This is a genomic window from Corynebacterium marquesiae (assembly GCF_030229635.1).
GTDB classification, from domain to species: domain Bacteria; phylum Actinomycetota; class Actinomycetes; order Mycobacteriales; family Mycobacteriaceae; genus Corynebacterium; species Corynebacterium marquesiae.
In genome coordinates, this window is the sequence record NZ_JASPII010000009.1 from 1 (window position 1) to 57,671 (window position 57,671).

The 57,671-nt window shown below is 60.0% G+C and carries 49 protein-coding genes and 1 tRNA gene (1 of these 50 running past the window's edge); 27 read left to right on the forward strand and 23 right to left on the reverse strand.

Features of this window, described 5'->3' with window-relative positions; translation table 11 throughout:
* Nucleotides 1-76: 76 nt before the first annotated feature.
* Nucleotides 77-150 (reverse strand) — tRNA-Gly (locus QP971_RS07175).
* Nucleotides 151-215: 65 nt separating this feature from the next.
* Between QP971_RS07175 and dcd the strand changes: the two genes are divergently transcribed.
* Both dcd and QP971_RS07185 read left to right on the forward strand, forming a co-directional pair.
* Entirely contained in the window at nucleotides 216-779 is a 564-nt protein-coding gene (gene dcd, locus QP971_RS07180; protein WP_034656041.1) for a dCTP deaminase, read from the forward strand.
* A gap of 42 nt (nucleotides 780-821) precedes the next feature.
* Complete coding sequence (locus QP971_RS07185) at nucleotides 822-2,144, forward strand: UDP-glucose dehydrogenase family protein (protein WP_284811225.1); 1,323 nt, start codon at nucleotides 822-824, stop codon at nucleotides 2,142-2,144.
* 87 nt (nucleotides 2,145-2,231) lie between these two features.
* Here the strand turns inward: QP971_RS07185 and QP971_RS07190 are convergent, their stop codons facing one another.
* From QP971_RS07190 to QP971_RS07210, 5 genes are all read right to left on the reverse strand, one after another.
* Nucleotides 2,232-3,494, reverse strand: a complete 1,263-nt coding sequence (locus QP971_RS07190) for a YibE/F family protein (RefSeq protein ID WP_225746332.1) — start codon at nucleotides 3,492-3,494, stop codon at nucleotides 2,232-2,234.
* Nucleotides 3,495-3,546: 52 nt separating this feature from the next.
* Nucleotides 3,547-4,776 carry a pyridoxal phosphate-dependent aminotransferase gene (locus tag QP971_RS07195; protein ID WP_198492154.1) on the reverse strand — a complete coding sequence of 410 codons (1,230 nt, stop codon included), beginning with the start codon at nucleotides 4,774-4,776 and terminating at the stop codon, nucleotides 3,547-3,549.
* Between the two features lie 55 nt (nucleotides 4,777-4,831).
* Nucleotides 4,832-5,434 (reverse strand): DUF1707 SHOCT-like domain-containing protein, encoded by a 603-nt coding sequence (locus tag QP971_RS07200; RefSeq protein ID WP_431831079.1) that lies wholly within the window; start codon nucleotides 5,432-5,434, stop codon nucleotides 4,832-4,834.
* 96 nt (nucleotides 5,435-5,530) lie between these two features.
* Nucleotides 5,531-6,805, reverse strand: coding sequence for a cation:proton antiporter (locus QP971_RS07205; RefSeq protein WP_284787789.1), 1,275 nt, complete (start codon nucleotides 6,803-6,805; stop codon nucleotides 5,531-5,533).
* Nucleotides 6,806-6,839: 34 nt separating this feature from the next.
* Entirely contained in the window at nucleotides 6,840-9,548 is a 2,709-nt protein-coding gene (locus QP971_RS07210) for a (Fe-S)-binding protein (protein WP_284811223.1), read from the reverse strand.
* Nucleotides 9,549-9,798: 250 nt separating this feature from the next.
* On the opposite strand from QP971_RS07210, the gene QP971_RS07215 reads away from it, so the two are divergent.
* The 3 genes from QP971_RS07215 to QP971_RS07225 are packed head-to-tail and all read left to right on the forward strand — an operon-like array spanning nucleotide 9,799 to nucleotide 11,421.
* Nucleotides 9,799-10,374, forward strand: coding sequence for a DUF6230 family protein (locus QP971_RS07215; RefSeq protein ID WP_049378970.1), 576 nt, complete (start codon nucleotides 9,799-9,801; stop codon nucleotides 10,372-10,374).
* Nucleotides 10,364-10,831 (forward strand): DUF6114 domain-containing protein, encoded by a 468-nt coding sequence (locus tag QP971_RS07220; RefSeq protein WP_239274229.1) that lies wholly within the window; start codon nucleotides 10,364-10,366, stop codon nucleotides 10,829-10,831. Before QP971_RS07215 ends, QP971_RS07220 begins: the two co-directional genes overlap by 11 nt.
* Nucleotides 10,828-11,421: a hypothetical protein gene (locus QP971_RS07225; RefSeq protein WP_239274228.1), complete on the forward strand. Its 594-nt coding sequence runs from the start codon at nucleotides 10,828-10,830 to the stop codon at nucleotides 11,419-11,421. The genes QP971_RS07220 and QP971_RS07225 overlap by 4 nt, the downstream gene beginning before the upstream one ends.
* An 18-nt stretch (nucleotides 11,422-11,439) precedes the next feature.
* On the opposite strand, the gene QP971_RS07230 is transcribed toward QP971_RS07225, so the two are convergent.
* The 3 genes from QP971_RS07230 to QP971_RS07240 form a co-directional block, all read right to left on the reverse strand.
* Nucleotides 11,440-13,377 carry an ABC transporter ATP-binding protein gene (locus QP971_RS07230; protein WP_275435486.1) on the reverse strand — a complete coding sequence of 646 codons (1,938 nt, stop codon included), beginning with the start codon at nucleotides 13,375-13,377 and terminating at the stop codon, nucleotides 11,440-11,442.
* Nucleotides 13,377-15,119, reverse strand: coding sequence for an ABC transporter ATP-binding protein (locus tag QP971_RS07235; protein ID WP_284811222.1), 1,743 nt, complete (start codon nucleotides 15,117-15,119; stop codon nucleotides 13,377-13,379). The genes QP971_RS07230 and QP971_RS07235 overlap by 1 nt, the downstream gene beginning before the upstream one ends.
* An 85-nt stretch (nucleotides 15,120-15,204) precedes the next feature.
* Nucleotides 15,205-15,552 carry a methylenetetrahydrofolate--tRNA-(uracil-5-)-methyltransferase gene (locus QP971_RS07240; protein ID WP_284811221.1) on the reverse strand — a complete coding sequence of 116 codons (348 nt, stop codon included), beginning with the start codon at nucleotides 15,550-15,552 and terminating at the stop codon, nucleotides 15,205-15,207.
* Between the two features lie 233 nt (nucleotides 15,553-15,785).
* On the opposite strand from QP971_RS07240, the gene QP971_RS07245 reads away from it, so the two are divergent.
* From QP971_RS07245 to QP971_RS07255, 3 genes are read left to right on the forward strand one after another with little or no spacing between them, the layout of a single operon-like run.
* Nucleotides 15,786-16,571 (forward strand): phosphoadenylyl-sulfate reductase, encoded by a 786-nt coding sequence (locus QP971_RS07245; RefSeq protein WP_284811220.1) that lies wholly within the window; start codon nucleotides 15,786-15,788, stop codon nucleotides 16,569-16,571.
* Nucleotides 16,571-17,470, forward strand: a complete 900-nt coding sequence (cysD, locus tag QP971_RS07250; RefSeq protein ID WP_049378981.1) for a sulfate adenylyltransferase subunit CysD — start codon at nucleotides 16,571-16,573, stop codon at nucleotides 17,468-17,470. The genes QP971_RS07245 and cysD overlap by 1 nt, the downstream gene beginning before the upstream one ends.
* Nucleotides 17,470-18,753, forward strand: a complete 1,284-nt coding sequence (locus QP971_RS07255) for a sulfate adenylyltransferase subunit 1 (protein ID WP_284811219.1) — start codon at nucleotides 17,470-17,472, stop codon at nucleotides 18,751-18,753. The genes cysD and QP971_RS07255 overlap by 1 nt, the downstream gene beginning before the upstream one ends.
* Here QP971_RS07255 and QP971_RS07260 read toward each other — a convergent pair.
* From QP971_RS07260 to QP971_RS07275, 4 genes are all read right to left on the reverse strand, one after another.
* A complete protein-coding gene (locus QP971_RS07260) occupies nucleotides 18,750-18,938 on the reverse strand; it encodes a hypothetical protein (protein WP_049378983.1) in 189 nt (62 codons plus the stop codon). The two genes, QP971_RS07255 and QP971_RS07260, sit on opposite strands and share 4 nt — an antisense overlap.
* 201 nt (nucleotides 18,939-19,139) lie before the next feature.
* Nucleotides 19,140-19,628, reverse strand: coding sequence for an LppP/LprE family lipoprotein (locus QP971_RS07265; protein WP_316981419.1), 489 nt, complete (start codon nucleotides 19,626-19,628; stop codon nucleotides 19,140-19,142).
* A 229-nt stretch (nucleotides 19,629-19,857) separates the two neighbouring features.
* A complete protein-coding gene (locus tag QP971_RS07270; RefSeq protein WP_239274216.1) occupies nucleotides 19,858-20,583 on the reverse strand; it encodes a hypothetical protein in 726 nt (241 codons plus the stop codon).
* An 81-nt stretch (nucleotides 20,584-20,664) separates the two neighbouring features.
* Nucleotides 20,665-21,756: a flagellar basal body-associated FliL family protein gene (locus tag QP971_RS07275; protein ID WP_239274215.1), complete on the reverse strand. Its 1,092-nt coding sequence runs from the start codon at nucleotides 21,754-21,756 to the stop codon at nucleotides 20,665-20,667.
* Between the two features lie 402 nt (nucleotides 21,757-22,158).
* On the opposite strand from QP971_RS07275, the gene QP971_RS07280 reads away from it, so the two are divergent.
* Nucleotides 22,159-23,142, forward strand: a complete 984-nt coding sequence (locus tag QP971_RS07280; RefSeq protein WP_284811218.1) for a hypothetical protein — start codon at nucleotides 22,159-22,161, stop codon at nucleotides 23,140-23,142.
* Nucleotides 23,143-23,165: 23 nt separating this feature from the next.
* Nucleotides 23,166-23,756 (forward strand): nucleosidase, encoded by a 591-nt coding sequence (locus QP971_RS07285; RefSeq protein ID WP_284811217.1) that lies wholly within the window; start codon nucleotides 23,166-23,168, stop codon nucleotides 23,754-23,756.
* A gap of 52 nt (nucleotides 23,757-23,808) precedes the next feature.
* Here QP971_RS07285 and QP971_RS07290 read toward each other — a convergent pair whose 3' ends face one another.
* The 5 genes from QP971_RS07290 to QP971_RS07310 form a co-directional block, all read right to left on the reverse strand.
* Entirely contained in the window at nucleotides 23,809-25,182 is a 1,374-nt protein-coding gene (locus tag QP971_RS07290; RefSeq protein ID WP_284787831.1) for an AI-2E family transporter, read from the reverse strand.
* Between the two features lie 119 nt (nucleotides 25,183-25,301).
* Nucleotides 25,302-28,745, reverse strand: a complete 3,444-nt coding sequence (locus QP971_RS07295) for a bifunctional proline dehydrogenase/L-glutamate gamma-semialdehyde dehydrogenase (RefSeq protein WP_284811216.1) — start codon at nucleotides 28,743-28,745, stop codon at nucleotides 25,302-25,304.
* Nucleotides 28,746-29,343: 598 nt separating this feature from the next.
* Nucleotides 29,344-30,003, reverse strand: a complete 660-nt coding sequence (locus tag QP971_RS07300; RefSeq protein ID WP_284811215.1) for a response regulator transcription factor — start codon at nucleotides 30,001-30,003, stop codon at nucleotides 29,344-29,346.
* A 254-nt stretch (nucleotides 30,004-30,257) separates the two neighbouring features.
* Entirely contained in the window at nucleotides 30,258-31,448 is a 1,191-nt protein-coding gene (locus QP971_RS07305) for a sensor histidine kinase (protein ID WP_284811214.1), read from the reverse strand.
* A 183-nt stretch (nucleotides 31,449-31,631) separates the two neighbouring features.
* Nucleotides 31,632-31,808 carry a hypothetical protein gene (locus QP971_RS07310; protein WP_179387052.1) on the reverse strand — a complete coding sequence of 59 codons (177 nt, stop codon included), beginning with the start codon at nucleotides 31,806-31,808 and terminating at the stop codon, nucleotides 31,632-31,634.
* A gap of 454 nt (nucleotides 31,809-32,262) precedes the next feature.
* Between QP971_RS07310 and dnaK the strand changes: the two genes are divergently transcribed.
* From dnaK to exaC, 5 genes are all read left to right on the forward strand, one after another.
* Entirely contained in the window at nucleotides 32,263-34,113 is a 1,851-nt protein-coding gene (gene dnaK, locus QP971_RS07315) for a molecular chaperone DnaK (RefSeq protein WP_005325523.1), read from the forward strand.
* Nucleotides 34,113-34,820: a nucleotide exchange factor GrpE gene (grpE, locus tag QP971_RS07320; RefSeq protein ID WP_284811213.1), complete on the forward strand. Its 708-nt coding sequence runs from the start codon at nucleotides 34,113-34,115 to the stop codon at nucleotides 34,818-34,820. Before dnaK ends, grpE begins: the two co-directional genes overlap by 1 nt.
* A 97-nt stretch (nucleotides 34,821-34,917) precedes the next feature.
* Nucleotides 34,918-36,123, forward strand: a complete 1,206-nt coding sequence (dnaJ, locus tag QP971_RS07325; RefSeq protein ID WP_049378991.1) for a molecular chaperone DnaJ — start codon at nucleotides 34,918-34,920, stop codon at nucleotides 36,121-36,123.
* A 20-nt stretch (nucleotides 36,124-36,143) separates the two neighbouring features.
* Complete coding sequence (locus QP971_RS07330; RefSeq protein ID WP_284811212.1) at nucleotides 36,144-36,593, forward strand: heat shock protein transcriptional repressor HspR; 450 nt, start codon at nucleotides 36,144-36,146, stop codon at nucleotides 36,591-36,593.
* A 244-nt stretch (nucleotides 36,594-36,837) separates the two neighbouring features.
* Nucleotides 36,838-38,358, forward strand: coding sequence for an acetaldehyde dehydrogenase ExaC (exaC, locus tag QP971_RS07335; RefSeq protein ID WP_284787846.1), 1,521 nt, complete (start codon nucleotides 36,838-36,840; stop codon nucleotides 38,356-38,358).
* Nucleotides 38,359-38,375: 17 nt separating this feature from the next.
* On the opposite strand, the gene QP971_RS07340 is transcribed toward exaC, so the two are convergent.
* Both QP971_RS07340 and QP971_RS07345 read right to left on the reverse strand, forming a co-directional pair.
* A complete protein-coding gene (locus QP971_RS07340) occupies nucleotides 38,376-39,542 on the reverse strand; it encodes an alpha/beta hydrolase (RefSeq protein WP_284787848.1) in 1,167 nt (388 codons plus the stop codon).
* The gene (locus QP971_RS07345; RefSeq protein ID WP_049378995.1) at nucleotides 39,539-39,802 is read right to left on the reverse strand and encodes a hypothetical protein; all 264 of its coding nucleotides are present in this window, start codon (nucleotides 39,800-39,802) and stop codon (nucleotides 39,539-39,541) included. Before QP971_RS07345 ends, QP971_RS07340 begins: the two co-directional genes overlap by 4 nt.
* A 91-nt stretch (nucleotides 39,803-39,893) precedes the next feature.
* Between QP971_RS07345 and QP971_RS07350 the strand changes: the two genes are divergently transcribed.
* Nucleotides 39,894-40,709 (forward strand): carbon-nitrogen hydrolase family protein, encoded by an 816-nt coding sequence (locus tag QP971_RS07350; protein ID WP_284811211.1) that lies wholly within the window; start codon nucleotides 39,894-39,896, stop codon nucleotides 40,707-40,709.
* On the opposite strand, the gene QP971_RS07355 is transcribed toward QP971_RS07350, so the two are convergent.
* On the reverse strand, nucleotides 40,706-41,875 hold the full coding sequence (locus QP971_RS07355) for a 2-polyprenylphenol hydroxylase (protein ID WP_284811210.1): 1,170 nt from the start codon (nucleotides 41,873-41,875) through the stop codon (nucleotides 40,706-40,708). The two genes, QP971_RS07350 and QP971_RS07355, sit on opposite strands and share 4 nt — an antisense overlap.
* A gap of 179 nt (nucleotides 41,876-42,054) precedes the next feature.
* Between QP971_RS07355 and QP971_RS07360 the strand changes: the two genes are divergently transcribed.
* The 9 genes from QP971_RS07360 to fbaA all read left to right on the forward strand — a co-directional run bounded on the left by QP971_RS07360 (nucleotide 42,055) and on the right by fbaA (nucleotide 54,035).
* On the forward strand, nucleotides 42,055-43,428 hold the full coding sequence (locus QP971_RS07360; protein WP_049378998.1) for a sodium/glutamate symporter: 1,374 nt from the start codon (nucleotides 42,055-42,057) through the stop codon (nucleotides 43,426-43,428).
* A gap of 351 nt (nucleotides 43,429-43,779) precedes the next feature.
* A complete protein-coding gene (locus QP971_RS07365; protein ID WP_284811209.1) occupies nucleotides 43,780-45,171 on the forward strand; it encodes a TetR/AcrR family transcriptional regulator in 1,392 nt (463 codons plus the stop codon).
* Nucleotides 45,172-45,260: 89 nt separating this feature from the next.
* Nucleotides 45,261-47,816, forward strand: coding sequence for an ATP-dependent chaperone ClpB (gene clpB / locus QP971_RS07370; protein WP_284811208.1), 2,556 nt, complete (start codon nucleotides 45,261-45,263; stop codon nucleotides 47,814-47,816).
* Nucleotides 47,817-47,872: 56 nt separating this feature from the next.
* Nucleotides 47,873-48,730: a sulfurtransferase gene (locus QP971_RS07375; RefSeq protein ID WP_284791196.1), complete on the forward strand. Its 858-nt coding sequence runs from the start codon at nucleotides 47,873-47,875 to the stop codon at nucleotides 48,728-48,730.
* 91 nt (nucleotides 48,731-48,821) lie between these two features.
* Entirely contained in the window at nucleotides 48,822-50,264 is a 1,443-nt protein-coding gene (locus tag QP971_RS07380; protein WP_284811207.1) for a TtfA family protein, read from the forward strand.
* 69 nt (nucleotides 50,265-50,333) lie between these two features.
* Nucleotides 50,334-50,924 (forward strand): orotate phosphoribosyltransferase, encoded by a 591-nt coding sequence (gene pyrE, locus QP971_RS07385; protein WP_239274197.1) that lies wholly within the window; start codon nucleotides 50,334-50,336, stop codon nucleotides 50,922-50,924.
* The gene (locus tag QP971_RS07390; protein ID WP_239274195.1) at nucleotides 50,911-51,609 is read left to right on the forward strand and encodes a TrmH family RNA methyltransferase; all 699 of its coding nucleotides are present in this window, start codon (nucleotides 50,911-50,913) and stop codon (nucleotides 51,607-51,609) included. The genes pyrE and QP971_RS07390 overlap by 14 nt, the downstream gene beginning before the upstream one ends.
* A gap of 56 nt (nucleotides 51,610-51,665) precedes the next feature.
* A complete protein-coding gene (locus QP971_RS07395) occupies nucleotides 51,666-52,856 on the forward strand; it encodes a glycoside hydrolase family 76 protein (RefSeq protein WP_284787860.1) in 1,191 nt (396 codons plus the stop codon).
* A 144-nt stretch (nucleotides 52,857-53,000) separates the two neighbouring features.
* A complete protein-coding gene (fbaA, locus tag QP971_RS07400) occupies nucleotides 53,001-54,035 on the forward strand; it encodes a class II fructose-bisphosphate aldolase (protein WP_284768789.1) in 1,035 nt (344 codons plus the stop codon).
* A gap of 137 nt (nucleotides 54,036-54,172) precedes the next feature.
* Here fbaA and QP971_RS07405 read toward each other — a convergent pair whose 3' ends face one another.
* Nucleotides 54,173-55,234 (reverse strand): HNH endonuclease signature motif containing protein, encoded by a 1,062-nt coding sequence (locus tag QP971_RS07405; protein WP_284811206.1) that lies wholly within the window; start codon nucleotides 55,232-55,234, stop codon nucleotides 54,173-54,175.
* A gap of 165 nt (nucleotides 55,235-55,399) precedes the next feature.
* Here QP971_RS07405 and QP971_RS07410 point away from each other — a divergent pair, with 165 nt between their 5' ends.
* Entirely contained in the window at nucleotides 55,400-56,599 is a 1,200-nt protein-coding gene (locus QP971_RS07410; RefSeq protein WP_239274190.1) for an FUSC family protein, read from the forward strand.
* 52 nt (nucleotides 56,600-56,651) lie between these two features.
* Here QP971_RS07410 and QP971_RS07415 read toward each other — a convergent pair whose 3' ends face one another.
* Nucleotides 56,652-57,491: a hypothetical protein gene (locus tag QP971_RS07415; protein ID WP_198492122.1), complete on the reverse strand. Its 840-nt coding sequence runs from the start codon at nucleotides 57,489-57,491 to the stop codon at nucleotides 56,652-56,654.
* An 87-nt stretch (nucleotides 57,492-57,578) separates the two neighbouring features.
* Here QP971_RS07415 and QP971_RS07420 point away from each other — a divergent pair, with 87 nt between their 5' ends.
* Nucleotides 57,579-57,671 carry the 5' end (the start) of an adenylosuccinate synthase gene (locus tag QP971_RS07420; RefSeq protein ID WP_284811205.1) on the forward strand. 1,200 nt of this gene lie beyond the right edge of the window, so 93 of the gene's 1,293 nt are visible here — the first part of the coding sequence; its start codon is at nucleotides 57,579-57,581; the stop codon falls past the right edge of the window.

The following is a 57,671-nucleotide window of genomic DNA, read 5'->3' on the forward strand; positions in this document are numbered from 1 at the left end:
GAACAAAAAGCAACTGAGATGCCGGTTTGTCAACGATGCCGCGACTCATCTGTCAAACATGTCGCGACTCATGACATGGAGCCGACGACGGGAATCGAACCCGCGCTAGCAGCTTGGGAAGCTGCAGTTCTACCATTAAACTACGTCGGCACTGCGCACTTGTGCGCTCCGGCCCACTATACACCTTGGTCTTAGACATGAGTAGAATTGGGGTCGTGCTTCTTTCAGATCGTGATATCCGTTCCGCCATCGACGCCGAAGAACTGGGCATCGAGCCCTTCGACAGTGAGCTTATCCAGCCCTCCTCGGTAGACGTGCGCTTGGATAAATATTTCCGCGTCTTCAATAACTCGCGGTACACGCATATTGACCCCAAAGAGGAAATGCCGGATCTCACCACCTTGGTGGAGGTAGAAGAAGATCAGTCCTTCATCCTCCACCCAGGCGAGTTCGTGCTCGGTGCTACGTTGGAAAAGTTCACGCTGCCTGCGAACTTGGCTGGCCGCTTGGAGGGTAAGTCTTCTCTTGGCCGCCTGGGATTGTTGACCCACTCCACCGCGGGCTTTATTGACCCAGGTTTTTCCGGCCACATCACGCTCGAGCTTTCTAATACCGCCAACCTGCCCATTGCCCTGTGGCCGGGTATGAAGGTGGGGCAGCTGGCGATTTTCAAGATGACTTCTGCAGCTGAAAGCCCTTATGGCACGGGTTCGCTGGGGTCGAAGTACCAGGGCCAGCGCGGCCCGACGCCATCGAAGTCTTACCTGAATTTTCGATAGGCTTAAACCGGCATTCACATAGAGCCTCTACTATGGGGCTTTATGCGTATGACTGTAATCGGCACCGGATATTTGGGTGCAACCCATGCTGCCTGCATGGCCGAGCTCGGCCATGAAGTACTAGGCGTGGACGTAGATGAAAATAAGATTTCCGCTCTTAAATCGGGCAAGGTTCCATTCTATGAACCGGGGTTGCCAGAGGTTCTCGAGCGCAATATCGAAGCCGGCCGCCTTGACTTCAGCACGGACTATGAAGAAGCAGCCGAGTTTGGCAACCTGCACTTTTTGGGCGTCGGTACTCCGCAGCGCCGTGGTTCCTACGCGGCGGATATGACCTACGTTAAGGCCGTTATTACGGATCTGGTGCCCAAGCTCAAGGGCGATCACATCATCTTTGGTAAGTCCACCGTTCCGGTGGGAACGGCTGCGGAGCTCCAAGAGCTGGCCAATGAGCTTGCGCCAGAAGGCACCACCGTGGAAATCGCGTGGAACCCGGAGTTCCTGCGTGAGGGCTACGCCGTCAAGGACACCATCACCCCAGACCGCATTGTTCTCGGCGTGCGCGAGGGTGAAAGCCGCGCCGAAGAAGTAGCGCGCGAGGTCTATGCCCAGCCGCTATCGCAAGACACCCCGTTTATCGTGACAGATTGGCAGACTGCAGAGCTGGTCAAGGTCTCCGCTAACGCGTTCCTAGCCACCAAGATTTCCTTTATCAACGCCGTTTCTGAGATCTGCGAGATTGCAGGCGCGGACGTTACCGCTCTTGCCGACGCCATTGGGCTCGACGAGCGCATCGGCCGCAAGTTCCTTGGCGCCGGCCTCGGCTTTGGTGGCGGTTGCCTGCCCAAGGATATTCGTGCCTTCATGGCCCGCGCCGGCGAGCTTGGCGCCGACCAGGCGCTGACCTTCCTGCGTGAGGTGGACGCCATTAATATGCGCCGTCGTGACCGTGTGGTGGACCTAGCCAAGGAAGCCTTCAATGGGTCCCTGCTTGGCCACCGCGTGACCGTGCTGGGGTGCGCGTTCAAGCCGAATTCCGATGACGTGCGCGATTCGCCCGCCCTTGCCGTGGCCGGTTCTTTGTCTTTGGCTGGTGCGGCAGTAACCGTCTATGACCCAGAAGGCATGGACAATGCCAAGAAGGTATTCCCCACCTTGGATTACGCCGCGGACACTGACGATGCCCTGCGCGAGGCAGAGTTGGTGATTCTGGCAACCGAGTGGAAGCAGTTCAAGGAATTGAATCCGCAACAAGCGGGCCAGCTTGTGGATAATAAGCACATTATCGACGGCCGCAATGTGCTGCCTGTCGCAGACTGGCAGCAGGCCGGCTGGAAGGTCGAGGCTTTGGGCCGCACCCTTTAACTAGGGTTATGCCAAAAGGCGATACGGAGGGCTGAGCAGTGAGGAACATTGCTCGGCCCTCTCGCTTGTGCCTAAGCCAGTTCATGTTTAGGCAGCTACACGGCTATGCGGAATCGTAAACGCTGCGATAAGTGTGGTTATCGGCACTGCGAGGATTAGAGCCATCGCACCCACACCGGAGCGAAGCAACTCGGTGGCGACGAGATCGCTGGTGAGCATCTGGCTGGCGGGGCGCTGCGCTGCGGTAATGAGTAAAAGGAGCGGAAGCGTGGCGCCGGTATAGGTGAGGATGAGTGTGTAGATCATCGAGGCAATGTGATCCCGGCCTACCTTCATTGCAGAAAGAAAGAGTTCTCTTGGGCGCGCGTCTGGGTCGGCTTCGTGGAGCTCGGTGACTGTGGAGGCTTGGCCCACGGCGACATCGGCAAGGCTGCCAAGGGAGCCGACAACGAAACCGCACAGTAGCACTCCAAGGATGGAAACGCCCGGCATATAGAGCAAGAGCTTTAGGTTGTCTTCGGAGCTGTAGCCCTGCAACTGCGAGGTATCGATCGTGGCCCAGGCGAGGAATGCCGCGATAATGAGAGCTAGCAGCGACCCACCTACCGCTGAAGCTGCTTTCCAATTTGCCCCGTGCACGAGTGGTACGGCGACCAAGATGATTGCGGCGCAGGAAACGAGGGCGGTCCAGAGGGGACTATGGGCCTCGATAAGCGCAGGCAAAAGGAACGCAAAGACTACGCCAAGGCTAATCGCCAAGCCGATGATGGCGCGTACCCCCTGCCATGCGCCGAAAACAATTACGATGATGGCAACGATTACCGCCCACAAGATTAGGCTGCCGGTGCGCTGATAATCCGCAAAAGCATAGGTAACCGCCCCAGACGGGTCAGTAGCCTTGGATAAGACTATCTTGTCGCCGGTTTCCAACTGCGGATCGCCAGCTTTGCCATAGGTGACCAGCTGGGTCATGTGCCCTGCGTCTTCGCCAGAGGTGATTTTAACTAGTGCGCGATCGCAATATATCTCTTCCGTGCCGGGGATAAGGGGAGGAGTGTCAAAGACCTGTCCCGTTTGTTCTGATTGACAAGCCGAATGGTCAGCCGTATCTACCGTGCCCTCTACCTGTGGGTGATTGAGCGTATAGGTTTGCTGAAATTCCGCGGACGTGTGCTCATTGGCAGGGCTGTTGGGCCAAAGTATTACCAAGCCAGCAACGGTAGCTATGAGCGCTGCGGCGAGCGCGCCAAGAAGGCCTATCCGCCAATGATTTTGAGCTATCGAAGTAAAAAGCCGGCTCCACAGGGCGGAAGCCGGCTGGGACTTGATTGCCGCAGAATGTCTTCCCATGCACCTTATTGTGACGGATTATCACTATCATTAGCAACTGGCGGGAAGAAAATTACTGTTTGTAGCTCACAAGGAAGTTACCTAGGCGCTCAATGGCGTTTTCAATCTGGGATGCCCACGGCAGCGTGACCACGCGGAAGTGATCCGGGTTGGGCCAATTGAAGCCGGTTCCTTGCACCATGAGGATCTTTTCCGCCTTCAAAATATCCAGCATGAGCTTGGCATCATCATGGATTTCATACACATTCGGATCCAAACGCGGGAAGAGGTAGAGCGAGCCCATGGGCTTCACCGCGGAAACGCCCGGAATCTCGTTGAGCTTTTCATAGGCAATATTGCGTTGCCGCAGCAGGCGCCCGCCAGTACCAGTGAGCTCATAGATGGACTGCCGGCCACCCAACGCCACCTGGATAGCGTGCTGCGCCGGTACGTTCGGGCACAGGCGTGTTCCGGCCAGAAGCTCAAGGCCTTCGATGAAGCCACGGGCGTGGTGCTTAGGGCCGGTAAGTACCATCCAGCCGGCACGGTAGCCACACACGCGATAGGCCTTGGATAAGCCATTGAACGTGATGGTGAGAAGGTCAGGGGCTAGCGAAGCGATGGAGATGTGCTGCGCGCCGTCATAAAGAATGCGGTCATAGATCTCATCGGCCAAGATGAGCAGGTTATGCTCGCGGGCGATATTGACGATCTTCTGCAGCACTTCGCGCGAGTAGACCGCACCCGTTGGGTTATTCGGGTTAATGACCACGATGGCCTTGGTTTTATCCGTAATCTTGGACTCGATGTCCTCGATGGATGGATTCCAGTCATCCTCCTCATCGCATAGGTAGTGCACGGGGGTGCCACCTGCCAGGGACGTAGCTGCGGTCCACAATGGATAATCCGGTGCCGGGATGAGAACCTCATCGCCGTTATTGAGCAGCGCTTGGGTGGTCATGCTGATGAGCTCGGAGACGCCATTGCCCAAGAAGACATCGTTGATATCGAAGGGCGGGAAGTCCTCCAGCTCGTAGCGGGTAACGATGGATCGGCGGGCAGGAATGATTCCCTTGGAGGTGGAATAGCCCTGGGAAGTAGGCAGGGCAGCGATCATGTCGCGCATGATGACATCGGGTGCTTCGAAGCCAAAGACGGCCGGGTTACCGGTGTTGAGTTTCAAGATGGTATGGCCATCGAGCTCCATGCGTTCCGCTTCCGCAGAGACCTCGCCGCGGATGTCATACGCGACGCCCTTGAGTTTGTCGGACTGGTCAAAGATGCGGTGTTTGGGAGAAGTCATGGAAGTATTGTGCCACGATTCACAGCTACACAAAATGCTTCAGCACCGGCGATGACTATTTTTTATTCCACTCGCTGAACTTCCGCTTGGCCAGTTCCATGGCTTGGCCGGTAATTTCGCCAGCTTGCATGCGGCGATCGGCCCACATTTTCTCCTCGATCATTTTTTGCTGCGCGCGTTCATGTGCCGTGAGGGCACGAATCTCGCGCAACTGCTGCCGCTCAATCTGACGCACGGATGGGGCGTGCCAGGAAGACGGACCCACCTTGGCCACGTAGAGCATGATCCACAAAATTGGAATGAGGGCGGCTGTTACCGCGCCTCCGAGCAGAAGCCATGGGTTGCTCATGGTAGCGCTCATTAAGATAAGCGTAGGGCTTGCTACCGCAAGCACCACAGAGCCGGAAAGTGCGGTCGCAAACTTTGGTTTCTTGCCTGCATTATGGGCGCTTGTGACCTCACCGCGGGAATAGACCTTGACCTCGTGGGAACCACGCGCCGGAATGTCTTGAAAGACGGGCACGAGGTCTTGGTGGGTGTGGGCACGCATGACCTCGTCCGAGCGGTCCTCGAACTCCTCCATGGTTAACCGGCCTTCACCCACGGCGCGGGCGAGGTCATTGATGGCGTCGTTGCGCTCGGAATCGGACAGGCGCAGCGTCCGATTGATAGGGGAAGAACCAAAGTTATTACTCACATCTTCCAGTCTAGGAAAATTCTGCCCTTGTAGGGACGTGCTCTCAGCGAACGCGGCCTATAGGTCCTTGGTTTCAGCGTTAGGGGTCTTTTCGTCCTTCTTTTCTTGCTCGTTTCCGCCCACCAGGCTGGCCAAGAACGGGAAGATGGCGACGGTAAGCGCTCCACCGGAGACGAAGATCGAGGCATTTTCCGCCTTCATGATTCCGGAATTGACCGCCAGGGACGTTACCGCCACGATGATTGGCAGACCGGTGGCGGAATACAAACCTACTTGGAGGCGCTGGCGGAAGGTTTCAATATCAGATCCGGTATGCCCAACATTTTCGCGCAAGAAGACGGGCAGGCCACGGGTTACCAAAATGAGAGCTGGAATGCCCAGTACCTTCCACGGATTATGAGCGATGGTATCCCAGCTAATGCTCATGCCAGAGACCACAAAGAAGACCGGGATAAGCATCGAGTAAAACACCACATCGAGGCGGTGCTCAAGGCGGCGGTGGAATTCATCCGGGATGATGCGGTTCAAGATGATGCCGGCAGCAAAGGCACCGAGCACGATATCGAGTTCAAAGACTGCCGTAACCGCCATGAGGATGGCCAGAATCAGGATGATAAGACGCAAAATCGTCTGATTGGTGGAGCCCGCACCGGAGATAAAGGCGGTCTTGACCCAAGGGATGGTCGAGGCGATGGCCGCCGGCATGATGGCGACGGCAACGGCGATGATGATGAAGAACAACAAAATGATCATCGTCGTCAGCGTGGAACGAGTACCCAGCAAGAGTGCCATTGCGGTAATGGGGGCGACTTCACCAATGGCACCATGAATCATCACCGAATTGCCCACCTTGGTGCCTAGAATGCGGTCCTGTTTTAGCATCGGTGTGAGCGTGCCCAGCGCCGTTGATGTAAGCGCCAAGGCGACGACGATGGCACCTGGCACGTTATCTACCAGGAAGTAGGCGCCTATCCCACAGGCGAGGGCACAGATTGCCCAGGTGGATAGCGCCGTTCCGGCTTCTTTGGTTTTGAGGGTGGAGATTTGAATTTCAAAGCCCGCGAGGAGAAATAACGCTCCCACGCCGAGTTCCTTGAGCATTTCGATTCCTTCGTCCTCGGCCGCGAGGTCGAGTACGGAAGGGCCAATAATCATGCCGAAAATCAGCAAGAGGGCCACCGACGGCAGGCGGTAACCCAACATATAAGAGACCAGCGGCGCGAGTAGAGCCGCGGCCATAATCCAGGCGAAAGAGACGAGGGAATTTGTATTTTCGGTTGCGCCTGCCGCCAGCAGCAGGGCATCGGTGGGGAGTCCCGCATTAAAATGCATGGACTACAGCGTACGCACCAATGCCCCTGCGCGCCTACTCAGATTCAGGTGGCTTGGGCACGCTTTCCGACGCCGGCGGTGCCGGAGCCGCCGGTGGTGCTGGCGGTGCAGCCTGTGGAGGCTTCGGGGCCGCAGGTGGCGTCGGTGCCGATGGAGCAGAAGGCGCGCTTGGAGCTGCCGGGGCGCTCGGTGGGGTAGGCGCGCTTGGTGCTGCGGGAGGTGCCGGTGCTTGGGGAGTCTGCGGTGCAGGTGGTGGCGTCGGTGCCGATGGAGCAGAAGGTGCACTTGGCGCAGGCGCAGCCGGTGCCGTGGGTGCAGCGGGTGCGGCCGGTGCCGCAGGTGCGCTTGGCGGCGTTGGAGCGCTTGGTGGAGTTGGGGCGGCTGGTGCTTTTGGCGCAGGTGCTGCCGGGGTGTTCGGTGGGGTAGGCGCGCTTGGTACTGCGGGAGGTGCCGGTGCTTGGGGAGTCTGCGGTGCAGCTGGCGGGGTCGCCGCCGACGGAGAAGAAGGTGCGCTTGGCGCAGGCGCAGCCGGTGCCGCGGGTGCAGCGGGTGCCGCGGATGCGCTTGGAGCTGCCGGTGCCGAGGCGGACGGGGCGGGGGCGGTAGGAGAGTCGGAAGTGGGGGCGTCGGCAAGCGGGGCTTCGTTGGTGCCCGCGGTCTTTTGGTGGCGCACAGGGGTGGACAGGAACGCCTTGGGGTGGGGCTCAGGGAGGGTTCCTGACTCGTCGAGGGAGATGGAATTGCGCAGCATAACCGCCACGTCATTGACCTTGGTAGTGGGGGCGGAATCCTGCGACAAGGACTTCACACCGCCGGTCATCATGACATTACAGAAGGGGCAACCGGTGGCGATTTCTTCCGCGCCGGTCTCCAAAGCCTGCTCGGTGCGGAAATCATTGATGCGGGTTCCGAGCTTTTCCTCCATGAACATGCGGGCGCCGCCGGCGCCACAGCAGAAGGCTTCATCGCGGTTCTTGTCCATCTCGCGCAGCTCCACGCCGGTGGCCTCGAGCAGCTCGCGCGGAGGATCGAAGACCTTATTGTGGCGGCCGAGGAAGCAAGGATCGTGGTAGGTAATGGGCTTGCGATTCTCCGGTGTGCGCGGCACCGGCTTGAGCAAGCCCTCGCGGACCAGGCGGTTGAGCAGCTGGGTGTGGTGGAAGACGTCGAAGTGCCCGTCAAAGTCTGGGTACTCATTGCGGATGGTGTTAAAGCAGTGTGGGCAGGTGGTGATGATCTTGCGCTGGCCCTCCGGGACGCCGTCGAAGGCGTTGTTGAGGGTCTCTACGTTTTGCTGCGCCATCATCTGGAAAAGGAACTCGTTGCCGGCGCGGCGGGCAGGGTCACCCGTACAGGTCTCACCCGTGGAGAGCACGCCAAACTTCACGCCTGCGGTATGCAGCAGGTCTACTACGGCGCGGGTGGTGCGGCGGCCATCGTCATCATACGCACCAGCGCAGCCCACCCAGAGCAGGTATTCCATATCGGTGAAATCGGCCTCGTCTTCACCAATGATGGGGACGTCGATGCCATCGGCGCGGGCCTCATCGATCCAGGCGCGGCGCTCAGAGTTATTCCGGCCCCACGGATTGCCCTTGTTTTCCATATTCTTAAACAGGCCGGTGAGCTCGGACGGGAAGTCCGATTCCGCGAGCACCTTAAAGCGGCGCAGGTCCGCGATGTGGTCGATGTGCTCAATATCGGTTGGGCACTGATCTACGCACGCACCGCAGTTGGTGCATGACCACAGCACATCGTCATCGATGACCCCGGCCATAGACAGTACATCCAGGCCCTCATGCGGGTTGTAGTTATCCAGTGCGCCCTGACGCAGGTCCATCATGACCTTTTTGGGGCTCAGCGGCTTTTCGGTATTCCACGCCGGGCATAGTTCTTGGCAGCGGCCACATTCGGTACACGAGGTGGAATCCAGCAGCATTTTCCAGCTACCCGGGGTGATGTCTTCTTCCAAGTCCGGGGTGGGTAAAGACTGCAGGGCCTTCTCACCGGTGGCATTGCGCTGGAAAAAGATATTGAAGAAGCTGGTGAAGCGGTGCCACATCACGCCCCACTGGAAATTGCGGGAAATGAAGACGATAAACAGCATGCCGGATAGCAGCTTGAACAGGGCGAAAAAGCTCACTAGGGCCGGGGATTCGGGGAAGAGCTTGGCCAAGTGGACGCTCAAGAAATCCGCCCAGGCGGAGCCGCCGCCGTAGGTGGCGATCTTGGTGGACTTCACCAAGATCATGCCGAGTCCCTCAGAAAAGACGATGAACTCTACCCAGCGCGCCGAGGCGGTTTGGGAATTGAAGAAGCGGCTGCCGCGTTCGGTATCGCCGAGCTTGAGGCGCACGCTGATGAGGAAGCCGATGCCTAGGACCGTCGCGATGCCCAAGATTTCCTCAACGAAGTGGTAGACCGGCCAGTGGCTGAGCCACGGCCAGCCCTTATTGGGTGCGAAGGTTTGGATATAGGCCTCAAACCACACCAGGATGCCGAAGAGGAAGCCCACCATCACCAGCCAGTGGGCGGCATTAATCAGAGGTTTACCCTTGAAGTGGGAATGGCCAAAGACTTCCGCAATAACGCGCCATAAACGCTTGCCTATATTATCGGTGCGCTTGAGCTGGCTAGGTCCGCCGGAGCGGATGAATTTGAAGAGGGCCCATACGCGGGTGAAAAAGTACAGCCACACCGGAATCGATGCGGCTATAGCTATCCAACCGAACACGGTGGTCATGCGTGCTCCTTTAATACTGATGCTCCACGTTGCTATCTACCTTAAAGCCTTGGGGTGAAAATCCCAGAGTCTGCATTCAGTGCGGTGCTGCGGCGGGGTGGGCTGTACACTGTCAAGATGAGAAACTCGGTCGCCATATTCTTTTAAACGTGCTGTATACGGCGGCGGAGTATAGCCAGTGCTGGTGGCCGCAGCGTGGCCCAACCTGGCAAGAAGAGAACCTAGACCGCCGCAGAAAGGGCAGACCACCATGGGTAAGACAAATATCACCAAGGCCGCGGTGGCCTTGACCGCAGGCCTTGCTGCCTTTGGTGTCACCGGATTTGCCGTGGCGCAGGGCGGCTTGACCGCGAACCTGGCCCTTTCCGGTAGCTTCTTTAAAATCACCATGGGGCACTTGGACGGAGAAGGCTTTTCGCTTTTTGTTGATGACGATCAAAAGGGCGAAGAACACCTTCCCGTTGCCCGTATCAAGCTGGACCACGCGAAGGTCTCTGATCTTTGTCTTTCGGTGACTGTCCCCAAGGTGCCCGGCGTGGGTGAGGCGACACTCGCGCTCAAGGCTGAGGGTGAGGGCAGTACAGAGTCCGATAGCCTGCTGGTCGGTGCGACCGACGTGGATGGTTCCTTGGTGATGCAGGATGTCAACGTGGGCATCGATGCGAATCAGCTCAGCGATACCGCCGATCCTGGCGCCTGGGGTCTCTATTCCAAGCAAGTTTCCCTCAAGGCTGATGATGTTAAGGCCACCTCCGTGGGCGCGCAGCGCCTTTCTGCCAAGAATGTGGGAGTGACGGTGAGGAGGGGGTCCGATAATGGCTGCTGAGTCCAGCACGGAAGAAACACAGACCCTCCCGGCGGCGGAGGCAACGGGCGAGGAGGAATCTAAGCCTAGCGCCTGGCAGCGCTTCCGCCGCTGGCGCAACGGCCGGCCCTTCTTTCCCGGACTGTTGCTCATCTTGTCCGGCATCATCATTGCCGCGCCGGCCTATATCACCATCCGGATCTCTGACCTTTTAGTCATGATCTCCACTATTTCTGGCGTATCTACGCTGCTTATCGGCGTCTTGCTAGCCATGTTCGGCCTTGGTGCGTGGTTCCAGCCGGCAACCTCGAATTATGTCGGTGTGCTAGGCATCATCGTGGCCATTATCGCCTTGCCGACGTCCAACTTGGGCGGCTTCATCATCGGCTCCCTGCTCGGCATCATTGGCGGGGCCTTTACCTTTGCGTGGCAGCCGGGGGAGCAAAAGCGCCGCACCAAGGAAGCAGCAGAGCAATGACGAGGGCGATGCCGCGGGCGGCGCGTAGCTGCTTGGCCGTACTGACCTGCGCGCTGGCGGTGGGTGGTGTGAGCGGTTCCGAACGGGTTAATGCGCAAGATGCCCCGGCGGTTCCGTACTTCAGTACCGTCTTCGCGGATACGGTGACGCTGAGGAAGAATGTCACCGTGTCCTTGGGCACTTTCCCCACCGCCAGCGGTGATGTGCGGGTTCTAGAGCTGAAGGGCGAGAACCTCGACATCGATAACCTTGGGATCACGCTGCCTGGCCGCTACGGCGATGGCATGTTGACTACGGGAGGGGATACCACCGAGGTACGCGGCGGACCGGTGACCATTATGGCTACCGAGCTCATAGCCACCCCGGCGGTGGGTAAGGTTTCTGCACCCCGGGCGGATATCGATTTAAGCCGCGACGATATCAATGCCGTGTTGGACAAACTTGGTGTTCCAGAGCCACACCCCGTCCCAGATGCGGAAGTGCCCGATGTAATCATGGAGCATCTTGAGCTGCGCGATGTCACCCTTGAGCTGGTAAACCTCAAGGGTGCTCACTTTAACGCGCCGACCGTGACGGTAGGGCTGGATTAGCTCACCGCCGGCGAAGACCTACCCTTGAGCGAACTGGGACTGATGCAGGCGCCAGTATGCGCCTTGGGTCGCAAGGAGATCGTCGTGCGAGCCTTGTTCCACGATGGTGCCGTTTTCCATGACGAGGATGAGGTCAGCATCGCGAATGGTGGACAAACGGTGGGCAATGACGAAGGAGGTGCGGTCCGCGCGTAGCGCGTTCATCGCCTCTTGGACGAGGACTTCGGTACGGGTATCGACCGAAGAAGTCGCTTCATCCAGGATGAGCAGCGCGGGTTGGGCTAAGAAGGCGCGGGCAATGGTGATGAGTTGGCGCTCGCCGGCCGAGATAGCACCGCCGTCTTGGTCGATGATGGTGTCGTAGCCATCGGGCAGCGCGTGCACGAAGCGGTCCACATAGGTCGCCTTTGCCGCAGCGATGACTTCTTCGTCCGTCGCGTCCAAGCGACCGTAGCGGATGTTCTCCAGGATCGAGCCCTTGAAGAGCACGGCGTCCTGGAGCACCATGCCCACCTGGGAACGCAGGGTATGGCGAGGCATACGGGCGATATCGTGCCCATCAATGCGAATCTGACCGCCATCTAGCTCATAGAAGCGCATGAGTAGGTTGACCAGGGTGGTCTTGCCGGCACCGGTGGGGCCGACAATGGCCGCGGTTTGGCCGGGCTCCACGCGCAGGTTGAGGCCGGTGATGAGCTCTTTATCCTTTGCGTAGGAGAAGTCAACGCCTTGGAACTCCACGAGTCCTTGGGCGCGGCCGGGAAGGTCCTCGTCGGTGGTGTCGGGGGCTTGCTCTTCGGCGTCGAGAAGCTCAAAGACGCGCTCGGCCGAGGCCACGCCGGACTGTACCTGCTGCATCATGCCGCCGAGCTGGCCTAACGGCTGGTTGAACTCGCGGGAGTATTGGATGAAGGCAGTGGCAGCGCCCAGAGTCATGTGTCCATTGGCCACGCGCAGACCACCCAGGACCGCAATGGCCACATAAGACAGGTAGGACAGGAATTGCATGATGGGCATCATGATGCCGGACAGGAACTGAGCCTTAGCTGCGGAGCGGTAGAGCTCCTCGTTGCGCTTGTCGAATTCCTTCGTCATGGCCTCCGTGCGGCCAAAGACGATGGCTAGGTCGTGGCCGGAGAAGGATTCTTCTACCTGGCCGTTGAGCTGGCCGGTGGAGCGCCACTGCGTTGTGAACTGGCGCTGCGAGCGGCTGCCGATGACACCAATGACCAGGCCAGTAAGCGGAAGGGACAGTAAAGCCACCAGAGCGAGCTGCCACGAAACGCTGAACATCATGATGGTGATGCCAATGACCAGCAGCGCGTCATAAAACAGCTGCGATAGCGCCTCCTGCAGGGCCTGCTGCATGTTGTCGATGTCATTGGTGGTACGTGAGAGGATATCGCCGCGCTGCTGGGAATCAAAGTAGTTGAGAGGCAGCGCATTAATCTTCGCCTCCACGCGCTCGCGCAGGTCAAACACGATATCCATGCTTAACTTGTTGAGGATTGCTCCCTGCCACCACTGGAAGCCAGAGGAGACGATGTACATCGCGATCACGGTGATGATGAGCGTGCCCAGTCGGTTAAAATCGATGCCTTCACCGGGGACGAAGTCCATCGCGGAAGCCATATCCGCAAAGCGGTCCTGGCCCTCAGCGCGCATGCCCGCAATGGCTTGCTCGGCGGTGATATTAGAGGGCAGGTTGCGCGAAATGACGCCGGCAAAGATGACGTCCATGGCCTTGCCCATGATCTTCGGGGCTACCACGGCCAAGAAGATGCAGACTATGTTCATTGCCGCGACGGCCCACAGGTGGCGCTTGAAGGGAGCAAGCAGGGAGAAAAGGCGTTTGGTGGAGGGCCAGAAATTCTTGGCCTGACGGGGTACGGAGCCGCCCATCGGATCAAAACCGGTATCCGTGGACTCGGCGGTAGAGGTGGTGTTTTCAGCCATTAGTTTTCACCCCCTGCCACACCGGCGGTTTCTTGGGAATCAACGATTTCTTGGTAGACCGCGCAGCGGCCCAGGAGTTCCTCGTGGGTGCCGCGGTCAACGATGCGGCCGGCGTCCAGCACCAGGATCTGGTCCGCATCGCGGATAGACGCTACGCGCTGGGCGACGATAATGCTGGTCACCGGCTTTTCGCGCTCGGCAAACGAGGCGCGCATTGCCGCCCGCACCTTGGCGTCGGTAGCCACGTCCAGCGCGGAGAAGGAATCATCAAAGAGGTAGATCAGAGGCTGGGCGACAAGCATGCGCGCGATGGACAGGCGCTGGCGCTGGCCGCCGGAGACGTTGCTGCCGCCCTGTGCGATGGGCATGTCCAGGTCGTCTACGAAGTCCGCCTGAGCCACGCGCAGCGCCTCCCAGAGCTCTTCATCGGTGGCTTCGGGGCGGCCCAAGCGCAGGTTGGAGGCCACCGTGCCGCTAAATAGGTAGGCCTTTTGTGGAACCAGAGATACGCGCTGGACGATGTCCTGGCGGGCCAGGGAGGTGGTAGGGGTGGCGTCGATAAGCACCTGGCCCTCCGTCGGCACGTACAGGCGTGGGATGAGGGAAACCAGGGTGGTCTTGCCCGAGCCCGTTGAACCGATGATGGCGGTAGTGGTGCCGGGCTGAGCGGTAAAGGAAATGTCTTCCAGCACCGGCGCATCCGCACCGGCATAGGAAAAGCCCACGTTGCGAAACTCCACAGTGCCCACGCAGGCCTCCGGAGAGGTGGTGGAGCTGGGTGGAGTAATAGAGGGCTCGTGCTTGAGCACCTCGGTGATGCGGCGGGCACAGATAATGGCGCGCGGCAGCATCATCGCCATGAAGGTGCCCATCATGACCGCCGCCAGAATCTGGAGCAGGTACTGCAGGAATGCGGTGAGCGAGCCGACGTTGACCAAGCCCTCATCCACGCGATGGCCGCCGAACCACAGGACCGCGCCCGTAGCCACGTTGAGGATCACCGTAATGAGCGGGAACATCACCACGAAAAGCCGGCCAATGTTCAAGGACAGGCGGGTGATATTTTTATTTTCTTCGGTGAAGCGCTCGGACTCATAGGCCTCGCGCACGAAGGCGCGCACCACGCGGATGCCGGTGATCTGCTCGCGCAGGGTGCCATTGATGGAATCCAGCTTGTCCTGCATGGAACGGAAGAGCGGCATGAGGCGGGAAATGATAACGGAGATGGTACCGAGCAAAACCGCCACGGATACCCACACCAGCCAGGACAAGCCGGCGTCTTCGCGCACGGCCATGATGATGCCGCCGATGGACATGATGGGTGCGGTCACCATGAAGTTCAGCATCATCATGTAGACCATTTGCACCTGCTGGACGTCATTGGTGCCGCGGGTAATAAGCGTAGGTGTGCCAAAACGGCTCATGTCCTCAGTGGACAGGGAATTCACGTGGCGGAAGACCTCGCCGCGTAGATCTCGGCCGACGCCCATGGCGGTGCGGCTGCCGCACCATACCGCGCCGATGGCGGTGATGACTTGGGCAAACGCGACGGCCAGCATGATGCCGCCGGTGCGCCAGATGAAGTCTACATCGCCCTGAGACACACCTTTATCGATGATCTTGGCATTAAGCGATGGAAGGTACAGCATGGCAGCTGTTGACAAGGCCTGCAGGACAAGTACCGCGATGAAATACGGCGTATACGGCGCCGACCGTGTAATGAGAATGCGAACCAGATCCATGGACTCGCGCCCCTTTCCTTGCCGTGGCTGGGTAGCCGTGCAAGTTTATACCGGTGGTGGGTGGGGCGCTAGTCGGTAATTGCTGCTAAATCCCCACGTGAGCCAGCTGCGCGCGGGTGATGACGCTGCGCCAGTCTTCAAAATCCTGCAGTGGGGCGCATAGGCCTTCCCACGTGGTGACGGCCACGCCGCGAGCCTTGAGCTCCAATATGAGTAGCTCGCGATTGCCAGAGGCGGCCAAGTGGTGGATTTCGTTCTGCGTGATGTCGCCGTCTGGTCCTACCCGCACGTTGCCGATAAGGCGCAAGCGGGGAGTGGTGCCGGGGCCGCAGTGGGAGCCCGTGACGGCGTCGCCCAGCACGCCTGCCAAGCCTGCAAAGCGGCGGAGTAGACCGAATGGGGCGGTGCACTGGGTAATGAGGTCCACACACATGCCAGCGCTGATAAGCTTCTCGGCGGTGGATAGGGCCGCCGGGCCCTGCTATACGCTGCATGAAAGTGCCTCCTTGTGCGGGGCGCGAACGCCCGCAATAGACTGTCTTGTCTGTAAATCTAGTCCGCTTGGTACGGATTGGAAACTTTTTATTCGCACCTCCCGCCAAGCTCAGCGGCTTTTCGCGCACAATCTCCTGCACCGCCTTGGGCTTTTGCCTAATGTGTGACGGCATGAACCCAACGACGAACCTGCTGGACGGTGGCAAGAACTACCGCGACCCCAGCATCTCCCCGGAAGGCACGCGCGATACCGCGCCGCTGGACGCCGAGGTAGCCGCGCGCAACCAGCAATTGGTGGACCAGTGGGCGGATAAGCTTTATGACGCCTCAGCGGAAACCATTACCGAATGGGCCGCCGAGCACGCACCCGGCCGCTTGGCCATGACCATGTCCATGGAAAATACGGTCTTGGCTGAGCTTGCCCACCGTGCTGGGCTCGATGCAGACCTGCTTTTCATCGATACCGGCTGGCACTTCCAGGAAACCCTGCAGGTAGCCGACGAGGTAGAAAAGCGCTACCCGGACCTCCCACTTGTTCGCGTGCTGCCTTTGCTCACCCCGGAAGAGCAAGACGAGGTGTATGGTCCGCGCCTCTACGCTCGCGATACCGCGGCCTATAACCGCATGCGCAAGGTCGAGCCGCTGAATATGGCGATGGACCCATATGCTGGCTGGGTCACCGGCCTGCGCCGCGCCGATTCCGAACACCGCGCCACCGCCCCAGCGCTGAGCCTCGACCGCACCGGACGGCTGAAGATCTCTCCCATCATCACCTGGGATCTGGACGATACGGACCGCTATATCGCGGACAACGACCTCATCATCCACCCACTCACCCTGCAGGGATACCGCTCCATCGGCTGCGCACCGCTAACCTTCCCGGTTGGTGAAGGCGACGATGCCCGGTCCGGGCGCGTATTTGCAGACGGCAAGACAGAATGCGGGTTACACGAATAATGAGCACACTTTCTCCACACTTAAAAGACCTAGAAAACGAGTCCATCCACATCCTGCGCGAGGTGGCCGGGCAGTTCGATAAGGTAGGCATCCTCTTTTCCGGCGGCAAGGACTCCGTCGTTGTCTTCGAGCTAGCCCGCCGCGCCTTCGCCCCGGCCACGGTGCCGTTTGAGCTGCTCCACGTCGATACCGGTCACAACTTCCCCGAGGTCATTGATTTCCGCAACCGCCTCGTGGAAGAATCTGGCGCTCGCTTGCACGTCGCCCGCGTCCAGGACTGGATTGACCGCGGCGATCTCCAGGAGCGTCCTGATGGTACCCGCAACCCGCTGCAGTCCGTGCCGCTGGTAGAGACCATCGCCGAGCGTGAGTATGACGCCGTATGCGGTGGCGCTCGCCGCGATGAGGAGCGCGCCCGCGCCAAGGAGCGCATCTTCTCCATCCGCGATTCCTTCGGCGGGTGGGATCCCCGCCGCCAGCGCCCCGAGCTGTGGGACCTTTACAACGGCGGCAAGATGGCCGGCGAAAACGTCCGCGTCTTCCCCATCTCCAACTGGACCGAGTCCGATATTTGGGAATATATCGGCGCCCGCGAACTGGAGCTGCCCTCCATTTACTACTCGCATGAGCGCGAGGTATTCAAGCGCAATGGCATGTGGCTAGCGCCTGGTGAATGGGGCGGCCCCGCAGAGGGGGAGGCACTGGAAACCCGCACCGTGCGCTACCGCACCGTGGGCGATATGTCCTGCACCGGCGCCGTGGAATCTACCGCATCGACCCCCGACGAGGTGCTCGCGGAGATCTCCATTTCCACCCTTTCCGAGCGCGGCGCCACCCGCGCCGATGACAAACTTTCCGAGTCCGCCATGGAGGACCGCAAGAAGGAAGGCTACTTCTGATGACCACGACCCTCGCGCCGAATGTCGGCGCCCTCAAGCAGCGCGATACCCTGCGCCTGTGCACCGCCGGCTCCGTTGATGACGGCAAGTCCACCTTCGTCGGCCGCCTGCTCTATGACACCAAGTCTGTTCTTGCCGACCAGGTCGAGTCCATGGAGCGCACCTCTACCGACCGCGGCTTTGACGGCATGGACCTTTCCCTGCTTGTTGACGGCCTGCGTGCCGAGCGCGAGCAGGGCATTACCATCGACGTGGCCTACCGCTACTTCGCCACGGATAAGCGCACCTTCATCCTCGCCGATACCCCCGGCCACGTGCAGTACACCCGCAATACAGTCACCGGCATGTCCACCTCCCAGGTGGTGGTGCTTCTTATCGACGCCCGCCATGGCGTTGTCGAACAAACCCGCCGCCACCTCAATGTCGCCGCCCTCCTGGGCGTGCGCCACGTGGTCCTCGCGGTGAACAAGATTGACCTGGTGGACTATGACGAGCAGGTCTTCCGCGATATCGAGTCCGAGTTCAACCAGATCGCCACCCGCCTGGGTATCACCGATACCACCGTGGTGCCGATTTCCGCGCTCAAGGGCGATAACGTGGTTGAGCGTTCCGCCACCATGGAGTGGTACACCGGCCCGACCGTCCTCGAGGTTCTCGAGACCGTCCCTGTGGCCACCGGCCGCGCCGATGAGCTGGATTTCCGTTTCCCCATCCAATACGTCATCCGCGAGCACGCCTCCGATTACCGCGGCTACGCCGGCCGCGTGAAGGCCGGCTCCATCTCGGTCGGCGATGAGGTTGGCCTTCCCGAGGGCCGCACCAGCGCCGTCACCCAGATCGACACTGCTGACGGTCCGGCCGACTCCGCCGCCACCGGCGACTCCGTGACGCTCCTGCTTGCCGACGACATCGATCTCGCCCGCGGCGATCTCCTCGCCGGCTCCCAACGCCCCGCGGCCACCCGCGAATTCGACGCCACCGTCGTAGGCCTGACCGAAAAGGACATCAAGCCCGGCCAGATGCTCAAGCTGCGCTACGGATCTTCCCTGGTTAAGGCCCGCATTGCTGCTATCACCCGCACCCTGGATCTTGATGGCGTTTCCGATGTGGAAGATCCCGAGTCCGTCGCCATGAACGACATCGCCCACATCACTATCCAGACCCAGGCCGAGCTTCCCGTTGAGGACTATGCCGCCCGCGGTGCGGTGGGCAACTTCCTACTCATCGACCAATCTTCCGGCAACACGCTTGCCGCCGGCTTCGTAGGCCACCGCCTGCGTTAGTCGTCCTGTGCGCCGCTGCTGCTTCTCTCACTGCGCATCATTATGATGCCCGTGATTCCGAGGAGCAGCGGCGTGGAGATACCGAACACCGTAGGCCCTACTACGGTTAAGTTCACGATCAGCAAGACAACCGCCGCCACCAGCGCGAAAACCCCGAATTTCTGCTGAAACGTCTTCTCGCTCATTCCTATCTCCCCTTCGGCTACGTTGTGGCCACGATAACCGCTTCTGGCTCCCTGCGAAAGCCTAGAACGCGGCCATTTCTTGGCTTCCGCACACTCCTGCGAATCCCGGACCGCCGCTTGGCGTCACGCAGCGCGCAAAACAAGCACGTTTCGCCGCCAAACTGGTGGCATTTTAGCGAAACGTGCTTGTTTTACATCGACCTACTGCATCGGCGGAACGTCGCCGGACATGATGACCTTCTGCTGGCCTTCATCCCACCGGAAGCCTGCATTGGTCGTACCCGAGCGGTTGGCATTGCCTTCGCCCTCGCGTGGCCAGTGATAGGTCACCGCTATTTCGGAATCGTTGACGCGTTCAACCGTGGGAGCGAAGCCGTAGGGCTTTGCTGTTGCAGTACCTAAATATTCACCGTGGTTAAAGAGCATGATGTGGAAGGGTGAAGAACTTGTCCCTCCCTCAATCATCAGGGTTTCCCACGATAGGGAAGCGCATGGGTCGTAGCCGGAGGAATCGAAAAGCTCCCAACCGATGGTGCCCCACGGCGCAACTTGGGAAACGCCGTCTTGGAACGCTGTCTGTGCGCTGTGCGTACCGCAGGTTTGGTCGGCTCCGCTAGCAGAAGAATTCTCGTCACCTAGTTGGGACGCCTGGCTGTCCTCTTCCTCATCCATCACTACGTTGGGTGGCACTGGCCTGGAAGTAGTTTTTCCTTCTGGGATAGGTCCTTTCGTCGAGGGTTCCTGCTCTGCATCGTCTCCTTGTCCTGGTGAAGCGGACCTCGAAGCAGTCTCATAGTGAAGTTTTTGACCAGCAGTGTCAGTGGAATTTTCGTCACAGCCAGCCAGAGCGAAAGACGCGATTGCCAAGCCCATTGCTGCTCCGATAGCCAGTGCTCGGCCATGGAAAGGGTTATGCGAGCTAGGCATTCTCAATTGCCCGGCGTCCCATAGTCTTGCGAATCGACCAGACGAACTCCCAGAGAATCAGCATGAGCGGGGTGGCTACGAGAGTTTTGATCAGGGAGGCGCTGAAATCTGCGGTCTTGGACTCAAGCTCCGAGGAATCAAAGATGAGGCCCATGGCGGTGGTGTCACTAGCTTCGCCGGCAAGGGACAAGCCGCGGATTCCGGCAATAAGCCACATGAGGAGCAGGATGCCCCATAGCACGCACCACATGATGGATTGGCAGCGTTGGCGGTCTGGTTCGACGGGGAATGTTACATTACTAAAATCAACAGTGACTTGTTTGTTGGCCACGTTGAAGCTTGAACTGCTGCTGAATTGCTGATTTGTTGCCTGTGGCTTCCAGTCTTGCTGTGGTTGCGCCGAGTGCTGAGGGGTGTATTCCGGCGCCGGGGTATAGGAGGCAAGATTTTCTTGCGGCGCGGTTTCGGACGGGAGGGCGGCGATGTAGCGGATGCGTGCGATATCTACTTCCGGCCCAGTGGTATTAGCCAAGTCGTTATCGTATTGCTTGCGCCGGTTGTCTGCGGAAAAGATTTGTCGCGCAGTGCTCAGTTCGTCGCGCGCTGCGGCGTCCCCGGGATCGACTTGGGCGAGCTTGTTGTCGATCTCTTCGATAAGATCGGCGGAATTGGCCGAAGCATCGAGGGAGAGAGAATCGTAGAGGTTGTAGTCGGACACAGAGAGTTCCTTTCTGGTGTTAGAGCAGGGTCGTAGGGAGAAGAGAGTAATAGGGAAGGAGGGATTTACATGGAGAGGCGATTAGCAGGGGTCGGAGAAGTCCGCATCGTTATTTAGTGAACGAGCATTGCCACCGTATTGCGCTTTTAGCTCGCACACTTTCTCCACGCTATGGCCTGCGTCAAAGTAGACGGCGTAGACGTCATTGCCGTCTACTTGGCCGCGAAGAGAGCTGCAGGCTTTTCCGCTCAGTGTGTGTGAACCCGGATACTTACCCTGGACGCGAGAAAGCTCAGGATGGGGGTCACTGCCTAGGGGGACCATAACGGATTCTGCGATGAGAATGTATCGGCCGTCGCAGCGGGGGCCGGCGCTATCGTCTGGCATTTCGTCAATAGATTTTGCGCTAGCGCCAGCTTCATCTTTTGCTGCAGATTCCGCACTGGGTTTGTCATTGGCGTCGCACAACAAAACCTTATCGAGCAAGGGGAGTGGGGCACCGGCGTCTTCAAGTTTTGACCGGTCGTAGCATCCCATATGGGACGGCCACGACGTTCCATCTGTTTCGTATCGGTGCCAGGCATTGTCGGTCCAATAGAACAAGGCTTGGGCCGAGGTTCCGTCGTCACCAGCAAAAAGCCAGGAGTCATCGCAGTACATCTTTACCGGAGCACGCAAATCACTGAGTTTGTCATCTGCGTATTCATTGCACTTTTCGTACTTGGTCAGTTCTTGTGATTTAGCGTTATTTTTTCTCTCTGGGGAATCTTTTGCCTCGTCTTTTTTGGACTTGTTCTCATCTTTGTCGGACTCGGATCCCTTCTCAGGGTGGGAGGTATCTTTAGCCTCGGAGCTAGCAGCCAATGCAGGTTCATTTGGGTCATCGGCATCATTTGAATCGTTCGTGCCGACCAGTGCCCAAGTTAAACCGCCAACCAGAGCGAGAACCGCTAGCACAGCGATGACTAGGAACACGATGCGTTTACCTTTTCCGGAGGACTTAGGGTCGTCAAAGTCCTCACCTGTAGGTGATGCTGCAGAAGTCGAGGTTGTAGGGGAATTAGGTGAGAGCGTGCCCCAAGCTTGCTCCTCGCGTGGCATGGGGCGCATGCGTTGAGTAGAAGGATCCGTGGAGGGCTGATCCGGCTGGCCCCAGGCATTGTTGTTGTTCAAAGGCTGAACTCCTCCATAAGCAATTCAAGAGCGGAATACGAGAGAGATTGGATAATCTAACGATTAATCCGTGTCATACTATAGACATACGACTTGCAGAAATTCTTTCAAATAGAACGTCAATACAGGCATTCGGATTTATTCAAGTTATCTGCACGTAAAGCGAATGGTATAAGTGTGACATCTGTCTGGTTAAGAGATTAGGCTAAAAGGGGAAAATACTGCCAAGATTGTCAGATATGAGGGCCTAGCAACCGGTGAAAGGGCTGTGTCTTAGTGCGAGAGCTTGAACGCACGCGGAATTTTGGCGAGCGGGAAGAGCTAAACGGCGCTTCTATGTTCGGCTTAATCCCAAGCGTGACCGAAATTTGAATCCCCTATGAGGGGGAGAAAGGAGCACTCGTGACACTGGATCGCAATTTGAATGCGTCCGAATTGCACGCGACCCGCAACCGAGTGAGCGTGTCCCCGGATCTCATCCGCCGATTGGGCGGTGCACTGGGATATCACGCCATCGAGGCTTTTGGCCCAGAGGCGCAGACAGAATTGAGCAAGGTCTTTGATCTGGGAGACATCATCGATTTGATGCTGCTTAGCCAGCTGCCGGAGATGGAGGTCGCGCCGGGAGTGGAGCAGCAGGTAGAGGGGGACGTCGCTAAGCAGCTGCTGCGGCGCATCAGCGCGGGGGATTATCTGACGCGCCAGCAGGTGCACGACCGCCTGCCGCGGGCGACGGTGATGTTGTACCGCATGGGGCATCCGCGTCTTTGGGCCTTTGCCGCCCGCCAGCGCCTGCCCCAGGACGCGGAAAGAGCCGTGCCGGATTCCTTCCACCGTGATATCACCGGCCCGTACACCACTCCGGAGGAAGCGTGGCTGGGCATGTACGTGGCCGATGCCACGCGGCTCGGGGAACTAAACACCCAGGTAGATGGTTCCGGGTTGGACGAAGACAGGCAGCAGCGCCTGCGTCTGGGCATGAGCTTGGCCGATACATACCGCCAAGTGTGGAGCTCCGCGCGCGGCCATTGGCGCGTTAGCCCCCAGACGCGCTATATCGTGCCTTCGCGTTTTGGCTATTGCCCCTTTGTCTTCCGCGTGGCCGAGGGCGGGTGGCGCCGCGATTCCTTCGAGGGGAGCCACGATCGCTTCATGGCCACGGAGGGCTATTGGATCGACGTGGAGCGCGAACGGCTCATTCACCTCGGCGCGCCAGACCCGCACGATGCTTGGCTGCCTACGGCGCGGATCGCGGCCGAGGCCCCGACGGAGGAGGACCTGGCTGTCGCCCGGGTGCTCAGCGGGAAAATCATTGCCCTTGGCGCCGGCCAGAAAAACATTACGATTCGCCTGCGCCAGAAGAACCGCACATTGAACTTTGACTAAGGCGGGCAGGTATTCTCGCAGGCATGGAGAATCTCAACGGACGCCCCCTTTTCGTCGCCGCTGTGGATGCGGAAGCCGCTCACATCCCGGAAGGCGAACCCCTGCTCATCACCGGAATCGGTACGGTTCCGGCGGCCATTGCGCTGACGGAAGCTCTTGCCGACGCCCGCGCTAACGGCGCCCTTCCCGATCGTGTGGTCAACATTGGCACGGCCGGCGCGCTTGTCGACGGCATGGCTGGCGTCTTCGAAGTCGACAAGGTCACCAAGCATGACTTCAAGCTAGAAGTGCTTACCGATATCAATCGCTACCTGCTGCCAGAGGCCATCGAGCTCGAGACCTCCGGCCGCCTGCCGGTGCGCGGACTGGCCACGGGCGACATGTTTGTCTCCGATACCGCCCTGCGCACCGAGCTGGCCAAGAAATCGCAGCTGTGCGACATGGAAGGCTATTCCATTGCCGCAGTATGCCAGCGCTTCGATATGCCCTGCACCCTGCTCAAGCAGGTGTCCGATTCCGCCAATGAGGAATCCAAGGGCACCTGGGCCAACGTCCTTGACCACGGTGCGCGCCAGCTCGCCTCGGCCGCTACGGACCTAGGCTTTCTGCGCTAAAAACTAAAAGCGCGCCGGGGAGGGCCGGCGCGCTGCTAGTGGTGGCTGAGTCTTAACTCAACGGGCTCATGGACTGGTAGAGCTGCTCTACCTTGTCGCGTGGGGTCTCGTCGTGTTCGTAGGTGACGTCGCTGAAGTCTTCAGGATCATCCTTGGAGCCGGTGATGATGTCTATATCGGAGGGCTCGACTTCGCCGGAGCGCAGGGCTGCCATTTCTGCGTGGTAGCGCACGACAACGGCGATGGTTGCGGCCACGGGGACGGCGAGGAAGGCGCCGACGATGCCTGCCAGGGTAGAGCCGACGGTTACGGAGAGCAGGACCACCGCAGCGTGCAGGCCCATGGCCTTGGACTGCAGCATGGGCTGGAGGACGTTGCCTTCCACCTGCTGGACGATGATGATAAGTGCAAGCGCCAGCAGCGCGTTGGTCAGGCCATTGGAGACCAGCGCGATGATGATGGCGAGGGCACCAGCGGTGACCGCACCGATGATAGGGATGAAGCTGGCGAAGAAAGTCACCACCGCGATGACGAGCGCAAGTGGAACTTGCAGTGCCCACAGGCCAAGGCCGATGAGAACTGCGTCCACCATGGCCACCGCGGCCTGCGCCTGGATAAAGCCAGACAAAGTCTTCCAGATGCGCGCGCCGAGCTCGGTAACGTGCCACCCGGTGGAGTTGCCGGTGTACTTACGCAGCCAGGGCAGGAACTTGTCGCCGTCTTTAATGATGAAGAAGGTGACAAAGAGCATGATCAGTGCGGCCACGACGATGGAGCTGGCCATCGAGAAACCAGAGATAACGCCGGTGGCGATGGTTGATGCTTGGCCCTTGGCAAACTTAACCGCATCTTGCAGCACGGATTCCAGTTGATCGCTTCGGATATCGATGGGGGACTTTTCCACCATCTCCGTGAGTTGATTGATGCCATCTTCAGCTTGGTCAATGAGTGTCTGGCTTTGGTTGGTGACAACCGGGGCCATGGCGGCAAAGACGCCGCAGAAGATGATGATGAGGCCAAGCAACGTGCTCACCGCGGCGAGTGAGCGTGGGAATCCCTTGCTCCGCAGCCACGCGCTGATGGGGTAGAGCACCGTGGAGACCAAGACGGCGAGCAGGACTGGCAGCAGGCCTACCCAAATGAACTTGAGCAGGTAGCCGGCCAGCGCTAGGCCGGCGACGATAAGGATAAAGATCACCGAGACCTTGGCCATGGTGCGGAAGTCCTTGGCCAGGACGGCGGATTTATCGTCGCGCTCGGCAGGGTGCTCGCTGGCAGCCTCTGCACCAAGGTGCGCGTCATCATAAGCGACGAGGGTATGCGAATCTTCCTCGCCCGGCTTTTGGATCTGTGTTGCGTTGCCTTTTTCCTGTGCAGACGGGCGCTTGGCCTCGTCGCGGGAAGACGAATTATGTGACGTAGACATTGTCTACCACTATGCCACATAAAACTCGCAGCGCATATACGAAAAAGGAGGTAGCGGCCCACGGGCGGGGCGCTACCTCCCTTCAGTACCTTTAACGCGTCCGCTGACGCGGCCGGAAATTACTCGTCACGCAGGTTACCTACGTTGCGAATAATGCCGAAGCGGTGCATGGTAACCGAAACTGCCTGCTCCAGGAGGTAAGGAAGGAGCTCGCGGCGGCCGTCGGCAAGCACGGGCTGGTCCAGCACCACGGAGTTGGAGCGCACCGCGGCCTCGTAGATGGAATCCGGCACGGTGCCCAGGGCGCGCACGCGGGAGGAGGCGTCATTGGCCACGGCGGTGGCAAAAGCCTCGTCGGTGATGGCCTTGACGTCGAAGCCGAGATCCTGCAGCTGGGTGGCAACCTCCGGGGTGGCGGAGATTTCCGTGGCGGTGCCGGTAATTGCGGCGGCCAGCACCTGGCGAGCAACCTCGCGCAGCTCGTAGCCTTCGCCCACGCGCACGCGCAGCTTGGTCAGAAGTGGGCGGTAGCGGAAGATATTGGCCTCAGAAACCAAACCGGTGCGGTCGTGGTTGCGGCCGAACTCCTCTTGCCAAGCCACCTGGTCCAGTTCAGCGGCGCGCCATAGCCAGGTGATGTCCTCCTCGGTGAGCTTGCCAGAGAGGTTATCGCGCAGGCGGTGCAGTGCGGCGAGGCTGGCTGGGGCAATGTCCACGTTGCGCGGCTTGAGCTCGCCATCGGCCCACTCACCCATCTGTGCCACGTAGTTCGGGCCACCAGCCTTGGCACCCGGTCCCATGACGGACTTCTTCCAACCGCCGAAGGACTGGCGCTGGACAATCGCACCGGTGATCCCGCGGTTGACGTAGGCGTTGCCCACCTCAACGTTGTCGATCCAGTACTCAATCTCGGCGTCGTCAAGCGAGTGGATGCCGCCAGTTAGGCCGTAGCCGGTGTCGTTTTGCCAGGCAATAGCCTCTTCCAAAGTATCGGCGTACATGATGCCTAGGATGGGGCCGAAGCACTCATTCTTGTGGTACCAGGAGCCCGGCTGCACATTATCGCGGATGCCCGGGGACCACAGGGTGCCTTCCTGGTTGAGCTTTTCCGGCTTGAGCAGCCACTTCTCGCCCGGCTCCAGCTGGGTCAAACCACGCAGCAGCTTCTCGCTCGGCTCTTCCGCCAGGCCGTTCATGGTGGTGGTGATATCGAAGCCCGGGCCCGGCTTGAGGGTCTTCACGGCATCCAGCAGCTGGGTGCGCAGGCGCTCGGACTTACCAGCCGCACCGACGAAGATAACCAGGGAGGCCGCCGAGCACTTCTGTCCAGAGTGGCCAAAGGCGGAGTTGTAGAGGTCATCGATGGCCAAGTCTGGGTCGGCCGCAGGGGTGATGATGAGAGCATTCTTGCCGGACGTCTCCGCCATAATATTCATCTTCGGCTTCCAGGAACGGAAGAGCGCGCCGGTATCGGAGGCGCCGGTGAGGATGACATTGTCCACGTCATCGTGGGAGAGCAGGGCCTTGCCAGCCTCGGCTTCATCAGTGAGCACCAGCTGCACCAGATCCGGATCCAAGCCCTGGGCCTCGAGGGCGGTGCGGAAGGCCTCCACCACGAGCTTGCCGCAGTGAACCACCTGCGGTGCAGGCTTGACGATGACCGCCGAGCCCGCCGCCAAGGACGCCGCAATGCCGCCGGTAGGGATGGCAATGGGGAAGTTCCACGGCGGGGTCACCACGGTGACGGTGTGCGGGGTGAACTCGGAGTAGGACTCTTCCAGCAGGCGCGCGGACTGGCCGTAGTAGGTGCAGAAGTCAATCGCCTCAGAGACCTCAGGGTCGGTCTGGGTAACGGTCTTATTGGCCTCATACGCAGCCACGGAGATGAACTTGCCGCGCTGGGACGCAATCTGATCTGCCACGGCCTCCAGTGCGGCGGCGCGCTCGGCGGCAGGGCGCTTGCCCCACTCGGTGCCCAGCTCCTTGGCGCGAGCGATGTGACCTTCGACCGCGGCAGGGTCGGTAACCTCCGCGATGCCGTGCTCGCCTGGGTTGCGCTTGAGCGCTTCCTGGGCCCACTGACGGTTCGGCGCGAGCGCCGGGTCAGTGTCAGCCTCGTTAGTAAAGCGGCCGGTACGCGGTGCCTGGCGGCCGTCCTCCTTGAGGCGGTTCTGGGTGCGACGGGCGCCAGCGAAGGTGTCCCAGCGCTTGGCGACGGCCCGACGGAACGTCTCTTCCTGGTCCGCCAGCGGCTCCTCGCCCGGGGCAAAGAGCGCGTAGAGGAAGTTCTGCGGTGCGGAGTTTTCCTCCAAGCGGCGTACCAGGTAGGACACGGCGACGTCGAAGTCTTCTGCGTGGACAACCGGGGTATAGAGGATCTGGCGGCCGTCAAAGACCTTGCGCACCGCTGCCTGCTGGGCTGGGGACATGCCCTGCAGCATCTCCGAATCCATCATGTGCAGCACGCCGCGTTTCTTGCCCAGCTCATAGGCCATTGCCGCGGTGTAGAGGTTGTGGGTTGCTACACCGATGCGGACGCTATCGGCGTACTCTTCGCGCAGGATGAAATCCAATAGGCGGTAGTAGTTGGCGTCAACGTCGAGCTTGTTGGTGTAGGTAGCCAGCGGCCAATCGTGGACCTCGCCCTGCACGGTTTCCATGGATAGGTTCGCGCCCTTTACAATGCGCACCTTGACCTTGCCGCCGCCCTTAGCCACGCGCTCCTTGGCAAAGTCGGCGACATCCTTGAGCGCATCAAAGGTATCCGGCAGGTAAGCCTGCAGCACGATGCCGGCGTCCAGGGTGAGGAATTCCGGCTCGCTGAGTAGCTCTTTGAACAGGCGGATGGTCAGGTGGAGGTCGTGGTACTCCTCCATGTCCATGTTGATAAAGACCTTGTCGGTACGGTTCGCCGCAGCCTGGTACAGCGGACGCAGGCGCTCCTTAAGGCGCTCTACCGAGCCATCGATATCCCATTGATTGAGCTGGGCCACCATAGAGGAAGCCTTGACCGAAACGTAGGTCACGCGGGGGTTTTGGATGAGCTTGAGGGTGCGCTCCGCGCGGGACTTCGCCTCTTCCTCACCGAGTACGGCTTCACCCAGCAGGTTGAGGTTAAGCTGCTCGCCGGATTCGGCGGCCCTGTCCAGAATCTTGTTGAGGGCATCAGACTCGGCGTCCAGAACCAGGTGGCCAACCATCTTGCGCATGTACAGGCGGGCAACCGGCATGACTAGGTTGGGCAGGATTGGACCGAAGAAGCCACCGGCACCAACCAGCGCACCATTGATGCTGCCTAGGAACGACGGGTCATAGTGAGAGGAAATATCCTTCAGCGCGTGTGCGGCAACCTTGTCATCTTCTGGGCGCATGACGCGGTCGACGAAGTCCATGGTGAACTTCACGCCGTCCTCATCGCGCAGCAGGTCTGCGAGTTGTTCGGTGGCTTTATCTTCTTCGTCCGCAGTGGACTTCAACCAGTCGTGGGCGCGGCTGATAGCTGCAGACAGGACTGCTTCCACATCATCAGAGATGGGCAAGCGGGTATTAGCAGGAGAAGTCATATGGTTCTACCTCTTTTTCAAACGGGTCACATCCTAGAAACCACTTTTCACATGGGAGTGAAGGGCGATGTATCTGCGCCGGTCTGAAACTGCCGGCCGATACGGCGTCTGGATGATGAGCGGTGAGCTATGTGGTGCTGCAGGGCGCAGCTGGGTGAGGAGCGAACACGCGGGTGCGCGCGACGCAAAGTGAGGGTCGCAGAGATTCGTGGTGAAATGCGATGTCAGCGGGCCATTATGCGGGCCGAATGCGGACGGGAGGCCTATCGCTGCTGCGACGAACGCGCGCCAGGTTGGTGTTCAACTCTCACCTGCTTTCTATGACGTGGCTATGGGTGGGCAGAGGAAGAAACGTGAGCGGCTTAGCGCTCTGACGTGCGGCAACCCTGCAGGTTCAGGCTCCAATTGTTGCCTAGGAAATATTATGAACTTTTGTGTTGCCGTAATTATAGGGAAGCTCCAAACGTGATGCTAGTCTCCTTCGGTAAATGGCAGACGGGGGTAGAAAAACAAAAAATAAACCCCAGCATGTGGGGTTTAGAGGGGGTATTAACTCATCCGGGGGTAGCCCACCCCCGGATTGTCCAACAATTGGGGTTTAAGAACCGTAGCCAGCCTTGAGCGCCTTCACCGCCAGCTCGAGGCGGGACTTGGCGTGGAATTCACTGAGCAGGGTGGACACATACTTCTTCACCGTGCCCGGAGCATAATGCGTGCTCTTGGCAATCTCTTCATTGGACTTTCCTTGGCAGACCAAGTCCAGGACCTGCTTTAGCGCAGGGGAGATATGATGATTGTCCTTGATCTTGGCGGTTGCAGCTGCCGCATCGGCGCTGGTTCCTTCAGCGTTCCAATCGGGAAGCTGCTCAAACAAGCGGGTAAGCGACTGTGGGGTGACAACCGTGCCGCCGCGTACGGCCTCGCGCACGGTATCCAAAATGTAGACGGGCTTGGAGCTTTTTAAAATATAGGCCGCGGCCTTATTGGACATGACCTCTTTGAGGGTCTCGTCATTGTCCATCGCGGTCATCGCAACAAAGACAGGTGGTTTTTCCAGCTTGTTAACCTCACGCAAGAGGGTCGTGCCATCCATCTCGGGCATATGGATGTCCGCGACAATGACGTCAAAGTCCTGCTCTTGCAAAAGCGCGAGGGCGACCTTGCCATTTTCTGCGGTGGCGCGCACCTCCATGTCCTCAGCCGAGGCGAAGTAGCGCCCCAAGGCCTCAAGGACAAGTGGGTCGTCATCGACGACCAAGAGGGATGTTTTTATTTCGGGCACCATGGAGATGGGCAACCGAAGACCAGATCTACCGGCGACTGATATTCAGTGGTGGGGGAAAGATCGCCTGGGGCTAGTCCTCCCAGAAGGGAGGAAGACAACATGATTGGAGCGAGAAAGCTAGCAAGTGCGGCCTGCATATGCGGGATCCTTTAAAAAAGTCTGTTTTAGTCAGAAACAAGCGATAGCTTAGTGCACGCCCTTTAGGTTTGCTAGGCGACGTGTCGAAACTAACTAGCCTTTTGAGCGGAGGGCGGAAGTGAAAGGGTAAGTTCCCACTGATTGCGCTCAAGCTTCGTATCGACGCGTGCGTCAATTGTTGCAGCAATTCGTGACATCGAGGCCATGCCGATACCCGAAGAAATGTCAGCATTGGTGCTCGTGGGCTTCGATACTGGATTGCTAATCGTTATAACGGTCCATCCGAGGTGAGGACGCACCGAAATCATAATTTCTGCTCCTGGTGGGGAATACTTCACTGCATTCAGGCAGGCTTCGGTAGTGATGGCAGCGATGGAATCCAGCGTCTCCGGAGGGAAATGCGGCGCGAAATCTTCGGCGCCTACGTCCATAATTGGCTTCCGATTGAGTTTGGAGAGTCGAGATTCTTCCTGGGAAAGAAGCTGGGCAAAACTATCAGGCTTCGTGGTGGAGCCAAAGCTCATTCCGTCGTTAATACCCTCGATATTGTTCCGTAGAACCTTAGTTAGCGCACGCACTTCCGACATGGAAGAGCGCATGGAATCGCTAAGCTCATCTAAGCGTTTAGCAAGTTCCGGATCTTTGGAATATTCGAGGCTTAAAGCCTCCAGTTGCATTGTGTTGACAGTAAGGCTCGAAACCACGGAGTTGTGAAGAGTTTCGGCAAGGTCTGACTGTCTTCGTTGGACGTCGGCGTTCCACTCGACCATGGCTGTTTTGTATCGCTGTGCAGAATGGGCGAAAGTGGCTCCAATAACTGCACCGACGCTAATGAACATTGCCCAAGCAAAAGCGGCCGCAGGATTAACGCTGATCCTCGCACTGCTGGGATCGATAAGACCAGCAGCCCAAAAGACGGCGCCTACTGCAAACGTCTGCCAATTTTTCCCGTGGTAAGCGATGACGGCGATGAAGATTGGAGTTAAGAAGATGTAGCAGAGGTAAGGAGTGCCTGCAGCGAATGTAGAGCTCATCCACACCGTCACAAAAAGCACAGACATCACGAGCGGGTGACGGAATGCCAATGTTGTAATGACAGTCAGTATTAGGCCAAAGATGGCGGCAGATAGTTGGTGTTCAGTGGGCGTGAAGAATGCGCCAAGTAATGTCAGCGCCACGCAAATTACCGCAGTTAAAGCGGCTGTTCGCTGCAGGGTCATGGCTGCGCGGATGCGTTGGTGAAGGGGCGGCTGTGAAGGTTTCGACACGGTGCTGTCCACGCTTCCTGGATGCTAAGACTCAATGGGTTTTATCTCTCTAGTGTAGGTACAGCGAACGTGAAACAGCGATTGAAAACAGCCAAACCCCCGCACCTTCGTGCGCGGTTCCTTGTGGTGGGTTCCGAGCGGAGGAAGAAGGTGAGGGGGTTTAGCTGGTCTTCATGAAGGAGTACAGAAGGCTAATTACTTAGCTTCTGCAGCAGCCTCTGCGTCATCCTTGGAGGACAGGCCCTCGAATACGGAGGACAGGCCCTCGGAGTCGGTGTTGGACTCGGAGGAAGCCTCGATGAGGCCCTTGATGCCCTTGATGAGTGCCTCGAAGTCGATGGCGGAGCTGAGGTCTGCGAGGGTATCGAACATATACATTCCTTTCGGATCGGCGGAGTAAAACTACAATCTCTCTCTGGGGTAGCAGCTCTTAACTGCTGTGATTCCTAGTATGCGGTAGCGGGGGCGGGCTGCCAATCCTCTTTTGGATCCATTCTGAGGTGACTTTTGGATCCTCTTAGGGCTATTTAAGGATCTCCGTTTGGGGTATGGGTGGTGCTGAACGGAGGGGGGTGATTGCATAGGGGCGGGGTAGGGGGCGTCGGTAAGGGTGCCACTGAGCTGCACAAAAGGAAAGTTTACAAGAAAAGTTGAGTCGCAGGGAATAACTTTTGTAGGCTTCCGGTTGTAAGGATTGAGTGACACAGGCTCAAGGTTGTGTGACCGGACGTAGAAGTTCTGTTACAGTAGCGCTCGGACACAACGAGAAGTTGAGTCACCAACAGTCAACTTTATTAATTACCCCAAGATAAAAGGAGAAGAAATCATGGGACGCGCAGTAGGTATTGACCTTGGTACGACGAACTCGGTCGTTTCCGTACTGGAAGGTGGCGAGTCCACCGTTATTGCAAACTCTGAGGGCTCCCGCACCACGCCTTCCGTTGTTGCTTTTGCAAAGAACGGCGAAATCCTGGTCGGCCAGTCCGCTAAGAACCAGGCAGTAACCAATGTTGACCGCACCATTCGGTCCGTCAAGCGCCATATCGGCACCGACTGGAAGATCAACATTGATGACAAGGATTACACCTCCCAGGAGATCTCCGCTCGCACGCTGATGAAGCTGAAGCGCGACGCAGAGGCTTACCTCGGTGAGGATGTTACTGACGCCGTTATTACCGTTCCTGCATACTTCGAGGACGCACAGCGCCAGGCCACCAAGGAAGCTGGCCAGATTGCAGGCCTGAACGTGCTCCGTATCGTTAACGAGCCAACCGCAGCTGCTTTGGCTTATGGCCTGGAAAAGGGCGAGCAGGAGCAGACCATCCTGGTATTCGACCTGGGTGGCGGCACCTTCGACGTCTCCTTGCTGGAAATCGGCGATGGTGTCGTTGAGGTTATGGCCACCGCCGGCGATAACGAGCTGGGTGGCGATGACTGGGATCAGCGCATCGTCGACTGGCTGGTAGACCGCTTCAAGACCTCCCAGGGCGTTGACCTGACCAAGGATAAGCGCGCCGTACAGCGTCTGCGCGAGGCTGCAGAGAAGGCAAAGATTGAGCTGTCCTCCTCCCAGCAGGCCAACATTAATCTGCCGTACATCACCGTCGACTCCGACAAGAACCCGCTGTTCTTGGATGAGACCCTGACCCGCACCGAGTTCCAGAAGATCACCCAGGATCTGCTGGACCGCACCAAGGCTCCGTTCAACCAGGTCATCAAGGACGCTGACCTTTCCGTCGGCGATATCGACCACGTTGTTCTCGTTGGTGGCTCCACCCGTATGCCGGCCGTATCTGACCTGGTTAAGGAACTGACCGGCAAGGACGCCAACAAGGGCGTTAACCCGGACGAGGTTGTTGCAGTCGGCGCTGCCCTGCAGGCAGGCGTGCTGCGCGGCGAGGTTAAGGACGTGCTGCTTCTTGACGTCACCCCGCTGTCCCTCGGCATTGAGACCAAGGGTGGCGTAATGACCAAGCTCATCGAGCGCAACACCACCATTCCGACCAAGAAGTCCGAGACTTTCACCACTGCGGAAGATAACCAGCCTTCTGTGCAGATTCAGGTCTTCCAGGGCGAGCGCGAGATGGCTACCGCCAATAAGCTTCTCGGCTCCTTCGAGCTCGGCGGTATTGCTCCGGCACCGCGCGGTGTTCCGCAGATTGAGGTCACCTTCGATATCGATGCCAACGGCATCGTCCACGTGACCGCAAAGGACAAGGGCACCGGCAAGGAGAACACCATCAAGATTCAGGATGGTTCCGGCCTGTCCCAGGAAGAAATCGACCGCATGGTCAAGGATGCTGAGCAGCACGCCGAAGAGGACAAGAAGCGCCGCGAGGAGCAGGAGCTGCGCAATAACGCAGAGTCCACCTCCTACCAGACCCGCAAATTCTTGGATGACAACGCAGACAAGGTATCCGAGGATGTTAAGACCAAGGTCACCGAGGCTGCTGACGCCGTTGATGAGGCTCTGAAGGGCGATGACCTCGAGGCCATCAAGTCCGCAGTGGAGAAACTGTCCACCGAATCCCAGGAGATGGGCAAGCAGATCTACGAGGCACAGGCTGCTGAGGCAGGCGCTGAAGGCGCTGCCGATGCTGGTGCTGCGCAGGGTGACCCGAACGTCGTCGACGCTGAGGTCGTCGACGAGGACGAGAACAAGGATGGCAACAAGTAATGACTCAGGACAGCGGAATGCCGCACAACCCAGGCGACCCGGAAAACACGGATCCGGAGGCTACCTCGGCTGACCGCGCTGAGGCTGCTGCCGAGCAGGCCGAGGAGGCCCAGGCTGCGCAGGAAGCGCAGGCTGACGCCTCCGAAGAAGCCGAGCTGGATCCCACCCTCGATGCTGATCTCGAAGAAGCGCTGGCAGATGTCAACGCTGATGAGGTAGAAGCTGAAGCAGCGGGCGAAGAGCCCGCAGGCACCGGTGCCAGCGATGTGGAAGCACAGTTGGCAGAACGCACCGAAGACCTGCAGCGTCTGAATGCGGAATACACCAACTACCGCCGCCGCACCGAGCGTGACCGCCAAGCCGTCATCGAGAACGCCAAGGCCAAGGTCATCGCAGATTTCCTGCCTGTCCTTGATGACTTGGAGTTGGCTCGTGAGCACGGTGACTTGGAGGGCCCGCTCAAGGCGTTTGCGGATAAGCTCCACAGCACGCTGGAAAAGCACGACCTCGCAGCCTTTGGTGAGGAAGGCGATGCCTTCGACCCTGAGGTCCACGAAGCCGTGCAGGACTTGTCCTCCGGCGATGAGCAGGTGCTTGGCACCGTGCTGCGCAAGGGCTACCGCGTGGGCGACAGGCTCGTACGCAATGCCATGGTCATCATCGCGGACCCCAGCGATGAGTCCGGCAGCTCGGAAGATTCCGAGTAAATAACAAAAAGGGCGCCCTGGGAATTGACTAGTGACCTTCCCGCGGCGCCCTTTTACTTAACTTATATCGATTCTCTTTGAAAGGAGGAGATGCCCAGTGAGCGCTAAACCCGAATGGGCAGACAAAGATTACTATGCGGATCTGGGGGTCTCCTCGTCCGCAGACCAGAACGAGATTAAGCGTGCTTACCGCAAGCTAGCGCGCGAAAACCACCCCGATACCCACCCGGACGACCCCGCGGCAGCGGAAAGGTTCAAAAAGGTTGCGGAAGCCTACGACGTGCTTTCCGACGCCGCTGAGCGCAAGGAATACGACCAGTTCAAGGCCATGCTCCGCAATGGAGGCGGCTTTGGACGGATGGGAGGCGCCGGATTTCCCGGCGGGTTTCGATCCACGCGCATGGGTGGACAAGGTGCGCAAGAATTCGACCTCTCGGATCTCTTCGGAGGATCCGCTGGAGGAGCGTCTCAAGGCGGCGGTGTTGGGGATATCTTCGGTAGCGTTTTCAACCGCGGCGGTAGTGCTGGCCACTCAGCTAAACCGTCGCGGGGGGCCGACGTCGAAACGGAAATAACCCTCGACTTCCGCGAGGCCGCTAAGGGAACCACCATTCCCCTAGCGCTCAGCGGCAATGCGCCGTGCACCACGTGCCACGGCTCGGGCTCCGCTTCCGGCAAGACCTCTACTTGTGGCACCTGCAGCGGTACCGGTTTTACCTCGGAAAACCGCGGCGCTTTCGGTTTCTCTGCCCCGTGCAAGGACTGCGATGGCACCGGCCGGCGCATCACGGATCCGTGTAAGGATTGTCACGGCACAGGCACGGTTCACCGCACCCGCAATATCACCGTTCGCATCCCGGCCGGTGTTATTGATGGCCAAAAAGTACGCCTCGCCGGACAAGGCGAAGCAGGGCCCAACGGCACTCCAGCCGGTGACCTCTTCGTGGCGGTAACCGTAAAACCGGATAAGGTCTTTACTCGCGAGGGCGATGACCTCCATGTCACCGTTCCGGTGTCCTTCACCGAGCTCGCCTTGGGCGATACCATTGCGGTTCCAACTTTGGATAACCCGGTGCGCGTGAAGATCCCTGCCGGCACGCCGGATGGACGCACGCTGCGGGTGCGCGGAAGGGGCATCGCCAAGCGCGGTGGCAACTCCGGTGATCTGCTGGTTACCGTGCAGGTCACCGTGCCCACCAAGCTCGATGCCGCCGCCTCTAGCGCACTGCGCACTTATGCTCAGGCGGAAAAGGACTCCGGATTCAACCCGCGTGCGGGTTGGGCCGGCGCCGAGAATGCTTAAGGCAGGAGGTGTGTTAAAAAATGAGCACTGGAAAGGCAGAAGATTCCGGCACCGCGGTCTACGTCATCTCCGTAGCTGCGGAACTCTCCGGAATGCATGCCCAAACCCTGCGCACCTATGACCGCATGGGCTTGGTCTCCCCGGCCCGCACCCGTGGCGGTGGCCGCCGCTACTCCGACCGGGACATCGAGCTGCTGCGCAAGATTCAAGCGCTGTCCCAAGACGATGGCGTCAACCTTGCCGGCATCAAGTCCATCATCGAGTTGACCGAGGAACGCGATCGACTCGAGGCCGAGCGCGACGCTTTAGCTGAAGAGGTCCGGGCCCTGCGCGAGCAGGCCGTTGGACGCCGCCCGCAGCGCAGTGGTGAGCTTGTCCATGTCCCACGGTCCACCTCCGTGGTGATGTGGAGCCCACGCACCGCGCGCGAGCGCAAACGCGCCCGCGGCCGTGAATACGGCCAAGACTAACTCTCGCTCTGCAGACGAGTACACCCAACCCCGCAGCCAGCTTCCCCGCTGGCTGCGGGGTTTTCTTCTACACGCGTATACGCGGTGCCATGTGAATATTTGCAAAGGGGGTAACCGTAATCAGTGCGCATTGCAAAGTTTAGGGTTAGGATGTCCAGCAAGAAGGTGAGCTACGACACAGCTGTTAGTAATGGTGTCTTATAGCACCTTCTCTCGTAATTTTCTCTAGGAAAGGACACGCACCATGACCCTGTATGCAGCACCGGGAACCGAAGACTCCATCGTTGACTACCGCGAACGCTATGACAACTACATCGGCGGCCAATGGGTGGCGCCCGTCGATGGTGAATACATGGACAACATCAGTCCGGTAAACGGCGAGGTATTTTGCCAGGTAGCTCGCGGCAAAGAAGCCGATATCAACTTGGCTATCGACGCCGCGGAAAAGGCCTTCGAAACCTTCGGTAAAACCACCCCGGCCGAGCGTGCGTTGCTCCTGCATCGCATTGCGGACCGCATCGAGGAAAACCTGGAAAAGATTGCGGTCGCTGAAACCTGGGAGAACGGTAAGGCCGTGCGCGAAACCCTTGCCGCTGATATTCCGCTCGCCGTAGATCACTTTCGCTACTTCGCCGGCGCTATCCGCGCCCAGGAGGGCCGCCTGTCCCAGCTCAATCAGGATACCGTGGCCTATCACTACCATGAGCCGCTCGGCGTCGTAGGCCAGATTATCCCGTGGAATTTCCCGTTGCTCATGGCCGCCTGGAAGATTGCGCCAGCGCTGGCTGCTGGAAACTGCATTGTCATGAAGCCGGCTGAGCAAACCCCAGCATCCATCCTGTTGCTCATCGATATCATCGGTGATCTTCTTCCTGACGGCGTGCTTAATATCGTCAATGGCCTGGGAGATGAAGCCGGTGCGGCACTATCCGGATCGGACCGCATTGCCAAAATCGCCTTCACCGGCTCTACCCCGGTGGGCAAGATCATCAACAAGGCTGCCGCTGACAAGGTCATCCCCGTTACCTTGGAACTGGGTGGTAAATCCCCGTCCCTCTTCTTCAAAGACATCATGGATGAAGATGATTCCTACCTGGAAAAGTGTGTAGAGGGCTTTGTCATGTTTGCCCTTAACCAAGGCGAGGTCTGCACGTGCCCATCGCGCGCGCTGGTGCACGAAGACATTGCGGATAAGTTCTTGGAACTGGCCGTTGAGCGCGTCAAGAAGATTAAGATTGGACACCCGCTTGATACGGAAACCATGATGGGCGCGCAGGCCTCCCAGGAGCAGATGGACAAGATCAAGCAGTACCTGGAGATTGGTCCGCAAGAAGGTGCGGAGACTCTTGTTGGCGGCCACGTGAACAAGGTGGAAGGTCTGGAAAAGGGCTACTACATTGAGCCCACCGTGTTTAAGGGAAGTAACGACATGCGCATCTTCCAAGAAGAGATCTTCGGCCCGGTGCTCTCCGTAGCTACGTTCAAGGACTATGACGAGGCGATCGCAATCGCTAACGCCACCAACTTCGGCCTTGGTGCCGGCGTATGGTCGCGCAGCCAAAACATCTGCTACCGCGCAGGCCGCGATATCCAGGCCGGCCGCGTGTGGGTCAATCACTACCATGACTACCCAGCGCACAGTGCCTTTGGTGGCTACAAGGAATCTGGCCTTGGCCGTGAGAACCACTTGATGATGCTGGGCCACTATCAGGAGACTAAGAATATGTTGGTCTCCTATTCGGACCAGCCGGCTGGTCTGTTCTAAAGGCCCTACCCCTCGGACTAGTTCGCGCGTGCCACTTGGCCTAGGCCACGCAAGAACCGGGGGTCCTCCCAATAAGACCCATGATCACCAGGGAGGTCATCCGCGCCGGGAAGGGGAGTAGCGCCAAAGGTATCAATGGTGGGATCGGGGCCATGGATGCCGGCGTGAGGCCCCGTCGTAATAGCGATGGGGTCGTTGGCGTTTGTGGCTGCCCAGATGCGGCCATGCAGTTCTGAGGCGTGGCCAGCGCCGGTGCCGGGACTGCCGACGAGCACTACGTCCTCAGCAATCCTTTCCTGCTTTGCGGCATGCCCGGTGACGACAGAACCATAGGAATATCCCACTACGGTGCGCTTGGCCTGCGGATAGCGTCTACCGAGCGAGCGCTGAAACCGGGCGAGTTCTTGACTGGCAGTGCGCGCGGGAGTGGCGTGAACCGCACGGGGCAGGGAGGAGGGCGCCTGGTAGCCCAACCACACGACCGCGGGCCCGCCGCTGGCCTTGGCTAGATTGCGGCCGCGGTCCACTGCACGCTGCCAGGTTTCTGGATCGGAGGAGTGAACCCCTTCCACGAATGTGGTAAGTGATGCCGGTGTGGTCCGGAAGCCGCCGGGGTCCACCATGGCTACGAGCCGTCCGTCGCTAGTTTCTAGCACTCGCATATCTGGGTTCTGCGCGGCTAGCTGAGATACGTGTTCGCTGGCGTGGGCAAGATTAATCTCGTGGACGGTATCCACTGGAAGATCGGAGAAGTCTTCCAAGCGAACGGGTGGGGCCACCCCGGCAGGCGTACATAGGGCATCGATTTCTTGGGAGCAGAGCCAGTCGAGGGAATCGCCCAGCGCCCGCACTTGATTCAACAAGAGTCCAGCGGCGTTGGCCGCGGCGCCATTGCGCTCATCCACTTGTCCTAGAAATGCGATGATGCGGTCCTCGAGTTCCTCGCGGCGGGCCTGCAGGCTGGCGTGGAGTTCAAGGGTGGTGGCAACCTGCTCCATCTGGTGCAGCGGCTGGGTCAGCCAGTCGGTGTAGCTCGCCAAACTGGTGCGCGCGGCGTCGCCGGCGGGTCCGCCCAGTGGTAGGGCGCGCCAATCCTGGTGTGCATCTATAACACGAAAACGCAGTTCAGCGTGTTCGCTGTGCAACGTACTAGCACCATTTTTTAAAGCCACGGATAGGGTCATCGCGCATCTCCCAATGCATGGCCCAGGCGGGAATCCACCCCGGTGGCAGTGACGAGGAAAGCCTCAACGGAGCGCAATTGCTCGGCCGTGGCGTCCTCCGTTGCAGCCACGGTGCTGGACCAGGTGGCACGGGCTCGCTCTAGTGCGGCCGCGGTGCGGCAGGCGGTATCGAGCGCGGCCGTCGGCGGTGGCAGCGGAGGGCGCGCCATGAGGGAGCGGACGTAATCGGGCAGGTGCGTGGGAATTTCTACATAACTCATGCCCCTAAGCCTGAAGGACCATACAACGCCGCGCTAGGGGTAAAGGCGCAGCCTGTGGATAACTCCGCATTGCTTCATTATTTTGGGAGGCATGAAGGTAGCAGCAGTGCAGTTAACGTCCACCGGTAATGTCACCGAAAACCAGGAATTGGCCCTTGTCAAGATCCGTGAGGCGGCCGGAAACGGGGCGCGGTTAATCGTGTTGCCGGAGGCCACGGCGCAGAATTTCCGCTCCGGTCGCCTTGATGAGCAGGCGCAGACGCTCGAAGGCCCGTTCGCCACGGCGATCCAAACGCTCGCAGAGGAGTTTGAGGTCACCGTCGTGGCCGGCATGTTCTGCCCAGCCGATACCGTGGAGCGCGACGGCAAGACCATTAATCGCGTGACCAATACGGCGCTCATTGCAGGACCTGGCGTGCTGGGCGGCTACGACAAGATCCACACCTATGATGCCTTTGACTACCGCGAATCGGATACGGTCTTAGCCGGCGAATCGCTCGTAGCCTTCGACGTGGATGACCTTATTGTGGGTGTGGCCACCTGCTATGACATTCGCTTCCCAGAACAGTTTAAGGAGCTGGCCAGCCAGGGCGCGCAGCTCATTGTAGTACCCACGAGCTGGGCGGATGGTCCCGGAAAGCTGGAGCAGTGGCGTCTGCTCACGGCCGCGCGTGCCTTGGACTCCACCAGCTATATCGTTGCGGCCGGCCAATCGCGCCCGGGCGGTGACGCAGAGGCGGGCAATCCTTCCGGACCAACGGGTATTGGCCATTCCACCATCGTTGATCCGAATGGCGTGCGCATGGCCGAGGCCGGCTACGAGGATGACATCCTCTATGCCGACATCGATCCGAATGAGGTAGCGAAAACCCGCCGTGCCCTGCCGGTTGTGGCCACTGTGGACTAGGCCAGAGCCGCGTAGTCTTCCGGCTGCCAGCGCCCGTCGCGGCCCCAGCTAAGGACGTCGATCTGCTGCTTGCCGACGCCCCTTTGAACCAACCTTTCCGCACCTTCCACAACCTCGTCGGCCGGTCCGACGAGTAAGAAGCGTGGGGGAGTGCCTGTGGATAACTCCACCTCGTTGACTACTACATCGGTCGGTTCCCCGGAGACTACATAGTCGGCGTCGGGTGCCAATTCGCGGGCATTGAGCAGCCACGGGTCTTTTTCTTCCCGCACGATGCGGCGCACTGGTATGCCAAGCGCTGCCAGGTTCTGCTGGAAGTAGGTGTCATAGTGGGCGCCGGGGCTCCCTGCCACGGCAAAGATGCGGGGCACCTGGCGGCTATTCTCCTTCAGCGCGGCGAGCGCCACGCACCGTGCTGTAGCCCACCCGGTGCCATAGGCAATAATGACCAGTTCTCCTGCGCCCGCGTTCTGCAGGCTAATGCCGCCGGCGGGCTGGCCCAGGGTCCACCAATCTCCGGGCTGCGCGTGTGCGAGGGACCGGGAAGCCTCGCCCGCGGTGGAGACGTGAAAGACCACCTGGCCGGTTCCGTCGCTAGGCTGCGCAGGAGTGAGCATCCGCCATTGCCCGGGCAAGTACTGCGTGGTCACCGGAAAGTGATGCCCCGGTTGATAGGGCACAGCCAGACCAGCCTCCACGCGGATGATGGACGTCTCGCGGGTGGGGTGATCCACCGCCACCACCTGCGCCGAGTGCGCCGGTGCTTCGCCGGCGGCGTCGGACTCCCGTGCGGCGTCGGCCATCGTGGCGCATATTTGGTGGATGACGTCGCAGGCAAAGTTGTATTGATACTGCGTCAGTGCCAAAACCCGCAGGCCCGCTACGAGGGCATCGTCGAAGCGGGAATAGATTTCGGCCGGAAACCCATGCCGGCGGTGATCGCGGGCGAGCTGGGTGAGTTTTGCGGAGACGTCGGCAAGCAGGGGCTCCCCAGGCTCCGTATGCTCAATCACCCACGCCAGCGCAGGCACCATCGAGGTATGGGTATCGCGCATCGACAGGGCAAAAATCTGCCGGGATTCAGGCACCGCGTTAAAGAAATGCTCGTGCACCGCATCGCGGTACTCGTCTGCGTAATTTCGAAAATGCTCGCCCAGTTCCCACATGTCACATCATCCTAATAGTCAGCGCCCAACCGGGGGTCGAGCTACCTACTGAAAACTGTAGTGGGGGTGAAAACGGGAGCCTATGTTGTGGATCACTTAGCGGAAGGTATTGTATTCCCTATCCGCCTGCCCTCTAACGGGGGCAAGCCGTCATAATTGCACAGCTAGAAAGGGTCCCCATGGAAGATTTTTCCGCTTATACGCTCATGCTGGATGTGGGCTGGATTTCTTTGCTCATGGTCATCGGCAACGTCCTGCGTCACCAGGTGAAGTTCATTTTCCAGGACCTGCTGCTACCTGCCCCGATCACCGCCGGCCTCATTGGCCTGGTGGTTGGTCCAAATGTGCTGGGGTGGATTAACTTCTCCGATAACTTGGGCGACTACACCTCCATTCTCATCGCGGTGGTCTTTGCATCTATGGCCTACTCCATGGAAGTGGGAGGCAACATGGGCAAGGGCGCGCGCAATATGTGGGGTTATTCCACCATGATGTTCACCGGCCAGTGGGGCCTGTTCATCGTGCTGGGTCTTTTCCTTTTTGCGCCGCTTTTTGATACCCCGAATTGGTTCGGCATGATGCTGCCCGTCGGTTTCACCGGCGGCTTCGGTACCGCCGCGGCCGTGGGTGGTGCGCTCGAGGGCGTAGGCGCTGATGCCGCGTCTTCGCTCGGCTTTACCTCCGCGACCGTCGGCACGCTGGCCGCAATCATCGGCGGCGTAATCGCCGGTAACTGGGGCATCCGCAAGGGCAAGGTCTCCCACGTACCCAAGGAGCTGCCGGAAGAGCTGCGCCGCGGCTACATCAAAAACATCGATGAGCGCCCGTCGCTTGGCCGAGCTACCACCAACCCTTCCTCCATCGAACCGCTCGCATTGCACTTCGGCTTCATCATCTTGACCGTGATGACCGCCTATGGGATCAACCAGGGCCTGAGCAGCATCTGGGAAAACGTCTCCGTGCCGCTTTTTGCCATGTCCATGGTGGTGGGCCTAATCTTCCGTGCGCTTATGAACTTCGTTGGCGCCGAGGACTACTTGGATAAGGACTCTATTTCCTCCATCTCTGGTGCGGCCACGGACTACCTCATTGCCTTCGGTGTGGCCGCCATTGTTCCGGCCGCCATTGCTTCTTATTGGCAGGCGCTTCTTCTCCTCTTTATTCTCGGCACCATCTTCTGCGCGTTCTTCTTGCTGTGGTTTCCGGCCGAGTTCTTTGGTGAGCGCTGGATTGAGCGCGGCATCTTTGGCTGGGGCTGGGCTACCGCCACCGTGGCGACCGGCATCGCCATCCTCAAGATTGTGGACCCCAAGCTTAAGTCCGGCACGCTGTCTGAATACGGCATGGCCTACATCGGTTTCGGCCCATTCGAAATCTCGTGGACCATCATCGCGCCTATGGCCGTGATGTACGGATTCACCGGCATTTTCGGTGCCATTTCCCTGGCGATTTCCATCGGCGTCTACATTGCTTTCAAATCCATGCGCCTTATGCCGCCGCGCGGCACTATCTTCCAGGAGGGCATCGGCCATGTAGGAAAGAAGCAAGCATAGCCTCGCTTGCCGACGTCCCCTGCCAACCCCGCCGCAAAACCTGTGGCGGGGCCTTTTTGTCAGGACTGTGCCTTTTAGGTGTGTCCTGACGGCTGAAGTCTTGACTCCTGCACGGCCGACCTCTGAGGGGAGGAGGTTAAGAAAAAACCGCTAAACGTTAAGTATTCTAAGGCTATGTTTATATAAACAAATAATGATTACATTGATCTTTCTCGGGGTCGGCCCTGCTGTTACTACTGTTCACATTTAAAACCTGGAGTCACTTGAAGTGCTAACCATTAGCGAGTATTGATTTAACTTAGAATTTGTTATAATTTCAGGGAATCAATCTCTGTCTTGATGGGGAACTAGATGTATGAGCTGGATGGCGCTTCTGTGCGAGTAGAAATTTTGGAAGCGGCCTTAGATATCGCTGGGACGCGAGGTGAACCTGCAGTAACTTTGGAGGAAGTTGCAAACTCCTTGCAGCGCCCGCTCTCGGATATTGAGGAAGAGTTCCCCTCCAACTCAGAGATTCTTGAGGCGATGCCCAATTTCCTGGAATGGCGTCTAACCAGTTATATGAGAAAAGTGGTGGACCACCTCCCCGAAGGCGCGGGTGCCGCAGAGGTTTTGAAAGCCCTAGCTGAAGGGTACTTCTTCTACTGCCAGGAACAGCCAGAGCTTTATGGCTATCTCTTCGAGCGATACCCAGCCTTGGACGATGTTCAGGTATGCAATATGGCCAAAGGCATGCATACTGGAAACTCGGGTGCAGATTTCGTAGTGAATGTGCTGAAGCAACTGGCTCAAGAACAGGGCGCCGTTGTAGGGGTAGATATTGCCCTTGGCGATATTGGCCGCATTGCTCTTGCCATCTGGTCAATTATTCATGGACTAAGCCATCTCAGCACCAAGGGCGTGGTCCGTTTCCAGCATTCAGTCATTCGCATTGCCAACCTGAGGCAGACTGTCCAGCTGGTGTTGGAAGCGATTATTGATTGGTTTTCCACCAAAAATATTCCAGAGCGTCGGCCAATTATGTATTCCGCACGCGAGATTGTGGAGCGGGCAATGGGGCAGTGGGAGGAGCGCCCCCTCGTTGCCCCACAGAGTGTTGAGTCTTTGGAATTTGAAAAGGCCAAGGATCTAATTATTGAAACGGCGCTTCAGGTGGTGGCCCGAGAAGGTGTTAGCCGTTCCTTCTTTAAACAGGTGGCTCAAGAGCTGAATACCACTACGGATTTTCTCAATTCCGTGATCGACAATGACTTCGCGCTGCGGGAATATGCCGACGAACGAGTAACCCGGGAAATGGCAGAGATGTTTGAAAAGGTAATCGATTCTTTGCCGGCGGATACCGCTATCGTGGATCGTCTTCATATCGTGGCCTCGGTATATTTCAATTTTTCGCTCCGTCATACTGAACGGTTCTGCGCGGTTATCGGCCTGGCTAATGGGTCGATCGTTCCGCATAGCGGTGACGGCAGTCCACATGAAGGCATGACGGAAAATTTTGCTATCATGATGAAGCTTCTGCGCGAATTCATTATGGAGGCAGGAATTCAGCCGACAGATCAGCTGGTTTACTTGAGTGCTCTGGCCATGTGGGCGGGCGCTGACGGCGTATCCCATCTGTGCGCTTTGGGGGACTTCAGGGAGTACGAGGATGACTTGAAGTGGGGTCTCTTCTCCCAGGCGTTGACCTCGTCCTTCTTTGCGGTGGCGCATGGTCTGCAGTTGGTGGATAAAAACCTTCCCTAGGTTGAGTGGAATAGACTCAACTTTGGGTGCGTTGTGCTAAGTGAAGCCCTACAGTGGGGTGAATAAAACTTAGAAGGAGCAACGCACACATGAACTCATTTAACCCGACCACTAAAACACAGGAAGCCCTGCAAGAGGCCCTGCAAACCGCCTCGTCTAATGGCAATCCGGATATCCGCCCCGCCCACCTGTTGGCGGCCATTCTTAGCCAAGAAGGCGGCATCGCCGCGCCAGTACTTAAAGCCACTGGCGTAGATCCGGATACCGTGCTCAAAGAAGCCCGCGAGCTCGTTGACTCGTATCCGAAGGCGGAGGGCGCCAATATGGCCAATCCGCAATTTAACCGCGATGGACTTAATGTCTTGACCAAGTCGCAGGAGTTGGCCGGTGAACTGGGCGATGAATTTGTCTCCACCGAGGTCCTTCTTGCCGCTATTGCTGGCTCCAAGACCGACGCCGCCGAGCTGCTTACCGGCCGCGGTGCTACTTATGACGCCATCAAGGGCGCCTTCCCCTCCGTACGCGGTGCCGCCAAGGTGACCTCTGAGAACCCAGAGGACCAGTTCCAGGCCCTAGAAAAGTACGCCACGGACCTCACCGCACGCGCCCGCGAGGGCAAGATCGACCCGGTCATCGGCCGTGATCAGGAAATCCGCCGCGTGGTCCAGGTGCTCAGTCGCCGTACGAAGAATAACCCAGTGCTCATTGGCGAGCCCGGCGTGGGCAAGACCGCCATCGTGGAGGGCCTAGCCCGCCGTATCGTGGCTGGCGACGTCCCCGAGTCTCTCAAGGGCAAGACCCTCATCAGCCTGGATCTTGGTTCCATGGTCGCCGGTGCTAAGTACCGCGGTGAATTCGAGGAGCGCCTCAAGGCCGTGCTCGATGAGATTAAATCCTCTGAGGGCGAGATCATCACCTTCATCGATGAGCTGCACACCATCGTCGGAGCCGGCGCTACTGGCGACGGCTCCATGGACGCCGGCAACATGATTAAGCCCATGCTGGCCCGCGGCGAGCTACGCCTCGTTGGCGCCACCACCCTGGACGAGTACCGCAAGTACATCGAAAAGGACGCTGCCCTCGAGCGCCGCTTCCAACAGGTCTATGCTGCCGAGCCTTCCGTGGAGGACACGATCGGCATCCTGCGTGGCTTGAAGGAGCGCTACGAGGTACATCACGGCGTGCGCATCATGGACTCCGCGCTGGTATCGGCCGCCGAGCTTTCCAACCGCTACATCACCAACCGCTTCCTGCCGGATAAGGCCATCGACCTCGTCGATGAGGCAGGCTCCCGTCTGCGCATGGAGATCGACTCCTCCCCGCAGGAAATCGACGAGCTTGAGCGCATCGTACGCCGCATGGAGATCGAAGAGCTGGCGCTGAAGAAGGAATCTGACGCTGCCTCCCAGGACCGTCTAGCCACCCTGCAGGGCGAGCTTGCGGACCAGCGCGAGAAGCTGGGCGAGCTCAAGGCCCGCTGGGCCAACGAGAAGAAGGCCATCGACGATGTCCAAAACATCAAGGAAGAACTCGATGACCTGCGCCGCCAAGCCGAAATCGCCGAGCGCGACGGCGACCTCGCACTCGCCTCCGAGATCAACTACGGCAAGATCCCACCGCTGGAAAAGGATCTCGCGGCCGCGGAGGTCAAAGCCGCCGAGCAGCGCAATACGATGCTCGATGAGGAGGTAAGCCCAGACACCATCGCGGAGGTCGTTTCCGCCTGGACCGGCATCCCGGCCGGCAAGATGCTACAGGGCGAGACCGAGAAGCTGCTCAACATGGAATCCGTGCTGGGCAACCGCGTGGTCGGCCAGAAGGAAGCCGTCACCGCGGTTTCGGACGCCGTGCGCCGCTCCCGTGCGGGCGTGGCCGACCCCAACCGCCCGACTGGTTCCTTCCTCTTCCTCGGCCCCACCGGTGTGGGCAAGACCGAGCTGGCGAAGGCATTGGCAGACTTCCTCTTCGACGATGAATCCGCCATGGTGCGCATCGATATGTCCGAGTACGGCGAGAAGCACTCTGTTTCCCGCCTCGTCGGTGCCCCTCCGGGATACGTCGGGCACGAGGCTGGCGGCCAGCTCACCGAGGCCGTGCGCCGGCGCCCCTACACGCTCGTGCTTTTCGACGAGGTAGAAAAGGCTCACCCCGACGTCTTTGACGTCCTCCTGCAGGTTCTGGATGAAGGCCGGCTTACCGACGGCCAAGGACGCACCGTCGACTTCCGCAATACCGTCATCATCCTGACCTCCAACCTGGGCGCCGGCGGCACCCGCGAGGAGACCATGGATGCGGTGAAGAAGGCCTTCAAGCCCGAATTCATCAACCGCCTCGATGATGTGGTCATGTTCGAGCCCCTTTCTGAGGAACTCCTGCGTGGCATCGTCGACATCCAACTGCGCGGCCTGTCCGAGCGCCTCGACGCCCGCCGCCTGACCCTGCAGGTCTCGGACTCCGCCAAGTCCTGGCTGGCCGAGCGCGGCTACGACCCGGCCTATGGCGCCCGCCCGTTGCGCCGCACCATCCAGCAGGCCATTGGTGACAAGCTCGCCAAGAAGCTGCTGGCCGGCGATATTGTCGACGGCGACACCGTCCACGTGGACGTCGCCGATGGCGGCGCCGAGCTAGACATCGCCGCCCGCTAATCGGCCTTCCACCGCCCGCCGCGCCAAATCCTGCTCATGCCCCTAGACTCGGGGGCATGAGCATTTTGGTCTCCCCGCAAGAACTCCGCGAATCTATTTATCACGGCGAGCGTTTCACCCTCTTGGCCACCCACTGGCAGCCGCGGCTGCGCCAGAGCTACAACGAATTTACCTCCCTGCACATCCCGACGGCACTGTTTAGCGATACCGCCAATTCCTTCGCCGGCCTGCCCGGCTCCCAAGTAGGCCGCAACCCACTGCCGGATCCGGATAAGCTGCAGGAGCACTTCCGCCAGTGGGGAATCCGTGAGGACCGTCCCGTCGTGGTCTATGACGAGGGCCGTGGCCTTTTCGCCGGCCGCGCGTGGTGGACCCTGCGCTGGGCTGGTCTAGACAACGTCCGCATCCTCGACGGCGGCTTGGCCAATTGGCGCCACCTGGGCTATACCACGCTGACCGGCCCTGGCAACTTCGCCGTCGGTGCCACCGCCGAGGTCAACCCGGGCCAGATGCCCGTGGCCACCATCGATGACGTGCGCAATCACGATGGACTACTCATCGATACCCGCACCCGCAACCGCTTCGCCGGCCGCCGCGAGAACCTCGACCTCAAGGCCGGCCACATCCCCGGCGCCGTCAACGTGCCGGAGCGCCTGTTCCACAACGATGGCCTGCGCACTTGGAAGTCCGCGGGCGAAATCCGCGAAGTGCTTTTCGACGCCGGCCTCACCCCCGACAATGTCCAAGGCGCCATCATCTACTCCGGTTCCGGCAACCACTCCGCCCTCGCCCTTGCCGCCATGGAAGACGCCGGCTTCACTGGCCTGCGCCACTATGTCGGTGGCTGGTCCCAGTGGTCCGCCAACCCCCACAACCCCGTCGAGCGCGGCGACCGCTTCACCGTCAACGGCTAATTGCCCTAGCCCGCTCCTCGCCTTCGCCCTCAGCCTCCCGCGTCCGCGCGCCGAGCGCTGAGGGCTTGCTCCTTCCTACTACTATCGTGGGATGATGGCTTTTCTAATCCTTGCTCTCGCGGTTCTTCTCGGCATTGCTGGCGGTGCCCTGCTGCTTTACGACGGCAAACAGCACACCTCCACCCCTACACCATCCGCCGACGCGGATCCCAGCTCCGAGGATCCCAGCTCCGCGGATCCCGCCCCCGCAGACGCCACTCCGGCGGACTCTGCATCCTCCGACGCCGCACCCGAAAACGCTGCCTCGGCCGAGCCTGCCGATTCGGCCTCGAGCGTCGCCCCCGAGCGCGCCCCTGCCGCTGACCCGGCCACCCCAGCTTCAGTTTCCGCGCCCACACCAGAACCCAAGCCGGAACCCACACCCAAGCCCGCGCCCGAGACCTCGCCCCAGCAAGAACCTGAGTCAACCGGCGAACCCGAGCCGGAACCCGATGGCGAACCAGCCCCCGAACCCGATCTCCAGCCGAGCCACGAGACCACAAGCGAGCACCCCGCGCCTTCCAAGCCACACGCACGCCACCGGCCGATCCTGCCAGGAACCATGCGCCGCGAGCGCCGCAATTGGGCGGAAGCCAAGGGATTTGAATTCATGAAGGCCGACCCTTACCTCGTTGACGAATGGACTAGGGGAGTGGCCTCCACGGGCGCGGCTCCCAAAGACATTGTCGCGGGCAACGTGTACGGCCACGAGATGCTGTTGATGGACATCGATGGCGTCAACGTCATGGCTATGCGCACCGGTGCGGCCTCCGACATGGTGGTGGACTTTCGCCGCTTCGACCGCAACGACGCGAAGGCTTCCGAGGACCTGCTTTTGGCCATGACCATCGAAGGGTTCGATGTGTATTCCTCGGATAGTGCCGTGACCGAGCGCATGGTGGATGAGCGCGTCCACGTCGCCCTGCAGCAAATGCCCGAAGCCGTTACCGCACTATGGCTGGAAACGGAGTGGGTCCTGGCGCAGACCACGAAGCAGGCGCGCTCCGCGGAATGGGACGCGATGCTTCCACCTCTCGCCCTGCTTGCCGACGCCGCCCGCGTCCTCCCCCCGCGTTCCTCGGCCACCCATGTGGTGCGCCTCGAGGACTTGGACCCAGCCCGCGAGATTCCCGCCCAGCCCATCGTCGAGGCCGTCGGCGGCGCGCCGGTCGCCGGCGCGCCCGAATTCGAGCGACCCGTCATCCAACGGCCGGAAGAGCCGCTGCAGATGCCGTCTCGGGCCTACTCTGAAACCCGCGGCCCGGTCGAGCACAGCGCCCTCGGCGGCGACGAAGTAGACGCCATTGCCGATGGCCGCGAGCGCCCCACACCCGATTCCCACACCGCCCGCCTGCCCCGCCAGCAGTTCCGCGCCGCCTCCATCTTCGACGCCCCTTCCGACGATTCCACTAGTGGGCCCGCCCCCAGCGCGGCTGATACCCGCGGGGTCGATAGTCGCGCGGCCGAGGAATCGGACCCGCGCCGGGAAGAGTAGCCTAGAGACCAATACTGGCGGCCTGCCACCGCGCACGAGCCGCCGCGCACGACCCACGACAAGGAGCAGATGACTGTGGATTCTCACACCACCAATGCGCACACCGCGCACGCCCAAAACCTGGATGCCGAGAAGAAGGCCCGCCTCGCTGAGCTGGTTAAGGAACTGGCCGTCGTCCACGGCAAGGTGACGCTGTCCTCCGGCAAGGAAGCTGACTACTACGTGGATCTCCGCCGCGCTACCTTGCATCACGAAGCCTCCCGTCTCATCGGCGCTCTGTTGCGCGAGCTGACCGCAGATTGGGATTTCGCAGCCGTCGGTGGCCTGACTCTCGGCGCCGACCCGGTTGCCACCTCCATCATGCATGCCGACGGCCGCGATATCGACGCCTTCGTCGTACGCAAAGAAGCCAAGAAGCACGGCATGCAGCGCCGCATCGAGGGCGCAGACGTGGAAGGCAAGAAGGTTCTTGTCGTAGAAGACACCACCACTACCGGTAACTCCCCGCTTACCGCCGTGGCCGCGCTGCGCGAGGCCGGCGCCGAGGTCGTTGGCGTGGCGACCGTTGTGGACCGCGAGACCGGTGCCGGCGACGTCATAGCCGCAGAAGGCCTCGAGTACCGCTCCCTGCTGGGCCTGGGCGACCTTGACCTCGCCTAACGCAGACAGCGCGGCCGACCAGGCCAAGCCGGACGAGGTCAAGGGGCCGACCGAGTGGAACGAGGGCCGCCATGGCGTAGGCCCGTGGGAAGGTCCGCTGCCGCGAGGGCCTGAGGCCGAGAAATACGACCCAGAGCTGCTTGCTGAAGGAGACCGTCGCAACGTCGTCGATGCCTACCGCTACTGGAGCAGGGAGGCGATCAAAGAGGACATCGATAAGCGCCGGCATAGCCTGCACATCGCGATCGAGAACTTTGAAAATGACGCCAATATCGGCACCGTCGTGCGCACCGCCAACGCCTTCGCCGTCGATACCGTGCACATCGTCGGCCGGCGGCGGTGGAATCGCCGCGGGGCAATGGTCACAGATAGGTACCAGCACTTGATGCACCACGAGAGCGTCGAAAAGCTTATTGCGTGGGCGGCCGAGGAGGGCCTTACCGTGGTAGCCATCGACAACACCCCCGGTTGTGTGCCCCTGGAAACGGCCGAGCTGCCGGAGCGCAGCCTGCTGCTTTTCGGCCAAGAGGGCCCCGGTGTGACGCAAGCGGCCCAGGACGCCGCGGTGATGACCTGCTCCATCGCCCAATTTGGCTCCACCCGCTCCATCAACGCGGGTGTCGCGGCCGGCATTGCCATGCACGCTTGGATCCGCCAGCACGCCGATCTGGACAATTCCTGGTAGGAGAAGATCGTTACACTAGCTATATCTACCCGTGCGACTGGAGTGATTGAGGAACCGTGGAAGAAAAGTGGGCCCACCGCGCCGAACTCGCAGAGGCCGCCATCAATGAGCGCCACGCGCACTCCGTATGGGGCCTGCCGCGCACCAATCTTGCCGTGGTCAGCTGGCCGCCCACCACGAAGGAAAAGCTCTTCGTCCACTGGCACTACTGGTGGCAGGCCCACTACTTGGACTGCCTCGTTGATGCGGCGCTGCGCAATAACACCAAGGTGCGCCGCCACCGCATCTATGACACCTTGCGCGGCATTCGCATCCGCAACCTCGCGCAGCTGACCAAGAATAAGTACTACGACGACAAGGCCTGGCTCGCGCTGGCCTTCGGCCGCGTGGAAGGACTGAAGAAGGCAAAGTCACCCAAGCGCCTCGCGGCCCTGCAGCGCAATATCCACGAAGGCCTCGATGAAACGCTTGGCGTGCTGCCGTGGCGCCTGGGCGAGAATTTCATGAACGTGCCCTCCAACGGCCCGGGCGCCATCATGCTCGCGCGGATGGGGCGCATTGAGGAAGCGCGCCACATCGTTGACTGGATCTATGACCACCTGCTTGACGACGACGGCTACATCATGGACGGCGTCCGCATGCGCATGGACGGCCCTGAGGTGGTAAAAAACATCCACCCCTACTGCCAGGGTGTAGTGCTCGGCGCGTGCCTGGAAATCGTGCTGGCGCTGCGGGAAAAGGCTGGCGTGGGCGATTTGGAACAGATCGACAGCGTGTACGAGGCCGAGATGGCTTCCGAGATGATGGATTACATCATCCGCATCCGGGGCTTGGTGCAGACCGTGGCTTCGGGCATGGCTACGCCTTCGGGCGTGGTGGACTGGGAGACCGGCGATGGTGACGGTGGCCTGTTTAAAGGCATTTTGATGCGCTATCTTGCCGACGTCGCTGTGCGCCTGCCCGGCGATTCCCCCGCCAACCGTGCGACGAAGAAGCTGGCCGCGCGCATGGTGGTGGCCTCGGCCGAGTCGGTGTGGGAGCACCGCCTCGAGGTCGACGGCCTGCCGATTTTCGGATCCGACTGGTTGTCCGATGCGCGCCTGCCGCATAACTACGGATTCGGCCGACGCACTATGAGTGAGAAGGTCGGCATAATTCGTGTAGATGAGCGCGATTTGTCCGTGCAGCTTTCCGGCTGGATGCTGATGGAGGCCTGCGCCCGCGTGGCGCGAAATATGGCGAAATAGCCCACGCTTGTCGGATTGGGCTGGTCCCGGAAATGACCGGGTTGAAAATGTCACACGGTTTTTGCGGCAGAATTTCCGGGAAACGGGCATACTTGGGTGCTGGAACGTGTTTGACCACAAACCCACTTTTAAGGATGGAAATTCATGCCAATTGCAACCCCTGAGGTCTATAACGAGATGCTGGATACCGCGAAGAAGAATGGCTTCGCGTTCCCAGCTATCAACTGCACCTCTTCTGAGACCATTAACGCAGCTCTGAAGGGCTTTGCTGAGGCCGAGTCCGACGGCATCATCCAGTTCTCCACCGGTGGTGCCGCTTTCGGTTCCGGTCTGGCACTGAAGGACAAGGTCAAGGGTGCTCAGGCATTGGCCGCATTCGCTCACGAGGCCGCCAAGCACTACGGCGTCAATATCGCGCTGCACACCGACCACTGCCAGAAGGAAGTGCTCGATGAGTACGTCCGTCCGCTGCTGGCTATCTCCCAGGAGCGCGTCGACCGCGGCGAGAACCCACTGTTCCAGTCCCACATGTGGGACGGCTCCGCTATCCCCATCGACGAGAACCTGGTCATCGCCCAGGAGTTGCTGGAAAAGGCTAAGAACGCGCACGTCATCCTCGAGGCCGAAATCGGCGTCGTCGGTGGCGAAGAAGACGGCGTCCAGGCTAAGGCGGGCGCTAACCTTTACACCTCCCCAGAGGACTTTGAAAAGACCATCGATGCCCTAGGCACCGGTGAGAAGGGCCGCTACATGCTGGCCGCTACTTTCGGCAACGTTCACGGCGTCTACAAGCCAGGCAACGTGAAGCTGCGCCCAGAGGTCCTGCTCGAGGGCCAGAAGGTGGCACAGAAGAAGCTCGGCCTGGGTGAGGACGAGTACGCATTCGACTTCGTCTTCCACGGCGGCTCCGGCTCCGAGAAGGAAAAGATTGAAGAGGCACTTCGCTATGGTGTCATCAAGATGAACGTAGACACCGATACCCAGTACGCCTTCACCAACCCGATCGCTCGCCACATGATGGAGAACTACGATGGCGTATTCAAGATCGACGGCGAGGTTGGCAACAAGAAGGTCTACGATCCACGCTCCTACCTGAAGAAGGCAGAGCAGGGCATGTCCGAGCGCGTCATCGAGTCCTGCCAGGACCTGCACTCTGTGGGCAAGTCCATCTCCAAGTAGCTTGGCCACCGTGCTTTAAGTTGAGGCAGCCTCGTACATAGGCATGCCGAACGAGCCGCTTCCCCGCGTGGGAAGCGGCTTTTTCGTTCTCTCGGCCGGGGCGATTTTAGACGGGGCTCGGTGATCGGCCGGCGCAGTTAAAAGTTGTGGTTGGGGCTTGGCGGCCTAGCGGGGCTGGGGACGAAGCGTGGGGTATTGCTCCACGGTGGTACCCAAGCGATGCGGCCATTTACGCGCACCATACGGCCGCGTTCTGTGGGTCGGGAGGGGTCATCTTGGTTGACGGAGTTGTGGTGCGCGCACAAGGTGACCAGATTTTCTTGGTTGGTGGGCCCGCCGGCGGACCAGGCGGTGAGGTGGTGGACTTGGGCGTCGTCGGCAGGCGTATTGCAGCCCGGCCAGGCGCACACGGGGTGCTCGGCCGCGGCGAGCATGCGTTGTTTCCACGTGGCCATGCGCTCGGTGCGGTACAGGTTCACCGGGCCGTGCTCTGGGTGTACCAGGCTGACGTAGCCGCGCTGGGCTAAGGCGCGGGCGACGAGCTGCGCGCCGGTCATGCGGGCGCCGTTGGTGAGCTGGAGGGTGATATCGGAGGCGTCGGCAGGCGCGGCGACGATGCGGTCGAGCTGGTCCAGGGTGAGGATGACATTGGTGTGCACGGCCGGCAGCGCGCCGGGATTGCCCTCAAGGAGGACTTTCTTGGCGGCGGCGAGGGGATCGTCCTTGTTGACGGAAGAAAGCACGCCCTTGATATCGGCGATATCGGTGGGATCAGCCGTAATGGAGATGGTGTGGGGGCCGTCGGGGCGGCGGGTATAGCGCACGCCGGGCTCAGGGCGGCGGGGCGGATTGAGCTGCTTGAGGAGCTTCTTGGCCACGGAGGGAATCAGGCGCGCCTCGGTGCGGCAGAGCTCTAAGCGCAGGTCCCAGGCGCGGTTACTATCGCGCACGCGGCGGGTATAGGACTCGATGCTATCGAGCGTGGCGAGGTCATGGGCGCGGCTGCGGGCGGCCTCGCGGGCGTGGCGTTGCTTGCGGGTATTCGACGTGCGGCCGAAGTAGACGTGTTGCAGGCGGGCGAGCTGGGTAGCCAAAAGGGGGCTGGCTCCGGCCTTGAGGAGTGAGTCTTCGGAGCAGCCCTGAAATTCGGCGATGAGGTCGACGCCGCGGCGGCATAGCAAGAGAAATTCGGTGTTCACACGGCCGAAGCTAAAGGGCACGCGAGGACTGAACAAGTGGTGCGCGGCCGGGAAGGGCGAAATTGTGGATAGGTGGGGGAAAAGGGGGCGTCGGCAAGAGCTATCCACAGGCCAGCCGACGGCCGAGATGCGCGGGGACGGCGGCGATGGTAGGGGCGGTCTTCTATGCTGGAAGTCATGTCGGAAGCGAAGGAAAGAGTCTCAACGCGGGAAAAGCTGCGGGTGATTGACCGCTCGGTGCTCTCGCGGGTAAACCGCATCCGCGCGCGGTTTGTTTATATTGTGCAGGCGACCATTGGTGCGGCGCTCGCGTACTGGGTGGCCGGCGATGTGGTGGGGCACCCGCAGCCGTTCTTTGCGCCGATTTCTGCGGTCATCATTCTGGGGATGTCCGGTGGGGACAGGATGAAAAAGGCGCTGGAGATGTCGATTGGCGGCATCATCGGCGTGGCCGTGGGCGACCTGCTCTTCCAGATTGTGGGGCAGGGGCCGTTTCAGATTTTCTTCATTGTGGGCGCGGGCCTGGTGGTGGGCTCGTTTTTGACCAAGTCGCCGCTGGTGACCAACCAGATTGTCTTTGGCGCGATTTTGATTGCGACGATTTTCCCACCCACGGAGGGGCCGGGTGGCCTGCACCGCGCGATCGACGCGATGATTGGCTCGGGCATTGGCTTGATAACCATTGCGCTGATTCCCAATTCCCCGTTGGTGGAGGCGCGGCGCGAGGTCTCGAAGGTGTTAAAGATTGCCTCGAGCATTCTTGCCGACGTCACCTATGGCATCCGCCAGCAAGACCCCGCCGTCATCCGCGACGCGCGTGAGGCGGTGCGCGGTACGCAAGACAGCGTGAATACCCTGCTGAGCGCGGCGCAATCGGGCAGGGAGGCCTCGGAGGTCTCGCCACTGTTGTGGGCCTCGCGGCGCAGCATTCGATCGTTGGAGCGCATCCTCATGCCGGTAGATAACGCGGTCCGCGGTGTGCGCGTGCTCTCCCGCCAGGCATTGGGCCTGACGGAGGACCGCGACAAGGTTTCAGACGAGCAGGTGGAATTGCTCGATGAGCTTTCTGAAATCATGCTCGCCATCAGCGAGCTCTATAGTCAGGGCAAACAGCACGGGCACGACGAAGCGATTGAAATTCCGGACCTTGTGCAGCGCCTGCGTATCGTGGGCGGGCGCGCCGGGCTGGACATCATCGACAAGGACGGCACGTTATCGGCCTATATGATTCTGGGCCAGACGCGCTCCCTCGTGGTGGACATGCTGATGGTGTGCGGGTTGTCGCGTGAGTCGGCCGTGGCGCACCTGGTGCCGACCTCGCAGCACCCGGCCTACCCGCCGGAGGTGTGGGGGCGCGAGGACTAGCGTCCTCGCGCGTAGATAAAGACGTCGTGCGCAATGAGTGACGTCGCGGGGGCTAAGGGCGGACGATCTGGAGGTCGCGCAGGTGGCGGTAGAAGGTCACGCGGGTCACCGGCCGCTTGTGAGGGACCGAATCGACGATGACGCGCAGCTGTGGGCCGCCGGCCTGGACGGCGCGGCCGGTGCGCACGGATTCGGGGTCGAGCTGGCCGGGCTTGCGCAGGAGCGAGCGGAGGCGGCCCTGCGACTCGACGGGGGAGGTAGCGCGGGCGGCGAGGATGCCGGGGGCGTCGGTCATTGGGACTAGGCGTGCGCCGAAGGTCTTGGGGGAGGTGGCGGCTAGGGTGTGGTCATCGATGATGATTTCGCCGGTGAAAGCGCCGTTTGTGGCGTCCGAGATGGTGGCAGAGCCAGCGACTGCGAGGCCAGAATCATTGCGGATGAGCGGAGCTGGGCGGACCGGGGCGGTGCGGGCGAAATCGAGGGCTTCGGCCGGGGCGGTGGGAAGGCCCCAGTTCTGCGCGGCCGCGGACGGGGTGGAGGCGGATGCTGCGGCCGAGGGGACGGGGATGAAAGCGACCTCGGCCCAGAGGCGGTCGGAGCGCATGAGGCGAGTGAGCACGGCCGAAAGCGCAGCATCGGAGCCGGCGACGACGATGCGGGCGGGCTCTACTAGGTGTGGGGCCTGTGGGGCTGGCTCCGGCGCGCCGAGGTGGCGGACGTCGGGTTGGGCGGCGATGTCGTCGAGGGAGGGGGTGGGGTCGGTGGGAAGGAGGGGGGATAAGAAGGCGTCGATAAGCGCGAGCTCTTTGCGAGTAGGAACGGCCGAAAGATCGTGGGCCTCAGCGGGCATGGGGATGTCTAGGGCGCCGCAGCGGAGGAACAAAAAACGCATGCGCACCATGCTACGCGCGCTTTTTGGGCCGGGAAAGTGTAAAGTTGGAGAGTATTTTGGCTTCAATAATGAGGAAGTGACTAAACAATGGCAGCGATCGTCATTGTCGGCGCCCAATGGGGCGACGAAGGCAAGGGCAAAGCGACCGACATCCTCGGCGGCAAGGTTGACTACGTGGTC

Bases quoted from the DNA above. Each gene is read 5' to 3' on its own strand.
- clpB (WP_284811208.1), top strand. From the start codon at position 45,261: ATGAACTCATTTAACCCGACCACTAAAACACAGGAAGCCCTGCAAGAG.
- QP971_RS07355 (WP_284811210.1), bottom strand. From the start codon at position 41,875: ATGTGGGAACTGGGCGAGCATTTTCGAAATTACGCAGACGAGTACCGC.
- QP971_RS07210 (WP_284811223.1), bottom strand. From the start codon at position 9,548: ATGACCACCGTGTTCGGTTGGATAGCTATAGCCGCATCGATTCCGGTG.
- QP971_RS07310 (WP_179387052.1), bottom strand. From the start codon at position 31,808: ATGTTCGATACCCTCGCAGACCTCAGCTCCGCCATCGACTTCGAGGCA.
- QP971_RS07245 (WP_284811220.1), top strand. From the start codon at position 15,786: ATGAACCCAACGACGAACCTGCTGGACGGTGGCAAGAACTACCGCGAC.
- QP971_RS07260 (WP_049378983.1), bottom strand. From the start codon at position 18,938: ATGAGCGAGAAGACGTTTCAGCAGAAATTCGGGGTTTTCGCGCTGGTG.
- QP971_RS07185 (WP_284811225.1), top strand. From the start codon at position 822: ATGCGTATGACTGTAATCGGCACCGGATATTTGGGTGCAACCCATGCT.
- QP971_RS07375 (WP_284791196.1), top strand. From the start codon at position 47,873: ATGAGCATTTTGGTCTCCCCGCAAGAACTCCGCGAATCTATTTATCAC.
- QP971_RS07220 (WP_239274229.1), top strand. From the start codon at position 10,364: ATGGCTGCTGAGTCCAGCACGGAAGAAACACAGACCCTCCCGGCGGCG.
- fbaA (WP_284768789.1), top strand. From the start codon at position 53,001: ATGCCAATTGCAACCCCTGAGGTCTATAACGAGATGCTGGATACCGCG.
- QP971_RS07240 (WP_284811221.1), bottom strand. From the start codon at position 15,552: ATGTGTGTGGACCTCATTACCCAGTGCACCGCCCCATTCGGTCTACTC.
- cysD (WP_049378981.1), top strand. From the start codon at position 16,571: ATGAGCACACTTTCTCCACACTTAAAAGACCTAGAAAACGAGTCCATC.
- grpE (WP_284811213.1), top strand. From the start codon at position 34,113: ATGACTCAGGACAGCGGAATGCCGCACAACCCAGGCGACCCGGAAAAC.
- QP971_RS07345 (WP_049378995.1), bottom strand. From the start codon at position 39,802: ATGAGTTATGTAGAAATTCCCACGCACCTGCCCGATTACGTCCGCTCC.
- QP971_RS07340 (WP_284787848.1), bottom strand. From the start codon at position 39,542: ATGACCCTATCCGTGGCTTTAAAAAATGGTGCTAGTACGTTGCACAGC.
- pyrE (WP_239274197.1), top strand. From the start codon at position 50,334: ATGACTGTGGATTCTCACACCACCAATGCGCACACCGCGCACGCCCAA.
- QP971_RS07190 (WP_225746332.1), bottom strand. From the start codon at position 3,494: ATGGGAAGACATTCTGCGGCAATCAAGTCCCAGCCGGCTTCCGCCCTG.
- QP971_RS07290 (WP_284787831.1), bottom strand. From the start codon at position 25,182: ATGTCTACGTCACATAATTCGTCTTCCCGCGACGAGGCCAAGCGCCCG.
- QP971_RS07285 (WP_284811217.1), top strand. From the start codon at position 23,166: ATGGAGAATCTCAACGGACGCCCCCTTTTCGTCGCCGCTGTGGATGCG.
- QP971_RS07205 (WP_284787789.1), bottom strand. From the start codon at position 6,805: ATGCATTTTAATGCGGGACTCCCCACCGATGCCCTGCTGCTGGCGGCA.
- QP971_RS07230 (WP_275435486.1), bottom strand. From the start codon at position 13,377: ATGGCTGAAAACACCACCTCTACCGCCGAGTCCACGGATACCGGTTTT.
- QP971_RS07255 (WP_284811219.1), top strand. From the start codon at position 17,470: ATGACCACGACCCTCGCGCCGAATGTCGGCGCCCTCAAGCAGCGCGAT.
- QP971_RS07415 (WP_198492122.1), bottom strand. From the start codon at position 57,491: ATGCGTTTTTTGTTCCTCCGCTGCGGCGCCCTAGACATCCCCATGCCC.
- dnaK (WP_005325523.1), top strand. From the start codon at position 32,263: ATGGGACGCGCAGTAGGTATTGACCTTGGTACGACGAACTCGGTCGTT.
- exaC (WP_284787846.1), top strand. From the start codon at position 36,838: ATGACCCTGTATGCAGCACCGGGAACCGAAGACTCCATCGTTGACTAC.
- QP971_RS07215 (WP_049378970.1), top strand. From the start codon at position 9,799: ATGGGTAAGACAAATATCACCAAGGCCGCGGTGGCCTTGACCGCAGGC.
- QP971_RS07330 (WP_284811212.1), top strand. From the start codon at position 36,144: ATGAGCACTGGAAAGGCAGAAGATTCCGGCACCGCGGTCTACGTCATC.
- QP971_RS07225 (WP_239274228.1), top strand. From the start codon at position 10,828: ATGACGAGGGCGATGCCGCGGGCGGCGCGTAGCTGCTTGGCCGTACTG.
- QP971_RS07380 (WP_284811207.1), top strand. From the start codon at position 48,822: ATGATGGCTTTTCTAATCCTTGCTCTCGCGGTTCTTCTCGGCATTGCT.
- QP971_RS07195 (WP_198492154.1), bottom strand. From the start codon at position 4,776: ATGACTTCTCCCAAACACCGCATCTTTGACCAGTCCGACAAACTCAAG.
- QP971_RS07360 (WP_049378998.1), top strand. From the start codon at position 42,055: ATGGAAGATTTTTCCGCTTATACGCTCATGCTGGATGTGGGCTGGATT.
- QP971_RS07235 (WP_284811222.1), bottom strand. From the start codon at position 15,119: ATGGATCTGGTTCGCATTCTCATTACACGGTCGGCGCCGTATACGCCG.
- QP971_RS07350 (WP_284811211.1), top strand. From the start codon at position 39,894: ATGAAGGTAGCAGCAGTGCAGTTAACGTCCACCGGTAATGTCACCGAA.
- QP971_RS07295 (WP_284811216.1), bottom strand. From the start codon at position 28,745: ATGACTTCTCCTGCTAATACCCGCTTGCCCATCTCTGATGATGTGGAA.
- QP971_RS07410 (WP_239274190.1), top strand. From the start codon at position 55,400: ATGCTGGAAGTCATGTCGGAAGCGAAGGAAAGAGTCTCAACGCGGGAA.
- QP971_RS07365 (WP_284811209.1), top strand. From the start codon at position 43,780: ATGTATGAGCTGGATGGCGCTTCTGTGCGAGTAGAAATTTTGGAAGCG.